66 protein-coding genes (2 of these 66 running past the window's edge) are annotated in these 56007 nt (G+C 43.0%); 32 read left to right on the top strand and 34 right to left on the bottom strand.

The window, feature by feature from the left end:
- Positions 1 to 33 carry the 5' portion of a hypothetical protein gene (locus NIES1031_RS23870; RefSeq protein WP_218596819.1) on the bottom strand. 264 nt of this gene lie to the left of the window's left edge, so the window shows 33 of its 297 coding nt (coding positions 1-33); its start codon is at positions 31 to 33; the stop codon falls past the left edge of the window.
- 395 nt (positions 34 to 428) lie between these two features.
- Between NIES1031_RS23870 and NIES1031_RS15070 the strand changes: the two genes are divergently transcribed.
- Together NIES1031_RS15070 and NIES1031_RS15075 are read left to right on the top strand one after the other, a co-directional pair.
- The gene (locus NIES1031_RS15070) at positions 429 to 923 is read left to right on the top strand and encodes a thylakoid membrane photosystem I accumulation factor (protein ID WP_236738850.1); all 495 of its coding nucleotides are present in this window, start codon (positions 429 to 431) and stop codon (positions 921 to 923) included.
- A 75-nt stretch (positions 924 to 998) separates the two neighbouring features.
- Positions 999 to 1601 carry a hypothetical protein gene (locus tag NIES1031_RS15075; RefSeq protein WP_073550353.1) on the top strand — a complete coding sequence of 201 codons (603 nt, stop codon included), beginning with the start codon at positions 999 to 1001 and terminating at the stop codon, positions 1599 to 1601.
- A 10-nt stretch (positions 1602 to 1611) separates the two neighbouring features.
- On the opposite strand, the gene egtD is transcribed toward NIES1031_RS15075, so the two are convergent.
- The 12 genes from egtD to NIES1031_RS15135 all read right to left on the bottom strand — a co-directional run bounded on the left by egtD (position 1612) and on the right by NIES1031_RS15135 (position 14363).
- Positions 1612 to 2637 (bottom strand): L-histidine N(alpha)-methyltransferase, encoded by a 1026-nt coding sequence (egtD, locus tag NIES1031_RS15080; protein ID WP_073550354.1) that lies wholly within the window; start codon positions 2635 to 2637, stop codon positions 1612 to 1614.
- Between the two features lie 332 nt (positions 2638 to 2969).
- Positions 2970 to 4199 (bottom strand): ergothioneine biosynthesis protein EgtB, encoded by a 1230-nt coding sequence (egtB, locus tag NIES1031_RS15085; RefSeq protein WP_073550355.1) that lies wholly within the window; start codon positions 4197 to 4199, stop codon positions 2970 to 2972.
- Between the two features lie 38 nt (positions 4200 to 4237).
- Positions 4238 to 5026, bottom strand: a complete 789-nt coding sequence (egtC, locus tag NIES1031_RS15090; RefSeq protein ID WP_073550356.1) for an ergothioneine biosynthesis protein EgtC — start codon at positions 5024 to 5026, stop codon at positions 4238 to 4240.
- A gap of 60 nt (positions 5027 to 5086) precedes the next feature.
- Positions 5087 to 7768 carry an MGH1-like glycoside hydrolase domain-containing protein gene (locus tag NIES1031_RS15095; protein ID WP_073550357.1) on the bottom strand — a complete coding sequence of 894 codons (2682 nt, stop codon included), beginning with the start codon at positions 7766 to 7768 and terminating at the stop codon, positions 5087 to 5089.
- A gap of 25 nt (positions 7769 to 7793) precedes the next feature.
- On the bottom strand, positions 7794 to 8369 hold the full coding sequence (locus tag NIES1031_RS15100; protein WP_073550358.1) for a pentapeptide repeat-containing protein: 576 nt from the start codon (positions 8367 to 8369) through the stop codon (positions 7794 to 7796).
- A 56-nt stretch (positions 8370 to 8425) separates the two neighbouring features.
- On the bottom strand, positions 8426 to 8899 hold the full coding sequence (locus NIES1031_RS15105; RefSeq protein ID WP_236738851.1) for a pentapeptide repeat-containing protein: 474 nt from the start codon (positions 8897 to 8899) through the stop codon (positions 8426 to 8428).
- A 68-nt stretch (positions 8900 to 8967) separates the two neighbouring features.
- A complete protein-coding gene (locus NIES1031_RS15110; protein WP_073550359.1) occupies positions 8968 to 9777 on the bottom strand; it encodes an SDR family oxidoreductase in 810 nt (269 codons plus the stop codon).
- A gap of 72 nt (positions 9778 to 9849) precedes the next feature.
- Entirely contained in the window at positions 9850 to 10479 is a 630-nt protein-coding gene (locus NIES1031_RS15115; RefSeq protein WP_073550360.1) for a fasciclin domain-containing protein, read from the bottom strand.
- A gap of 93 nt (positions 10480 to 10572) precedes the next feature.
- On the bottom strand, positions 10573 to 11235 hold the full coding sequence (locus NIES1031_RS15120) for a methyltransferase domain-containing protein (RefSeq protein WP_073550361.1): 663 nt from the start codon (positions 11233 to 11235) through the stop codon (positions 10573 to 10575).
- 107 nt (positions 11236 to 11342) lie between these two features.
- Positions 11343 to 12695 carry an APC family permease gene (locus tag NIES1031_RS15125; RefSeq protein ID WP_073550362.1) on the bottom strand — a complete coding sequence of 451 codons (1353 nt, stop codon included), beginning with the start codon at positions 12693 to 12695 and terminating at the stop codon, positions 11343 to 11345.
- Positions 12696 to 12821: 126 nt separating this feature from the next.
- Positions 12822 to 13253 carry a DNA-binding protein gene (locus NIES1031_RS15130; RefSeq protein WP_073550363.1) on the bottom strand — a complete coding sequence of 144 codons (432 nt, stop codon included), beginning with the start codon at positions 13251 to 13253 and terminating at the stop codon, positions 12822 to 12824.
- A 159-nt stretch (positions 13254 to 13412) separates the two neighbouring features.
- Entirely contained in the window at positions 13413 to 14363 is a 951-nt protein-coding gene (locus NIES1031_RS15135; RefSeq protein WP_073550364.1) for a hypothetical protein, read from the bottom strand.
- A 520-nt stretch (positions 14364 to 14883) separates the two neighbouring features.
- Between NIES1031_RS15135 and NIES1031_RS15140 the strand changes: the two genes are divergently transcribed.
- The 3 genes from NIES1031_RS15140 to NIES1031_RS15150 all read left to right on the top strand — a co-directional run bounded on the left by NIES1031_RS15140 (position 14884) and on the right by NIES1031_RS15150 (position 17572).
- On the top strand, positions 14884 to 15966 hold the full coding sequence (locus tag NIES1031_RS15140) for a potassium channel family protein (RefSeq protein ID WP_073550365.1): 1083 nt from the start codon (positions 14884 to 14886) through the stop codon (positions 15964 to 15966).
- 99 nt (positions 15967 to 16065) lie between these two features.
- A complete protein-coding gene (locus NIES1031_RS15145) occupies positions 16066 to 16845 on the top strand; it encodes an alpha/beta fold hydrolase (protein WP_073550366.1) in 780 nt (259 codons plus the stop codon).
- A 301-nt stretch (positions 16846 to 17146) separates the two neighbouring features.
- Entirely contained in the window at positions 17147 to 17572 is a 426-nt protein-coding gene (locus NIES1031_RS15150; RefSeq protein ID WP_073550367.1) for a Na-translocating system protein MpsC family protein, read from the top strand.
- Here NIES1031_RS15150 and NIES1031_RS15155 read toward each other — a convergent pair.
- The 3 genes from NIES1031_RS15155 to NIES1031_RS15165 all read right to left on the bottom strand — a co-directional run bounded on the left by NIES1031_RS15155 (position 17520) and on the right by NIES1031_RS15165 (position 20694).
- Positions 17520 to 17960 (bottom strand): response regulator, encoded by a 441-nt coding sequence (locus NIES1031_RS15155; protein WP_084544370.1) that lies wholly within the window; start codon positions 17958 to 17960, stop codon positions 17520 to 17522. The two genes, NIES1031_RS15150 and NIES1031_RS15155, sit on opposite strands and share 53 nt — an antisense overlap.
- Positions 17961 to 18364: 404 nt before the next feature.
- Positions 18365 to 19768 (bottom strand): hypothetical protein, encoded by a 1404-nt coding sequence (locus NIES1031_RS15160; protein WP_073550368.1) that lies wholly within the window; start codon positions 19766 to 19768, stop codon positions 18365 to 18367.
- 191 nt (positions 19769 to 19959) lie between these two features.
- Positions 19960 to 20694, bottom strand: a complete 735-nt coding sequence (locus NIES1031_RS15165) for a 2-phosphosulfolactate phosphatase family protein (protein WP_073550369.1) — start codon at positions 20692 to 20694, stop codon at positions 19960 to 19962.
- Positions 20695 to 20925: 231 nt separating this feature from the next.
- Here NIES1031_RS15165 and NIES1031_RS15170 point away from each other — a divergent pair, with 231 nt between their 5' ends.
- Positions 20926 to 21279: a BON domain-containing protein gene (locus NIES1031_RS15170; protein WP_073550370.1), complete on the top strand. Its 354-nt coding sequence runs from the start codon at positions 20926 to 20928 to the stop codon at positions 21277 to 21279.
- Positions 21280 to 21458: 179 nt separating this feature from the next.
- Here the strand turns inward: NIES1031_RS15170 and NIES1031_RS15175 are convergent, their stop codons facing one another.
- A complete protein-coding gene (locus NIES1031_RS15175) occupies positions 21459 to 22412 on the bottom strand; it encodes an alpha/beta fold hydrolase (protein ID WP_073550371.1) in 954 nt (317 codons plus the stop codon).
- 334 nt (positions 22413 to 22746) lie between these two features.
- Between NIES1031_RS15175 and infC the strand changes: the two genes are divergently transcribed.
- A complete protein-coding gene (infC, locus tag NIES1031_RS15180) occupies positions 22747 to 23274 on the top strand; it encodes a translation initiation factor IF-3 (RefSeq protein WP_015190147.1) in 528 nt (175 codons plus the stop codon).
- A 266-nt stretch (positions 23275 to 23540) separates the two neighbouring features.
- On the opposite strand, the gene NIES1031_RS15185 is transcribed toward infC, so the two are convergent.
- Positions 23541 to 23750 carry a heavy-metal-associated domain-containing protein gene (locus tag NIES1031_RS15185; protein WP_073550372.1) on the bottom strand — a complete coding sequence of 70 codons (210 nt, stop codon included), beginning with the start codon at positions 23748 to 23750 and terminating at the stop codon, positions 23541 to 23543.
- Between the two features lie 296 nt (positions 23751 to 24046).
- On the opposite strand from NIES1031_RS15185, the gene alaS reads away from it, so the two are divergent.
- From alaS to NIES1031_RS15220, 8 genes are all read left to right on the top strand, one after another.
- On the top strand, positions 24047 to 26686 hold the full coding sequence (gene alaS / locus NIES1031_RS15190) for an alanine--tRNA ligase (protein ID WP_073550373.1): 2640 nt from the start codon (positions 24047 to 24049) through the stop codon (positions 26684 to 26686).
- A 69-nt stretch (positions 26687 to 26755) separates the two neighbouring features.
- Complete coding sequence (locus tag NIES1031_RS15195; RefSeq protein WP_073550374.1) at positions 26756 to 27016, top strand: hypothetical protein; 261 nt, start codon at positions 26756 to 26758, stop codon at positions 27014 to 27016.
- 283 nt (positions 27017 to 27299) lie between these two features.
- On the top strand, positions 27300 to 27683 hold the full coding sequence (locus tag NIES1031_RS15200) for a PepSY domain-containing protein (protein WP_073550375.1): 384 nt from the start codon (positions 27300 to 27302) through the stop codon (positions 27681 to 27683).
- 131 nt (positions 27684 to 27814) lie between these two features.
- A complete protein-coding gene (locus NIES1031_RS25715) occupies positions 27815 to 28381 on the top strand; it encodes an ABC transporter transmembrane domain-containing protein (RefSeq protein ID WP_236738859.1) in 567 nt (188 codons plus the stop codon).
- 258 nt (positions 28382 to 28639) lie between these two features.
- On the top strand, positions 28640 to 29176 hold the full coding sequence (locus NIES1031_RS25720; protein WP_269086018.1) for an ATP-binding cassette domain-containing protein: 537 nt from the start codon (positions 28640 to 28642) through the stop codon (positions 29174 to 29176).
- A 514-nt stretch (positions 29177 to 29690) separates the two neighbouring features.
- Complete coding sequence (locus tag NIES1031_RS15210) at positions 29691 to 31247, top strand: flavin monoamine oxidase family protein (protein ID WP_073550376.1); 1557 nt, start codon at positions 29691 to 29693, stop codon at positions 31245 to 31247.
- 77 nt (positions 31248 to 31324) lie between these two features.
- A complete protein-coding gene (locus NIES1031_RS15215) occupies positions 31325 to 31912 on the top strand; it encodes a RidA family protein (RefSeq protein WP_073550377.1) in 588 nt (195 codons plus the stop codon).
- Between the two features lie 5 nt (positions 31913 to 31917).
- The gene (locus NIES1031_RS15220; RefSeq protein ID WP_073550378.1) at positions 31918 to 32556 is read left to right on the top strand and encodes a hypothetical protein; all 639 of its coding nucleotides are present in this window, start codon (positions 31918 to 31920) and stop codon (positions 32554 to 32556) included.
- A gap of 106 nt (positions 32557 to 32662) precedes the next feature.
- Here NIES1031_RS15220 and NIES1031_RS15225 read toward each other — a convergent pair whose 3' ends face one another.
- A complete protein-coding gene (locus NIES1031_RS15225; RefSeq protein ID WP_236738853.1) occupies positions 32663 to 32881 on the bottom strand; it encodes a hypothetical protein in 219 nt (72 codons plus the stop codon).
- 384 nt (positions 32882 to 33265) lie between these two features.
- Here NIES1031_RS15225 and NIES1031_RS15230 point away from each other — a divergent pair, with 384 nt between their 5' ends.
- Positions 33266 to 34048, top strand: a complete 783-nt coding sequence (locus tag NIES1031_RS15230) for a polysaccharide deacetylase family protein (RefSeq protein ID WP_073550380.1) — start codon at positions 33266 to 33268, stop codon at positions 34046 to 34048.
- On the opposite strand, the gene NIES1031_RS15235 is transcribed toward NIES1031_RS15230, so the two are convergent.
- A complete protein-coding gene (locus NIES1031_RS15235) occupies positions 34043 to 34807 on the bottom strand; it encodes a TIGR00297 family protein (RefSeq protein WP_073550381.1) in 765 nt (254 codons plus the stop codon). The genes NIES1031_RS15230 and NIES1031_RS15235 overlap by 6 nt on opposite strands.
- A 27-nt stretch (positions 34808 to 34834) precedes the next feature.
- Between NIES1031_RS15235 and NIES1031_RS15240 the strand changes: the two genes are divergently transcribed.
- The gene (locus NIES1031_RS15240; RefSeq protein WP_073550382.1) at positions 34835 to 35272 is read left to right on the top strand and encodes a VOC family protein; all 438 of its coding nucleotides are present in this window, start codon (positions 34835 to 34837) and stop codon (positions 35270 to 35272) included.
- A 50-nt stretch (positions 35273 to 35322) separates the two neighbouring features.
- Here NIES1031_RS15240 and purQ read toward each other — a convergent pair whose 3' ends face one another.
- Both purQ and purS read right to left on the bottom strand, forming a co-directional pair.
- Positions 35323 to 35997 carry a phosphoribosylformylglycinamidine synthase subunit PurQ gene (gene purQ / locus NIES1031_RS15245; RefSeq protein WP_073550383.1) on the bottom strand — a complete coding sequence of 225 codons (675 nt, stop codon included), beginning with the start codon at positions 35995 to 35997 and terminating at the stop codon, positions 35323 to 35325.
- Positions 35994 to 36263 carry a phosphoribosylformylglycinamidine synthase subunit PurS gene (purS, locus tag NIES1031_RS15250; RefSeq protein WP_015188423.1) on the bottom strand — a complete coding sequence of 90 codons (270 nt, stop codon included), beginning with the start codon at positions 36261 to 36263 and terminating at the stop codon, positions 35994 to 35996. Before purS ends, purQ begins: the two co-directional genes overlap by 4 nt.
- A gap of 216 nt (positions 36264 to 36479) precedes the next feature.
- Between purS and NIES1031_RS15255 the strand changes: the two genes are divergently transcribed.
- Positions 36480 to 36887 carry a Fur family transcriptional regulator gene (locus NIES1031_RS15255; RefSeq protein WP_073550384.1) on the top strand — a complete coding sequence of 136 codons (408 nt, stop codon included), beginning with the start codon at positions 36480 to 36482 and terminating at the stop codon, positions 36885 to 36887.
- Between the two features lie 285 nt (positions 36888 to 37172).
- Here NIES1031_RS15255 and NIES1031_RS15260 read toward each other — a convergent pair whose 3' ends face one another.
- Positions 37173 to 38156 (bottom strand): SPFH domain-containing protein, encoded by a 984-nt coding sequence (locus tag NIES1031_RS15260; RefSeq protein ID WP_073550385.1) that lies wholly within the window; start codon positions 38154 to 38156, stop codon positions 37173 to 37175.
- Between the two features lie 133 nt (positions 38157 to 38289).
- Positions 38290 to 38715 (bottom strand): NfeD family protein, encoded by a 426-nt coding sequence (locus NIES1031_RS15265; protein WP_073550386.1) that lies wholly within the window; start codon positions 38713 to 38715, stop codon positions 38290 to 38292.
- Between the two features lie 354 nt (positions 38716 to 39069).
- On the opposite strand from NIES1031_RS15265, the gene NIES1031_RS15270 reads away from it, so the two are divergent.
- On the top strand, positions 39070 to 39294 hold the full coding sequence (locus NIES1031_RS15270; RefSeq protein WP_073550387.1) for a ferredoxin-thioredoxin reductase variable chain: 225 nt from the start codon (positions 39070 to 39072) through the stop codon (positions 39292 to 39294).
- A 39-nt stretch (positions 39295 to 39333) separates the two neighbouring features.
- On the opposite strand, the gene NIES1031_RS15275 is transcribed toward NIES1031_RS15270, so the two are convergent.
- From NIES1031_RS15275 to crtI, 4 genes are all read right to left on the bottom strand, one after another.
- Positions 39334 to 39561 (bottom strand): hypothetical protein, encoded by a 228-nt coding sequence (locus NIES1031_RS15275; protein WP_073550462.1) that lies wholly within the window; start codon positions 39559 to 39561, stop codon positions 39334 to 39336.
- Positions 39562 to 39765: 204 nt separating this feature from the next.
- Positions 39766 to 40551, bottom strand: a complete 786-nt coding sequence (locus tag NIES1031_RS15280; RefSeq protein WP_073550388.1) for a YdcF family protein — start codon at positions 40549 to 40551, stop codon at positions 39766 to 39768.
- A gap of 156 nt (positions 40552 to 40707) precedes the next feature.
- Positions 40708 to 41283, bottom strand: coding sequence for a Uma2 family endonuclease (locus NIES1031_RS15285; RefSeq protein WP_073550389.1), 576 nt, complete (start codon positions 41281 to 41283; stop codon positions 40708 to 40710).
- A gap of 90 nt (positions 41284 to 41373) precedes the next feature.
- Positions 41374 to 43017, bottom strand: coding sequence for a phytoene desaturase family protein (gene crtI / locus NIES1031_RS15290; RefSeq protein ID WP_073550390.1), 1644 nt, complete (start codon positions 43015 to 43017; stop codon positions 41374 to 41376).
- A 210-nt stretch (positions 43018 to 43227) separates the two neighbouring features.
- Between crtI and NIES1031_RS15295 the strand changes: the two genes are divergently transcribed.
- The 4 genes from NIES1031_RS15295 to NIES1031_RS24425 all read left to right on the top strand — a co-directional run bounded on the left by NIES1031_RS15295 (position 43228) and on the right by NIES1031_RS24425 (position 45879).
- Positions 43228 to 43995, top strand: coding sequence for a class II glutamine amidotransferase (locus NIES1031_RS15295; protein WP_073550391.1), 768 nt, complete (start codon positions 43228 to 43230; stop codon positions 43993 to 43995).
- Between the two features lie 418 nt (positions 43996 to 44413).
- The gene (locus NIES1031_RS15300; protein WP_073550392.1) at positions 44414 to 44830 is read left to right on the top strand and encodes a hypothetical protein; all 417 of its coding nucleotides are present in this window, start codon (positions 44414 to 44416) and stop codon (positions 44828 to 44830) included.
- A 23-nt stretch (positions 44831 to 44853) separates the two neighbouring features.
- Positions 44854 to 45624: a hypothetical protein gene (locus NIES1031_RS15305; RefSeq protein WP_143167791.1), complete on the top strand. Its 771-nt coding sequence runs from the start codon at positions 44854 to 44856 to the stop codon at positions 45622 to 45624.
- Positions 45625 to 45711: 87 nt separating this feature from the next.
- Positions 45712 to 45879, top strand: coding sequence for a hypothetical protein (locus NIES1031_RS24425; RefSeq protein ID WP_178378153.1), 168 nt, complete (start codon positions 45712 to 45714; stop codon positions 45877 to 45879).
- A 477-nt stretch (positions 45880 to 46356) separates the two neighbouring features.
- Here NIES1031_RS24425 and NIES1031_RS15310 read toward each other — a convergent pair whose 3' ends face one another.
- The 3 genes from NIES1031_RS15310 to NIES1031_RS15320 all read right to left on the bottom strand — a co-directional run bounded on the left by NIES1031_RS15310 (position 46357) and on the right by NIES1031_RS15320 (position 47225).
- Positions 46357 to 46557 (bottom strand): type II toxin-antitoxin system VapB family antitoxin, encoded by a 201-nt coding sequence (locus tag NIES1031_RS15310; protein WP_073550394.1) that lies wholly within the window; start codon positions 46555 to 46557, stop codon positions 46357 to 46359.
- A gap of 193 nt (positions 46558 to 46750) precedes the next feature.
- A complete protein-coding gene (gene brnA, locus NIES1031_RS15315; protein WP_073550395.1) occupies positions 46751 to 46975 on the bottom strand; it encodes a type II toxin-antitoxin system BrnA family antitoxin in 225 nt (74 codons plus the stop codon).
- Positions 46956 to 47225 (bottom strand): BrnT family toxin, encoded by a 270-nt coding sequence (locus NIES1031_RS15320; protein ID WP_073550396.1) that lies wholly within the window; start codon positions 47223 to 47225, stop codon positions 46956 to 46958. Before NIES1031_RS15320 ends, brnA begins: the two co-directional genes overlap by 20 nt.
- A gap of 56 nt (positions 47226 to 47281) precedes the next feature.
- On the opposite strand from NIES1031_RS15320, the gene NIES1031_RS15325 reads away from it, so the two are divergent.
- Complete coding sequence (locus tag NIES1031_RS15325) at positions 47282 to 47851, top strand: ABC transporter transmembrane domain-containing protein (RefSeq protein ID WP_073550397.1); 570 nt, start codon at positions 47282 to 47284, stop codon at positions 47849 to 47851.
- A gap of 176 nt (positions 47852 to 48027) precedes the next feature.
- Here the strand turns inward: NIES1031_RS15325 and NIES1031_RS15330 are convergent, their stop codons facing one another.
- Positions 48028 to 48171, bottom strand: a complete 144-nt coding sequence (locus NIES1031_RS15330; protein WP_178378154.1) for a hypothetical protein — start codon at positions 48169 to 48171, stop codon at positions 48028 to 48030.
- Positions 48172 to 48213: 42 nt separating this feature from the next.
- Between NIES1031_RS15330 and NIES1031_RS15335 the strand changes: the two genes are divergently transcribed.
- From NIES1031_RS15335 to NIES1031_RS15345, 3 genes are all read left to right on the top strand, one after another.
- On the top strand, positions 48214 to 48513 hold the full coding sequence (locus tag NIES1031_RS15335; RefSeq protein ID WP_073550398.1) for a hypothetical protein: 300 nt from the start codon (positions 48214 to 48216) through the stop codon (positions 48511 to 48513).
- Positions 48514 to 48629: 116 nt separating this feature from the next.
- Entirely contained in the window at positions 48630 to 49046 is a 417-nt protein-coding gene (locus NIES1031_RS15340) for a DoxX family protein (RefSeq protein WP_073550399.1), read from the top strand.
- Positions 49047 to 49132: 86 nt separating this feature from the next.
- A complete protein-coding gene (locus tag NIES1031_RS15345) occupies positions 49133 to 49564 on the top strand; it encodes a SufE family protein (protein WP_073550400.1) in 432 nt (143 codons plus the stop codon).
- A gap of 94 nt (positions 49565 to 49658) precedes the next feature.
- On the opposite strand, the gene NIES1031_RS15350 is transcribed toward NIES1031_RS15345, so the two are convergent.
- A complete protein-coding gene (locus NIES1031_RS15350; RefSeq protein WP_073550401.1) occupies positions 49659 to 50336 on the bottom strand; it encodes a class I SAM-dependent methyltransferase in 678 nt (225 codons plus the stop codon).
- A 236-nt stretch (positions 50337 to 50572) separates the two neighbouring features.
- On the opposite strand from NIES1031_RS15350, the gene nikA reads away from it, so the two are divergent.
- The 5 genes from nikA to NIES1031_RS15375 all read left to right on the top strand — a co-directional run bounded on the left by nikA (position 50573) and on the right by NIES1031_RS15375 (position 55722).
- The gene (nikA, locus tag NIES1031_RS15355; protein WP_073550402.1) at positions 50573 to 52162 is read left to right on the top strand and encodes a nickel ABC transporter substrate-binding protein; all 1590 of its coding nucleotides are present in this window, start codon (positions 50573 to 50575) and stop codon (positions 52160 to 52162) included.
- Positions 52159 to 53148, top strand: a complete 990-nt coding sequence (gene nikB, locus NIES1031_RS15360) for a nickel ABC transporter permease (RefSeq protein WP_084544371.1) — start codon at positions 52159 to 52161, stop codon at positions 53146 to 53148. The genes nikA and nikB overlap by 4 nt, the downstream gene beginning before the upstream one ends.
- An 8-nt stretch (positions 53149 to 53156) precedes the next feature.
- Positions 53157 to 54038 carry a nickel/cobalt ABC transporter permease gene (gene opp1C, locus NIES1031_RS15365; protein ID WP_073550403.1) on the top strand — a complete coding sequence of 294 codons (882 nt, stop codon included), beginning with the start codon at positions 53157 to 53159 and terminating at the stop codon, positions 54036 to 54038.
- On the top strand, positions 54031 to 54840 hold the full coding sequence (locus NIES1031_RS15370; RefSeq protein ID WP_073550404.1) for an ABC transporter ATP-binding protein: 810 nt from the start codon (positions 54031 to 54033) through the stop codon (positions 54838 to 54840). The genes opp1C and NIES1031_RS15370 overlap by 8 nt, the downstream gene beginning before the upstream one ends.
- A gap of 72 nt (positions 54841 to 54912) precedes the next feature.
- Entirely contained in the window at positions 54913 to 55722 is an 810-nt protein-coding gene (locus tag NIES1031_RS15375) for an ATP-binding cassette domain-containing protein (RefSeq protein WP_073550405.1), read from the top strand.
- Positions 55723 to 55985: 263 nt separating this feature from the next.
- Here the strand turns inward: NIES1031_RS15375 and NIES1031_RS15380 are convergent, their stop codons facing one another.
- Positions 55986 to 56007 carry the 3' end of a beta strand repeat-containing protein gene (locus NIES1031_RS15380; RefSeq protein WP_073550406.1) on the bottom strand. 3089 nt of this gene lie beyond the right edge of the window, so 22 of the gene's 3111 nt are visible here — the last part of the coding sequence; its start codon lies beyond the right edge, outside the window — the gene reads right to left on this strand; it ends in the stop codon at positions 55986 to 55988.

Here is a 56007-nt window from a genome sequence, read left to right on the forward strand (position 1 = left end):
CAAGGCTGTTACTATGATTTTAAATTTCATCAAAATATAGGAGAAATAAAACTTATATAGATTAGTATAATTATATTTATTACTTGCTGAATAAAATATAGTAGAAAAAATTAAAAATATTACTAATTATTATACCCTATTAAGGTTTAGATAAATTTACTATTTTGTATCAACTTTGTTAACTTAAGGCGCGAAGTGCTTTACAATCAACTAAAATGCTTGCATAACAAATCGCGGAGGCAGTAACACAAACTCTTGACAGTGAAGTTTTGAGTTTATGCTGGTTTAGACTAAAAATAGATATCAAGACCTACAATAGTCAAGTGTTAGTTGTTTCAATGAAATCTTTATTACACTCTTGGTACAAAACGCTTTGCTCTTGGCGGCGTTTTATTGTGCTTTGCCTGTTATGCGTCTGTTGCCAGTTTATGCTAGGTATGCCAGTCGCTTTTGCGGGTATTAGCGACGATAATTTTGAGGGCAATGTATTTATTTTGTATGGAGGCAATGCCTCGCTTGTGCCACCCAAGGTAAAGCTAGAAGAATCATTGAAGCGCGATAAGCCGACTCTACTCATTTTCTATGTAGATGATAGCAGTGACTGCAAGCAGTACGCTCCAGTTGTGACACGCTTACAAGCTTTTTATGGACGCTTGGTAGACTTTATTCCAGCGAGTGTAGACACTATTGCATTGAAAGAAACATACACTCCAACTGAACCAGGCTATTACTACTCAGGAGTTGTACCGCAGCTTGTCGTATTTAATCAGTCGGGGGATGTCGTACTAAATGAAACAGGGCAAGTACCTTTTGAGAAAGTTGATGATGTTTTTAGAGATCTCTTTAACTTACTACCTCGATCTGAGTCGGTAGAATTAAAGCGGCGTCCGATCAATGAATTCAGTTCTGAATTAGCTGAGTAATTATCGAGACAGAACTAGTCTGGCGCTTAGAGCTTAAGATGCAGTTAGAAACTACGTATCCACTCGTTAGGGAAAATGGCATATACTACCGAAGAGCTGATACAGATTTTAGCAGACGAGCGCCAGGCTTGTCTCAAAGGTGAACGTCTCAAAATTGCTGCTACTGCCTCTGGTAATCCGATTATTGATAGGTTTATCAAGAGTGACGGGATACAAAAATTTGATGCCTACCAAGACTTTAAAGCAGCGGTTCATTGCTATCAACGAGAACACCGCGTGTCAGGTATTGTTTGGCGTCGGCTGACTGTTAAAGGTAGTAGCATTGATTATCCCGAAGTAGACTCTCAATTGATTGCGCTACCTGAGGATTTAGAGACATTAAAACTTGTCAAGGCGAGGATTGTTAGTTTTTGGCGTAAAGTTACTGTGGGCATGGATATCTACAAAAGTATCAACAACGGAAAAGATTATCGATTAGTGACGCCAGCTACAGTAGATAAAATCGCTCAACGTATGGAATGGGCAAATCTGTGCAAGTGGGAAAAAGCAGACTTTCTCGAAATCGTATTGCAACTAGGCTGGGGACAGCCGGAGGCTGCTGCTTACAATCGGGAACTACCGATCGCAGGTAGCGAGTATATTCATGCAGTCAATCCAGGAAACCGTCCAATTTGTTGATTAGATGCGTTTAGGCTTGCAGTTGACACAATATTAAACCAAACCATTGTTGCGGATCTGTCCATGCTTGAACTGGTTTTAAGTTTTGCTGGGCAAGTTCTTGTTGAATGATATTGAGATTAAATTTACGCGAAATTTCCGTAAGGATGGTTTCGTCCGCAGCAAATTCAACAGTAAGATCGAGGGCGCGCAAGCGAACAGTTTGCGATCGCCGACTGCGTAAATGCATCTCGATTTGATGCTGAGTTTCGTTGTAAAATGCCCAATGTTCAAACTGCTCTAAGTCAAAATTGCCATCGAAGCGCGTGTTGAGGTGTTGCAGCATATTCAAATTAAAAGCCGCAGTCACACCTTGGCGATCGTTATAAGCAGCTTCGAGGATTTCTTTTGGCTTTTGTAAGTCTACTCCCAATAAAAAATACTCCCCAGGCTGCAATGCAGCAGTAATCTGCGCCAAAAAGGTATCGCATTCCGCAGGAGAAAGATTTCCTAAGGTGCTACCGATAAAACAAATCATTCGGCTAGCAAATTCTGAAGGCATTAGCTTTTCGAGTGCTAATTCATAGGTGCTAACGAGTGCGTGAACTTGCAGCGATGGATAATCGGCTAATAATTGTTTCGCACTGCTTTCTAAAATCCCACCACTGACATCAATTGGCAGGTAGTGCAGAGGATAGTCGAGTTGCTTGTAGGCATCCAAGAGAAGCCGAGTTTTCGTCGAACTACCACTACCAAGTTCTACGAGTTCGCAAGCACCAGTCATCTGAGCAATTTCTGACGCATATTCTTGTAATATGGCGGTTTCTGTACGAGTGAGATAATACTCTGGTAACGCACAAATTTGCTCAAATAGCTGAGAACCTCGGTCATCATAAAAGTAGCGTGCTGGAAGCGACTTGGAATGTTGAGTCAAGCCTTGAATGACGTCATTGCCATCAACGGTATTCGATTGGGGGGTGAAGTCGATCAAATACTCGATCTGCAAGCGTTGAGTTGTTGATTCAAGCGTATTGCTTGCAGCTTTGGATAAAGACATTAAACCTCCGTTTACCAAGGCGGAATAGATTGCGTAAGCATAAAAAAGCAGCAACGTCTAGTTTACTGCTGGATGGAATCGCTCAAGAATTCATTGGTCATATTCAGTGAGTAAATCATAAAGCTCTTGCCTATAAAATCACGCTTGAGCTAGATGTTTCAAGGTTGTGGGGGCTAAATGTCGAATATCCCTTGCTTATGCTCTATGAAACATATTTATAACCTTTCCATTGCTGGCGCGAAATAAGAACTACAAACTAATTTCTCCTCTACACCTGAAGCACCCCTACTTTCTCTGCTACCTATTTGTCTCGACATTAAAGCCAAACGATATTACTTGACACAGCGAAAACCTGCGAAGATTTGCCGGATGTGGGGATGATACCAGTTGCGAAAGCTACAGCGTAAAGCCCAAGGACGAGTTACCCAGCTACCACCGCGCAAAACATAATGTTGTGCATCAAAATAAACTTGGGAATAGCCGATGTAAGGGTAATACGTAAAACCTGGATAACCTTGAAATAGCGATGCAGTCCACTCCCAAACATTTCCTAGCATATCGTAGCAACCATAGGGACTTTGCCCATCAGGATAAGCGTCGACAGGTGTTGTTTTGCTCACAGTACAATTATGATTGCACTGGTGATCGCCTAACAAAACATCTCCCCAAGGATAAGTACGGCGACGTTCGTGATTGGCATCCCAACTTGCGGCTTTTTCCCACTCGGCTTCGGTCGGTAGTCGCTTACCGACAAATCGCGCATACGCTTCGGCTTCATACCAACTGACGCCACATACTGGGGAATCAGAAGTGACATTTTGCCAGTAAAGTGGGTGTGTTACTTGCGCTTGTTGTAACCACTCCCAGCCAGCATCCGACCACCATTGAGGATTTTGATAGCCACTAGCGTTAATAAATTCTTGGTACTGTCCGCACGTGGTCGGATAACGGTCGATCCAGTAAGTATCTAAATAAACACGATGCACCGGACGTTCATTATCCATTGCATCAATTGCATCGTTCCCCATTTCAAAGTAGCCTGCGGGAATTTCAATCATTTCTGAAGGCTGCGCACTGGGTAAATCTTGAACGCTATAGCCTGATTGCACCTTGAGCAATTCTAAGACGAAGGCGATCGTTTCGCTGTGCTGACTTTCGTGCTGAATGAGCCAATGCCAGAGACGTTCTTGTTGATTGAGATCCGCGATTTCCAAGTAGTCCAGAACTTGCGATCGCACGCTATCGAGGTAGTGTTGAACTTCTGTGAGTGTCGGTAAATTTTGGCGATCGGCTTTTGGTAAACCATCCGCGATAAATAAGCGACCAAACTCAGAATTGCGGGTTTTTTTGGCGCAGTGTTCGAGTATCCATAAAGCTTCGGTATACGCAATATGACCCAAATGCCAACCGATAGGGCTAAATTCAGGATGCGCCTGACGGCAGAATGTATCGTAATCGACCGTTTGAAATAATGCGAGGGTGCTTTGACGACATTGTTGTAACGCTTGTTTTAGCTGTTGTCTTTGATCAATGATGTGGGAATGAGCTACTCGATTAGACATTTATAGCAGAGGAGATATATAAAAATTATGTTTTGGCACTATAGTTGAGCAATTTGAACATTCAGGTCTTTGCCTACAGTAAGAATGCTTTGCTCAGGAACAGGATTCCAATCAGCCGCAAATAAAGGCTCTGAAGCAATGATGACTGACTCTGGATACGTTGGGTCATCGCGTAGCCAATAAAGCGATGGTGTTTGTGTGTTAGTTGCAAATCGCGAAGCAACTAGCTGTTGTCCGTCACTGATAATCATGTTGGCGGATGCGCTGATGTCACGCGAGGTTGTTAACTGATCTAGTGTGAGTAGAGCATTTTGCAGTGCTTGCGCGAGTGTAGCATTAGGGTTGTTGTGTAATTCTTCAATCACTAACGCAAAAAAGTGTTCGGAATCGGTGCTACCTTTAATTGATTTATACGCCGCATCACTTAAGCGATCGCGTAATGGTCTAGCCAACGTGTCGCGAAAATTTTCAATTCGACCGTTATGAATGCACAATAACTGCTGATAATCAAAAGGTTGACAGTTACTTAAATCTACCGCTTGACCTGCTGTTGCACTGCGTACCGTCCCTAAGATGCATTTTGATTCGATGTAGCGCCCCAAACTGGAAAGATTTGTATCGTTCCAGATTGGTATTATATTTTTGTATGTAAATGGATTCGTCTCTTTTTGCGCGTGATACCAACCGATTCCGAATCCGTCAGCATTGAGTAGCCCCGAATTCATCTCACGCGGCTGGTAACTTTGCACAATCAATGAGTGTTCTGGTTTAGTCAATACGCGATCGAGTAAAATTGATGAACCTAAATAAGCAAGCAAACGGCACATAGGTAAAGCTAATCGTGTTGTAACAATGCTTCACTATTGTAAGCATGTGTCATCTGGGGATTAATCAATCACTCGTGCTTTTAAGGATTTTTGCGATCGCTCAGTAGGTGCATGTTGATACGCTTGATGAATTAAGTCCGCGACTAAACCTGTCCAACCTGTTTGATGATTAGCGCCAAGTCCTGCGCCGTCGTCGCCGTTGAAGTACTCATGGAACAAGATCCAATTTTGCCACTGCGGGTCATTCTGAAACTTCTCGATTCCGCCAAATACAGGTCTACGCTGTCCTGAACGTAGGAATATCCGCATTAATCGCTGTGATAACTCGGTAGCTACTTCTTCTAGGTTCATATGTTTACCTGAACCTGTAGGACACTCTATGGTAAACTCATCGCCTAAATAGTTATGATACTTTTGCAGCGATTCAATAATTAGGAAATTCATCGGAAACCACACAGGACCGCGCCAATTAGAATTTCCGCCAAACATTCCACTTGTAGATTCTGCTGGCTCATAATCTACGCGATACTGAGCATTTCCCGCATCAAAAATGTAAGGATTTTCAGCATGAAACTTAGAAAGCGAGCGAATACCATAATCACTCAAAAATTCTGTTTCATCTAACATTTTTTGAAGAATTAATCGCAACTTATTCTGATTAACAATTGCAAGTAATCGCCTTTCTCCTACCCCTTCTGCTTCCATACAAGCAATATTTCTGGTTAAATTTGAGCGATTATTAATAAACCACTCAAACCGCTTTTTAAACCCAGGAAAGGCGTCTAATGTTGCTTGTTCGAGAACTTCTACACCAAAAATTGGCACAAGCCCAACCATCGAACGAACTTTTAGATGAACTCGTTCATTATGCGGAAAGTGTAGAACATCATAGTAGAAATTATCGTCATCATCCCATAAATGAACATCAGTATCGCCAATGTGATTCATCGCATCCGCAATGTAGAGAAAGTGTTCAAAAAACTTACTTGCAATATCTTCATAAGGGGGATTGTCTTTGGCTAATTCGAGTGCGATCGCTAACATATTTAAACAATACATCCCCATCCAACTCGTACCATCAGATTGATCGAGATGTCCCCCTGTTGGTAGTTGTGAACTTCGGTCAAAAACTCCGATGTTATCTAATCCTAAAAAGCCACCTTGAAAGACATTGTTACCTTCCTCATCTTTACGATTTACCCACCAAGTAAAATTTAACAGTAATTTTTGAAATACGCGTTCGAGAAAGTCTTTATCTGCACGTCCATACATTTGTTTTTCAATTTGGTAGACGCGCCAAGTTCCCCACGCATGAACTGGTGGATTAACGTCACTAAAATGCCATTCATACGCAGGCATTTGTCCATTAGGATGTAGATACCACTCGCGTGTGAGGCGATCCATCTGACGCTTAGCAAAATCAGGATCGATCATCGCTAGCGGTATGACGTGAAAAGCTAAATCCCAAGCTGCAAACCACGGAAATTCCCACTTGTCGGGCATCGAAAGAATGTCATCATTAAATAAATGAATCCATTCTTGATTGCGTTTATAAGTTCGCTGTGGTGTTGGCTGGGTCGGATCGCCGTTTAACCAATCTTCGATAACGTAATGATAAAACTGCTTTGTCCAGAGTAAGCCAGCAAAAGCTTGACGTTGCACGCTTTGCGCATCAGGATCGCTAACATTAGGAGAAATGCGCTGATAAAATTCGTCGGCTTCTTGTTGACGCGTTGCAAAAACTTGCTCAAATTCTTCGCCAAAAGGCGCGGTTAAATTAGCAGTATCACAAAGTCTTAAACAGATAACTTTTTCTTGTCCTGCACCGATATTTAATACATAGTAAGGAGAAACTTTTGTTCCTACTTGGTCAGGATTGACAGCTTCTTTCTTACCATGAACAACGTAATCGTTAATGCTATCTTTTACATAAGGTGATTTATTAGGTTGACCAAATAATCTTTCGTAGTTAGTTTCGTTTTCGGTGAAGAGAAGTTCGCTAGCTGCTTCGCAATAGAACCATCTTTCTCCTAAGGTTGGGTGCGCAGCTTCAATTATACTAAATGTGTCTGATTTAAGCTTCTTTAAAAGGGGTTTTTGGCTATTTTCTTCCCACGACCACGTATTACGAAACCATAATGTCGGTAGTAAGTGTAGCGTTTTTTCTTCCGAACCGCGATTAACAACTTTGATTTTAATTAAGATATCTTCGTCAGTGTTTTTAGCATATTCAACAAAGACATCAAAATAGCGATCGCCATCAAAGATTCCTGTATCGAGTAGTTCAAACTCTGGGTCGTGATAGCCACGGCGCTGATTTTCTTGGACTAATTCCGCATACGGAAAAGCTTGCTGCGGATACTTATACAAACACTTCATGTAAGCATGAGAGGGCGTGTTGTCAAGATAAAAGTAATACTCTTTAACATCCTCGCCGTGATTGCCTTCTGGTCCAGTTAAGCCGAAAATACGTTCTTTGAGAATCGGATCGACTTCATTCCAGAGGGCGATCGCAAAACATAATCGCTGGTGATTATCCGAAATTCCGGCAATGCCATCTTCCCCCCAGCGATAAGCACGTGAGCGAGCATGATCGTGGGGAAAATAATCCCAAGCTGAACCAGTTGCGCTGTAATCTTCACGCACTGTCCCCCATTGACGCTCGCTCAGGTAAGGCCCCCAACGTCGCCAGTAGGCTTTACGTGTGCGATCTTCTTCGAGTCTGATTTCTTCTTGAATCATCAGCGTCGCTCTCTGAATGCTTATTTTATCTTCTCAGATTCGTTCCTTCTAGGTCAGCACCTTGGAGATTTGCCCCATCAAAGTTAGCTCCTTGTACGCGAGCGTCTTCCAAGTCTGCATTTTGCAAGTTAGCATTCTGGAAATTGGCATTTTGGAGATTAGCCTCTTCTAAATCAGCACTTTGAAGATTAGCACTGGAGAGATTTGCACCTTGCAAATCAGCTTTTTCTAAGTCTGCATCTCTTAAGTTGGCCTGCTGTAGATTTGCCTCTCGTAGATTTGCTTGATCCAAGTCAGCGCCCTGGAGATTAGCACCTTGGAGATTCGCACCTTGTAAGTTGGCGTCTTCTAGGTTAGCATCTCGTAAATCTGCACCACTCAGGTTACATCCAGGACATTGTCTAGTATTGAGTAACCGCTGTACGTCAGAAGATTGTGTTGGTGCTTGTGCTACCGGTTGCGTTGGTGCTGCTTGTTCTACCGGTTGTGTTGGAGGCTGTGCAACTGCTTGAGGCTCTTGCGTTGACGTTGCAGTATTGCAACCGAAAAGACCTAAGGCTGTCACCCAAAGAATTGATGTTCTTGTAATTAATTTATTCATAGCTTATTGATTCCTCCTCATGCTCATTCAATCTGTTATTCTGCGCCTCAATTGAATTACCGATTTTGATTAGCGCGAATAGTTCCTTCTAAATCGGCTCCTTGCAAGTTAGCTCCATTGAGGTTCGTTCCTTGCAGATTTGCATCTTCTAGATCGGCGCTTCGCAAGTTAGCGTTTCGTAAGTTAGCGTTTCGTAAGTTTGCATTTTGTAAGTCTGCATCGCTCAAGTTTGCTTGTTGTAAGTTAGCCCCTTGAAGATTAGCCTTTTCCAAGTCAGCATTCTGTAGATTGGCTCCTTGAAGATTAGCGCCGCTCAGGTTTGCCTCTTCTAAATCGGCATTTCGCAGGTTAGCACCACGAAGGTTGCAGCCAGGGCATTGTTTGGTGTTGAGTAACCGCTGTACTTCAGAGGATTGTTGCGTTGATTGTGCGATCGCTTGGGGTAAGTATATAGCAAAGCCGACAGCAACTCCTAGAGAACTCATTACCGCAGTTTTGATCAGTGTATTCTTAGCAATGAGTAAATTCACCTTACAGCTCCTCACAGTTATTGTTTTTACCCATGCTGTCAAAAGTACTGGGGTTTTATCATCTACCTTTAAGCTGACCAAGCTTCGCGAAAATCTGCATAAAGAGTGAGTCCGCCGTCTACGAATAAAGTTTGTCCGGTAATATACGCGGCTTCACTGGAAGCTAAGAAGGCGACTGCTGCTGCCATCTCTTCAGAAGTTCCCGCGCGTCCCATCGGGATGTGACTTTCTACCTCGGCTTTCTTTTCTGGATCGTCTGTCCAAGCTTCGTTAATCGGAGTAATTGTTGCGCCTGGTGCTACTGCGTTGACGCGAATACCGCGATCTGCATACTCTAAAGCTAAAGTTTTTGTCAGATTTTCCATACCGCCTTTACTAATGGAATAGCTGACATACATCGGTCGCGGAATAATCTCATGAACGCTAGAGATATTAATAATCACTCCTTGCCGATTTTGAGAAAGTAAGTGTTTGAGCGTTTCTCTTGCACAAAGATACGCGCCGCGTAGGTTAACTGAGATTACCTTGTCAAAATCATCGGTAGCGACTTCGTGGGAGGGACATTCTGTTTGAATTCCGGCGTTGTTGACGAGAATATCTAAACTGCCAAATTGTTCCACGACAGTGTTAACCATGCGGATAATGTCTTCTTCTTTAGAGACATCACCTTGCACTGGTAGTGATTTGACACCACAACTTTCCACATCACCGCAGGCTTTTTGCATTATTTGTTCTTCGGTTTCTGCCGCATCATCTGGGCTTTTACGGTAGTTGATGGCGACATTGACACCTTCTTGGGCTAAACGAATTGCGATCGCTTGACCAATCCCTGAAGTTGCACCCGTCACTAAAGCATTTTTTCCTTTAAGACCTTGCATATGCATTAACCTTTAAGAACGCAAAACTAGAATTATGCGGGTGTACTACGGTACACCCTTACACTATTTCACCTATAGGTTAAGGTTTGGGGGAAGAATGACGCTATCAATTCCATGAATCACACCATTGCTAGCTTGAATGTCCGGTCGAATCACCGTCGCATCATTCACGCGCACTTGATTCGCTGCTGCATCAACTTGGACATTGACAGGACTACCTTCAGCAGTAGCTACTTCTCCGGATTGCAATTGATCTGACGTGACTTCTCCAGGAACTACGTGATATTGCAAGATTCTTCTTAAAGTTTCGCGGTTTTCTGGTTGTAACAACTGCTGACGTGTAGATTCTGACAATCCAGCAAACGCTTCATTCGTTGGTGCAAATACAGTGTATGGTCCTTGTCCTTCGAGCGTTTCAGTTAAGCCTGCAGCATTCACCAATTCGGTCAAAGTACTAAATTGAGGATCGCCGCTAGCAACGTTGACAATCGAGTCTGTGGCTTCAGTGGTTGGTACTGTCGGTGTTGTTTGATCAGCAGGTGTTTCTCCAGGGGCTGGAGTAATTGTAGGAGTCGCTTCCGGTGCTGGCGATACCTGTGTTGTAGTTTGTGGCTCACACGCTGCTAATACAGGGAAGATTGCAAGTCCACCTAAAATTCCCGCAAATTTTCTCAGTGTAGATTTACGATTGTTCGTTTTCATAAGATGCTCCTGATTGTTTTTTTCAAGCTGTTAGCTGTTAGTAGTTAGTTATTTGTGCCGCAGCATCAACTACTAACCATTAGTTATGTCCTGCTATTGCAAGTTTGCAGGCACGTTTTCGGGTACAGTCCATAAGTAAAGCGTATGTTGGCGGCTCGGTCCTTGAACTCGAACAACATTATCTGGTTGCCATTCGCCCATATCAAAGTCGTGGGAGACAATGCGAGTACCAGGTCTTAACTCTCGTAGTAACTTGGGACGTAACTTGATGTTGATATCTGGTAAAAGATAGAGTGTAACTACAGTAGCTTCCCGCAAATCGGTTTGAAACAGGTCTTGCTGGACAATTTGCACGCGATCGCTCACATTGGCAGTATCCGCATTTTGACGCGCGCGCTGTACGAGTTCAGGATTAATTTCAAATCCATACGCCCGACTTGCACCGAACTTTTGGACAGCGGTAATAGGAATTCTACCGTCACCACTTCCTAGATCGTACACCACATCGTTACTAGTGACATTTGCCAACTGCAACATTTGGTCTACAACCTCTTGCGGAGTCGGCACATAAGGCACATCGGGTGCGCGTTCTTGCGGTTGCGTCGGCGCAGCCGTGGCAGCAGGTGCTTGCGTTTGAACTGTAGGTGCAGGTTGTTGGGCTTCTACTTCAAATTGACGTTGTTGCTCGCACCCAGCAACAAATAAGCCACCCGCGCCTAAACCTGCAATTAATAAACTTTTGATCGTTCGATGCATATACTCAATTTCTCCTTTTGATACCAATTGGATTAATCTTTGCTATACACAGATGTCTGACAATCGTTACGCGATCAGTTTCAAAATCCAAACTGGTACGTTCTTGCTCAAGTTTGCTGCTTGCGCGTCCAAAACAAAATTGGTATGCCTGAGATGACGACGACTAAACCTAGAAGTGCGCCAATTCCGGTATAAGTTACACTAGAGTAAAGTAGATAGATACAAATGATACAAAAAATGAGTGGGGTTACAGGATAAAACGGCACGTGGAAAGGTCTACGTACTTGTGGTTCGCGCTGTCGTAGGACAAAAATTGTCATGACAGAGAGTAAAAAAAAGAACCAAAATACCGGTGCTGTGTATTCCACCATCGTTTCAAAGCCATTGCGTGGAGCTAAAGTTCCGAATAAGACAAGTACGAGAGAAACTGCACCTTGGACGAGTAAAGCACCTGCTGGAGTATTGCCACCTCTTTGCCACCGACCAAGAAAGTTAAATCCAGCAAAGTCTTGCCCTAATGCATAATTTGTCCGCGCACCTGTAAAAATTGTGGCATTAGTAGCACCTAAAGTAGAAATCGCAATCAGAAAACTGATAAACACCGCACCAGGCGTCCCAAATGCAGCGCGCATCAAGTCGGCGGCGACAGCTTGTGAACCGGCGGTTCCCGCAAGACCTAAGCCGCGTAGATAAGCAAGGTTGATCAGCAAATAAATTGCTGTAATAATCCCAAGACTCCAAACAAGCGATCGCACCATGTTGCGTCGGACATTGCGGATTTCCGCAGAAATATACGCTGCTTCATTCCAACCGCCGTAGGACAGCAACACAAAAATCATCACTAATCCCAAACTGCTTTCGCTTGAAATAGTCGTTGGTTGCGGAGGTTTGATCGTTGCGGCTAAACCGACACCTACCACGAGTAACAGACCTAACACTTTGGCTGCGGTTAACCAATTTTGCGCAACTTTACCTTGTTGTACGCCAATAAGATTCAAACCAGTTAAGAGGGCGATCGCGAGTGCGGCATAAATTGAAGGTGAATAAGTTCCTAGGCGAAATAGCTGCGAAGCATAATCGCCAAACACAAATGCTAGCAATGCAATCGAGCCAGTTTGAATCACGGTCATACGCGCCCAAGCAAATAAAAAAGCAACAGGTTTGCCAAATGCACGTAGCAAGTAATAATAGTTACCACCTGTGTGCGGATAGGTTGTTGCTAACTCGCCATAACATAGTGCGCCGAGTAACGATATCAGTCCTCCCAAAACCCAAGCCCCAAGCGCAACAATGCCATTACCACTATTTGCAGCAACCAGCGCCGGTGTTTCAAAAATCCCTGCACCGATAACAATACCAACAATAATTGCGATCGCATCTCCAAACGCTAGCGCTGGCTCAGGTGCTATTGCAGTGCTTGTTATTTCTTCTTGATTTAAGCGGTGTTCTCGTTGCTCCACTATAAATTTTTTTCTAAGCGGTTTGTGTTACCTAGTGTTATTCAGCGAGTGGCACGAGTGCAATCAGTACCAATAATGGGAAGCTAAAGCTGATATCCTTTTTGCCTCTCCTAGATTGAGTAAGGTCTATTTTACTAACGAGTTTCGTGCCGGAGCATTGCCGCTGCCTCTAGCTCCAGGAGCGCGATTAGAACCGCCAGCCCAAGGCGGTGGACCCTGTGCGGGGCGAATTTGAATAACTGTACCATTGGCTCTCGTAATCGAGAATGCATCAAACTCACCGCCTCTTCCTAGTTCACCATTGACAGTGACTTGTTCTCCTGGAGAGATGTTGATTTGTTGCCACCAACGCGGTCCAGCATCAACGATAATTTGTCCCGATTCATCTTCAAGGATAAAGTCATTCCCAACAACACTTGTCACTCTACCGGATATTGTTGTTCCAGGAGGGCGTTGTTGTAGATCGCCAATTCGCATTTGCGATCGCGCTATAGTAGGCATTCCCAATACAGAAACTGACGCTGCTATAGCCAAGCCAAGTAAAAATTGCTTGTTCATAGCTGATCTCCTCGTATTGTCCATATTGTTAAAAGTAAATGTGACAGTGGAGTGACAGCAATATGAACATCAGGTGACATGATTCATTGTTAGGCAATCCCTAAGCGCGTGTAAGGAGCTTCAATGTTTAACCAACTTAGGGATCTTACCTAACGTAGTTTAGAAGTTGTAACCAACTCCAATTAATAATCCAACTTCAGTGTCATCAATAAAACCGATGTTAACACCCGCAGTTGCTGTAAACTGTTGTGTCAATGGTACGTCAACACCGCCGCTAATCAAGGCACCAACTGTACTATCTTGACCTGTAGATACTGCAATTCCTGCACCAATATAAGGAGCCACATTAAGCTGTGCTGCTGCTACTCCTGTTTCTGCGGGTGGAAAGTCAGCAGTAATTGGGATGGCAATTACTGTATTGTCTCCGAAATATGCCGCTGGTCTAATTGAGAAAGTATCCGTCAAACCAATCTTACTGTAAACCGCAAAAGCACCTTCACTGAGCGTGGTTTCTCCACCGAAGCCAATGTTGCCACCAACACCAATGTAGCTAGCACCACCACGCGTCGCTGTACCAGGTACGATCGCAGGTTCTACGGTTGTATCTGGAGTTGTAGTATCAGGTACTTGCTGTGGTGTTGTCGGTTCGGGGAAGGTAGGATCTGGTGTAGTTCCAGGTATTGGTTGTGTTGGTCCTGGGAACGTTGTCCCTGGTTGTGTTTGCGTGCCAGGAGCAAATGGGTCTGTTCCAGGGGATGGCTGAGGTTGCACTAGGTTTGGACTGGTACTAGGAGTAGTCGTACCATCCGGTGTTGTTTGATTTAAGGGATTTGGTGGGGCTGATTCGATTTGGTCATCAATATCACCTTGCGTCGGCCCTAGGTTATCCAGGTTAGCCTGACTTAGCATGATGGAGCCATTGCCATCTGTACCAGGCGCGTTTCCACCCACCAGTGCAGACGCTGAAGTAGAAACATTTCTGTTTGCATTTGCAGTTGTTTGCACGTCATAATTAACGGCTTGAGCCTGAGCTGATACTGCACTAGTAACAATCCCTGCTGCTGTGAGACTTGCTACTAGTGAAGCACGCCTGAACAAAATGGTTTTCATACGTTATTCCTTAGTATTCCTTACATTGACCTCAGTGATTCAGGGTGATAGACTGGATTGACTATCTTCAGTCTTCCTGACAAATGTGACGCAAATGTGACAAAAGCTTCGTATCCAAAAGATTTCTGCCAAAAGTTATACTTGCGTTTCGTACAGAAATTTCGGTATCTACCAGAAAGAATACGCAGAAGGTTTTATAAAATTCACTGTAGCTTTCATATCCTGCTCCTCACTCCTCATATCGTCTACAATCGAGTATTGATTGTTAACTGGATTTAACACTAATTCTGATACTATTGCAACATTTTATGGCTTTTTGCCTCTAAGTCGCGGTATCTAGTTAATACCTTAAATATATTAATTTGGTATCATTAAGAGTCTAAAATGAATTGCATGATCGTCACATCCACAATTCCTCGTGAGATTTCTGACTTGCGACCAAGTTTGATCCACTGGCACTCGTGTTAAGAGAAAAAAAGCAATGTAGCCTCGCTGAAGTTGAGGTGGGGGTGAAACACGAATGGGTTGGTTATCACAAGTTGTCGGAACAGGGTTAGTCGTATTAACGCTTGCAGATATTTATATGACAGTGTTGTACCCCAGAGGTGAAAGGGGTATCATTAGCGTGGCGCTAGCCCGCAGGTTGTGGCAAGTTTTTCGCTTCAGCACTAGGTTTGTACGTAAGCGTGATCGCATTCTCTCGTATATGGGACCCACACTGCTAGTTGCAACGATTGCCATATGGGTATTATTACTTGTTGTAGGATTTGCATTAATTTATTGGTCTGCATTAGGCACTGAAATCCGGATGGAGGGCAAAGAGACTCCTACGGATTTTGCTACAGCGATTTACTACAGTGGCTACTCGCTCGTAACTTTAGGGACGGGTGATATTACACCCCAAACAAGGACTTATCGTTTGCTGATGATCCTGGAATCTATTCTAGGCTTTTCTGTGTTTACAGTTACGTTAACTTTTTTGCAGTCGGTATATAACCAGCTGATGCAACGTAATATTTTTGCCTTGAGTCTTCATCACCGTACAGGCAGAACCGCAGATGCAGCAGTAATGTTAGCACGTATGGGTTCGAGTGGAAGCTTTGATAGTAGTACTCATCAAGATCTCACAAACATAGCTCAAAATCTGTTGAATTTACTAGAGTCCAATCATTCGTATCCCGCGTTAGGCTATTTCCGCTTACAGGAAAGCTATTATGCATTAGCACAAGTTATTTTTTTAGCAATGGATACAGTGACGCTGATTAAAAGCGCGCTGGATGAAGACAGCTATCACTCGTTAGTCGCTTCAGCAGCAGTCGAAGGTTTGGAAGAAAGTGGAATGCAATTTTTAGCGGAGTTGTCTGAGTTGTTTCTTCCTAATCATGCTATGCGCAAAAGGACGCAATCCGAACAAATGTGGCGATCGCGCTATGATAAGGCGATTGCCTATTTGGCTGCACAAGGAATTGCAACAACACCTGATTTAGAAGCTGGTGCAGATTTATACGTTGCGCTACGTCGCCACTGGAACCCGAAGTTAATGGCGCTAGCCAGCTACTTGGAATACGAGTGGAGTGCGATCGCACCGCCTGATTTTAGATGATAGTTGACAGTGAAGAGAGTGTAGGAAGGCTTTGTCAACTCTCAACTCACCCTTTACCTTTACTAACTATTTTGTTAAAACTAATTAACCAGATTTGGTATGAGTTATCAACTACAAGAAAAACCTATTAAATTAAACAACTATCAAACGGTTTATTTAGAAGGAGGAGATGCTCATTCTGAAACAATCTTATTTTTACATGGTTGGACAATAGCAACCGAGCCTTATCAAACAACGTTACATCTTTTATCGCAGAAATATCGTGTTATTGCGCCAGATTTACCAGGCTTTGGTAAAACCTCTTTTCCTAATTCTGTAGCTGACTATGACGAATATATTAATTGTCTGATTACTTTTTTAGCAGCTTTAAATTTACAACAAGTTTATGTAGTCGGACACTCAGGCGGGGGTGCAGTCGGGGTTGTTTTAGCAGCAACACATCCTTCGCTAGTTAAACGTCTTGTCATTATCGATAGTACAGGAATTCCTTTAGGTTCTTTGCCTGAAGTAGCGCTACGGCGATTGATTGATTTTCCTGCACAACTTGGAAAATTCAAGCTTGAACCGATGCTGCTTTTTATTAAAGCATTGTTTCTTAATTGGATTTTTAAACCTCAAAATATGATACAAGCTACCTGGATAGCTTTAGAAAAAGATTTACGTCCGTTGCTGCCAAAGGTTCAATGTCCTACTTTAGTAGTTTGGGGTGATCGCGATTTATTTGTTCCTGTTAAGTTTGCTTATGATTTCTACCAAGGAATTCCTCGCGCTCAATTAACTATTCTAGAGGGTGAATATCATGAGTGGATTTTTTACCACGAACAAAAGTGCGTCGAGCTTGTTTTTAATTTCTTTGATGAAGTCGAGCGATCGCTTTAGGCTTTAATTTATTAAGTTTGAATAGTATATAGCCAAAGACATATCTCTTTATATGCAATAAAATTTAGCATTCCAAAATTAATTCTATGCTTTGGATAGAGGGAAAGATAGTTTTTACATCTTTATCATTATATACAATAAAATCATACACAATCAAAAACAATGTTCACTTAGTTTGAGCAGCTATTTATTACTTGAATAGCTGTATAATCATCCATATAAAAAATATTGGAGTGTACTTTATAAAAACTAACTGTCAGTGACAGTCATACTATCTTAAGCTTCGCATTATATACGATACATGAGTACGCAAAAACCTACACGTGGGCAAATAGAAAGAACCTTAAAGCAACGAATTCAAGCATTATATCTAGCAGAAATAGGACAACGTCCTGAACAAGTTATTTGTCAATTTTTTGAGGACAAATTAGCAATTGTTTTAGAAAAATCTGTAACGCTTTCAGAAAAATTTTTATTAGCTACTCAACGCCAAGAGTTAGCCCAAGAAGTGCGATCGCATATTGATTTAGCAATCAAGCCACAGTTAATTCAAATTGTTGAAGAAGTGACAGGCGTTGCGGTTAATACAATACTTACCGCTACCGATTTAAACAGCAATATTTCAGGAATAATTGTTATTTTGTCGGGATTACCTGCAGTGCGAGATTTAGAAACTATTCCGAAGGTGAAGCGGAAGAAGAAATGTTTAAAAAGCGAAAAATTGTAGATTCTAAACTTTCAACGACGACCGGCTTTTCAAGAAAATCATTACACCCAGCGGCTAGTGCTTTTGCTCCAAACAAAAATTTAGGTAAACTAGTGACCGCAATGATCGGACATGACGTATGTTGCCGTAGTTGCATAGCTAAAGAAATACCGTCCATTTCTGGTAGCATTAGCTCTAATAATATAATTGTTGGTTGGTATGCAAGCGCCAATTGTAGTGCATTTTGACTATTGGTCGCAGTAAGCGCACAACAACCGCAAAATCTAACAATTTCAGCCGTTAAGGTTAAACTATCTAAATCGTTATCAACGACTAAAGCAAGTGAATTGCCTGCTGTAGGAAAGAAGTAATTTTCCGGTGAAAAGTGTTCTAAGTTCACAGTAAGCATTGTCGTTGGGTTCCTCTACACATACCAGCTAAGCGCCTGAATCGTGTAAGATGTTTAGCGATACTTAGCAAGAACGAGGCATTCCCAAGCACGTAACCGTTACGTTTGAGATTGGCTCGAAGTTAATTTATTCAGTTGCTCTTTTTTCGTAGAATTGAAGAAAAATCGCAAGCGAATAAGTTTAAAATCAGGTACACGTTATAAAATAGCTGCTTTTGGCTATAAGTACAATAGTTTTAGAATTATTTAACTAATTGCTATTAATTTTTGTTGCGAAGTATACAGTTTGTTCTATACACGTTTGGCTATATGTTGAGTGGCTAATAAGTAATGGGTAATTAATAAATAAATATTTCTTTTACAAACTAACCTTAACGCTCAGTACACCATCACTTATTGCTTAACTATCGTCGTATCCGTTTATGTAGCTGTTCGGCTTTTTCTAGTAATTGTTCGCTACCCGCTTCAGTAATACCTTTGACGTAATTAATTTTGATTTCTTCTAACATATCAATTAATAAAGATTGAATTTCTTGAATATTGTGTTTTTTTTGCAACTCGTTTTCTAACGCGTCACGTAAGTTTCTGCCCAAGCGGGCTGTGAGTTCGGCTCCTACAGGGTCTTGCATCGAATTGGTGAGATTATTGTATGTCATACTAAATATAGCTTTAGCTAGCCTTCGCGTTTGGTTTTTACCCACATGACGCAAGCCTGGGATGTGTTGTAATATGCGGTTTCCTGGGAGTTGGTGCAGCGTACTTGCAAGGCTATGATGAATCAAATTTTCGATATCAGGTTGTACTTTAGGAAGTACATCGTAAACCCCGATGCGAAATAGGCGTGAGGCGATCGCACTAACTTCATTGACATTGTTAACTTGTACATAAGGTTTGCGTAACTCTGGATGCAATAGCCAACGCAACACATCACCGTTACGAATTGAATTTTGCATTTGGTCTACAATTTGAATACCTGCCATTTCAGTAAGTTCTGCTGCAAAGCTGATGACAAAATCGCGTTGGGCTTCGGCGCGCAGAGGATCGAGATTTAATAAACCAGTATGGTAAAGACGTACTGACACAGGAAGTATCCGCAACAGTCGCCAAAACGGTAAAAGTAGAAATAAGTCATACCAACGCCTTAGTGTTGCTTCTAGCCAACTTAAGTAAGAATAACGGCGACGAATCGTCGTCACCCGCGCAAACAAATCGAGGGCAAAAATGACGACAAACGGTAAATCAAGCAGCCAAAAGTGATTTGTTGGTGTATCGAGGCGGTTAACACTGCGATAGTAGTTGGTACGCATCAACGGGCGAATGCGCGTGTGCCAGAACTCCATTTCTTGTTGCCAACCTGCTTGTGTAAGATACGGTTGACTCCAAAATCTCGCAAACGCATCTCTCGCGAAAGTTTCCCCTGTACGTACTCGCAGGCGTTGCTTGATTGTTTCAAACTGGCTACTTTTATAAGCTGCGGCAAAAGGATTATCTTCAATTAGTGTTTGACTGAGTACGCGCATTCGCGCAAGTTGACGCGCGGTTTGGGGCGACTGCAATCCGGTAAGTGCAACTTGTGCTTCTAAAGCTGCAACTTGTGCAAGATAACTTGCGGTTTCGGGATGCGGTTGAATGCCCTTGACTGGATCGTAAAGCCGTGTCACGCTCGGAATCGTTTGCAGGTAGAAATCACGACTATACAAATACGTCAAGTCAAAAATGACTAATATTAAATTGATCAAAGCGAGAATCGCAATGCCACGTTCTCGCCAGGGGTAGCGACGCTCAAAATACGGTTTAAGTTTTGGCATTATTTTTCAGGGCGCGAGAGTACGAGCAAGTTTTTAACAATGATGAGTGTGATGCCTCAGCTTGCTTATTTCTCTAATCTAGCCACAACATAAGTTGCCAGATACTTGATTAACCCCTGTCTTACGACACAAATAAGAATGGTGAGTAGGAATAAATCTGATAAAGACTTAGATTTCAATGCGATCGCGCATTACACTATTTTTAAAACTCCAGGCTCGGTTTGCAAAGGCAACACATCAACAATATCCATTTGAGCGCAGTATTTTAAATCTTCGTGACAGTCGAGGCGTAATAATCGTTTACCATGACTGGCGTGGTGGAACAACTCTAAAAGATTATTTTGCCACTCGGCATAAAGTGCGATCGCCCCCATCACCTCATCATTGCCAGCCAATTCATCTAAGGATAGTTTTGTTTGTTGCCAGATACTGTGCGCGATCGCGCCAGCACACGCGGTATCTTCAAGCGAAAAGCTTCCTTCCCAACCCGATCCCACAATCCATAAAGTTTCTGGTTGCTGCGCGATGACATACTTAACAACTGACGCGCGGTTAATAAATGCTCCTGCTGTAACGATAGCTGCGTTTTGCACTCGTTGTAGCGCGCGCGTGCCATTCGTTGTACTGATAAATAATCGCCGTCCTTGAACGCGCTCTGGTGTACAATCAAGCGGTGAGTTTCCCATATCAAAACCTACAACTTTAGCCCCGCCGCGTTCTCCCGCCCGCAGTCGTTTTTCTGTTGACCAAGCTTCACTTACCTGTATCAACTGCTCTAAGTCACTGAACACTTGCACTGCTTCGGCTCCAGCGGCTAACACTGTAGCAATCGTCGTTGTTGCGCGTAGTACATCGACGGCGATCGCGCAGTCGGGTACTTTACCTTCTGGCGTTAGTTCTGGAGTGTGGTAAATGAATAATTTCACAACCTAACTATAATTGCAATTAAAACTTTGGTCATCTTACCAAATTGCATGACTATTCTGACACCTAAAATTTCTAATTTTTTTCAGCAATATTTCGACTTTGTTCGTTTACAAACATATATCCGTTAGGCTAGTCAATACTTACTATAAGATCTTTTCGCAGGTAGATGACGCCGAGTTATAAAATTGGTTTAATTGAGATCTGTTGAATAGTTTAGTTATACAAAACTTATGAGCTGGTTAAAAAGACTTTTTGGACTTGATCGACCCAAAAACGCACCATCGTTTAGTACACAACCACAACCACAAGCTCAAGCCGGAGCAACAACACAGCAAATTCCCCCTGAGCGTTTGGGATTAAATGGCGAATACGATCAAAGTGGGTTAGCAAAACGAGTTGCTTTAGCGTTCGATCAAGATCCAACGCTTGATGATATTGATACTTTATACGTTGCGCAAACAGGCAGTACTGTTGTTCTCAAAGGGAGAGTTCCAGATCAACAAACTCTTAACAAAATGGTATCGATTGCTCGCGGAGTTCATGGCGCAACATCTGTAGAAACGAATCAAGTGACAATCGGTTAAAGGTCTTTTCTATAGATAAATATTAATTTGCTCTCTACACAACTTCATTGTAGAGAGTGAATTTATACTTTTTGGATATTTATAGCCCTAGTTAATAGAGTTAGGACATTATCGAAGCTCGTATTGATGTCCACAGAGGAAGTTTAACCTGAACTCTGACCTCTGCTATGTAATTATAATTACGGTGCGATCACCGCAAAAGAACCAACTGAGTTTTTTGATTCTAAAGACGCATTTATCCAATTTAAAATAGCTTGATTCACTGCTTCAGGACATTCATCGTGTGGGCAGTGTCCGGCATTTTCTAGCTGTAATAGCTGCATATTAGGATTATATGTCAGAAATTTTTGTGCTAACTTTGGGGGAACCATACGGTCTTGCTGTCCCCAAATTAACAGCATGGGAACATTAACAGCGGGTAGCAAGTTTTTGACACTAATACCATTAGCGCTAGATATTGCTTTAATGGTTGCATAAAATGCTTGAGCAGAACCTCGGTCTTGGGCTGGACCTAATAAAATGTCTACTAACTCATCAGTTACCGCCGCAGGGTTAGCATAAGCAATCGACGCCCACCGCCGGATAACCGATGGGCGGTTAACTAAGCGAAATGCTGTTTTCAGCACAGGTGGGGAGGCAACTAACGATTTGATTGCTTGAACGACGGGTCGGACAGCAGCAGGAACGACTTCTTCCTCCAACGATGGATCTGGTAAACTCAGCATAACGACGCCTTGCACCATTTCAGGATACTTTGCTGCTGCCGCCAGCGATACTAGTGAGCCAATCGAATTTCCGACTAGAATGACGGGATGACGAATAAAAGTCTGCCAAAACTCGTAAACTTGCTCAACCCAAAGCGACACATCATAACTTACCGCCGCTTTCTCAGAAGCGCCAAAACCGAGCATATCGAGCGCATAAACGGTGTGCGACTCACTCAAGACATCTAAATTCTGTCTCCAATGCCCAATCGAAGTACCAAAGCCATGCAGTAAAACGAGTGGTTTTGTTTCAGGTAGTGATTTTTTAGCGCGGATGTAAGTATATCGCGTTTGCCAACCCCGCCAAACCCAATCTCTTTGACTACCGATTCTTTGCTGCCAGCGTTCAGAAGGAATCGCACTAAGCATTAATTTAAAATAAATTTACAATATCTCTCTTAACATTTTATTCAAAATATTGTGAAACGCTAGCAAACATTGCACTTATTTTAAATAATGTCGCTATCCGCCCCAAAGTGTAGGATTTCCCCTACCCCTACTCTGCCAAAAAATTTGCTAAAGTGATGTTTGTGTACAAGCATAGTCTTCTGTTTGCTAAAGATTAATGACACTCGGTACCACTTCTTTGCAGGGTTTAGATAAACTTTAACAAAAGTATGCTCACCGCATGATTGTCTAAATCATTTAAGCGAGAAGTAAAGGCTGAATTTTCCCAAACAGTTGCTCTTGATAATTAACGCCTGTGATTGACAAAAGAAAAAATCGCGATCTCACCTTAACTAACGAACAAATTCGCTTTCCAAAAATTCGGGTCATAGACCCCGATGGCGCACAACTGGGGTTGCTCTCGCCGCGCGAAGCTTTGCAGATAGCCGAAGAGAAAGAGCTTGACCTTGTTCTCCTCAGTGACAAAGCTGATCCTCCAGTTTGCCGGATTATGGACTACGGCAAGTATAAATTTGAGCAAGAAAAGAAAGCGCGAGAAGCTCGCAAAAAGCAGCATACGGCTGATGTCAAAGAAGTAAAAATGCGCTACAAGATTGAGGAACACGACTACAAAGTTCGTGTCAACCAAGCCCAGCGCTTCCTCAAAGACGGGGACAAGGTAAAAGCAACCGTAATGTTCCGAGGTCGTGAAATTCAACACAGTGACCTAGCCGAAACCCTACTCAAACGGATGGCTACAGACTTGGAGCAAGTGGGAGAAGTCCAGCAAGCACCGAAGAAAGAAGGCAAGAATATGATGATGCTGATAGCACCAAAGAAGTAGTGCAAATTAGGCTTAATACAGTAACTTAACATTAGTTACAATTAAAGTGATGAGTGAAGCTTAAGACACTCATCACTTTTTTAATGCATTTTGTCTCAGAATACGACTCACTTGCACGTCAAATGAACTTCATTGGCGTATCCTATCCTGCGGGAAGGTGCATTCTCTATAGGGATTTCCGTTAACAAAGCCGCAGTTGCTAGGGTAAGACTCTAAAAAATAAGAGTTTTACAAAGTTCTTGCGTAAGTCGTATGTCTCTACAACCTTAACCTGTTTGATAGCCTTCAACGGTATGACCCACAGCAACGATCGCTTGTTTGATCGTTTCTTCAGAAGCCTCCGAGTTGATTGTTACTGTCTTTGCTTGCACATCAACATTAATTTGCGCGTCGGGTTCCATTGTTTTAATCGATTCGGTAATCGTTTGCGCACAACCATCGCAGACAATACTAGGAACCTTGAGTTTTAAAGCCATAATTGAACGAATTTATCCCAATTTAGAATTGTGCGAATCATAGTTCTACATTCTACCGTTTTTAGCAAGTTCAGTTCATGAACCTTTAGCTAGATTATTTGAGAATACATCCGGTATGAGTGGCTACAACACCAACCAAAATGCAAAAATATATAAAAATTAAGTTATAGCCCTAGTCACTAGAGTTAGGACATCATAGAAGCTCGTAATGATTTCCCTTACTAGAGTTTATCCCTGACCCCTGACCCCTGCTATAAATCTACCCTAGCTCTTAGTCTTTAGCCCCTAGTTAAACCATGTTCTCTCCCCAGTATCTCAGCGGTAACGAAATTCGGCAAAAATTCCTCGATTTTTATGCACAACGAGGACATACTGTTTTGCCGAGTGCTTCCTTAGTACCCGAAGACCCCACCGTGCTGCTGACGATCGCGGGAATGCTACCATTTAAACCAATATTCCTCGGACAGCGATCGCCTGAATTCAAACGCGCCACAACTTCGCAAAAATGCATCCGTACCAATGATATTGAAAATGTCGGGCGCACCAAACGGCATCATACTTTCTTTGAGATGCTAGGGAATTTTAGCTTTGGCGACTACTTTAAAGAACAAGCGATCGCTTGGGGCTGGGAAATTTCAACCAAGGTGTTTGGTTTACCGTCTGAACGTCTCGTTGTCAGCGTATTTGAAGATGACGACGAAGCTTATGCAATTTGGCGCGACAAAGTTGGTGTTTCTGAAACTCACATCAAACGCATGGGTGAAGATGATAACTTTTGGGCGTCAGGTCCTACAGGCCCGTGTGGTCCTTGTTCGGAAATATACTACGATTTCTACCCAGAGCGTGGCGATGACATTGATCTAGAAGATGACACGCGGTTCATCGAGTTTTATAACTTGGTATTCATGCAATACAACCGCGATGCGGATGGTCATTTGACACCGCTACAAAACAAAAATATTGATACCGGAATGGGTTTGGAACGCATGGCGCAGATTTTGCAAGCAGTTCCAAATAACTACGAAACTGACTTGATTTTCCCGATTATTAAAACCGCAGCAGAAATTGCCGGAATCAATTATGCCCAAAGCGATGAAGCAACTCAAGTATCGCTTAAGGTGATTGGCGATCACGTACGGGCAGTTGTGCATATGATCGCCGATGAGATTCATGCTTCTAATGTGGGACGCGGTTATATTTTGCGGCGTTTGATTCGGCGAATTGTGCGTCATGGAAGATTAATTGGGATTGAAGGCGAATTTACAACGCAAGTTGCAGAAACGGCGATCGCGCTTGCTGAATCAGCTTACCCTGAAGTTCGTCAACAAGAAGATGCGATCAAAGCCGAGTTGCAACGCGAAGAATCGCGGTTCCTCAAGACATTGGCACGCGGTGAGGATTTGCTATCAGAAATCGTTGAAAAAGTCAAGCAACAAGGAAAAACGCAAATTGACGGGCGCGATGCGTTTACGTTATACGATACTTACGGCTTTCCACTCGAACTTACGCAAGAAATCGCCGCCGAACACAATCTAACGGTTGATGAAGCTGGTTATGAAGCCGCGATGAGCGAACAACAAACGCGATCGCAAGAAGCGCACGAAACGATCGACTTAACGGTTCAAGGTTCGCTCGATAAACTTGCAGAAGAAATTAAAGTGACCGAGTTTGTCGGTTATACACAATTTTCCAGCACAGCGGTTGTCGAAGCGATTTTAATTAACGGCGAATCGGTAGAATCCGCAGAAGTTGGAAGTGATGTTCAAGTTGTTCTCGATACAACGCCATTTTATGCAGAATCAGGCGGACAAATAGGCGATCGCGGTTACATTAGTAGCGACAATGCATTAGTAGAGGTTATAGACGTACAACGCGAATCTGATTTTTACCTTCATATCGGGCGGGTTGTGCGGGGAACCTTGCGTGTTGGCGATAAGATTAACGCGCAAATTGATAGTGCGTGTCGCCGTCGCGTGCAAGCACATCATACCGCAACGCATTTGTTGCAAGCCGCATTAAAGAAAATTGTTGATGACTCGATATCGCAAGCTGGTTCGTTGGTTGCATTTGATCGCTTGCGGTTCGATTTTAACTGTCCACGGGCGCTCACACCAGAGGAAGTACAAAAAGTTGAAGAACAAGTGAATGCTTGGATTACCTGGGCAGTACAAGCCGATGTTGCGATTATGCCATTAGCTGAAGCGAAAGCCAAAGGTGCGATCGCCATGTTTGGGGAGAAATACGGCGAACAAGTCCGCGTTTTAGATTTCCCTGGCGTGTCGATGGAATTATGCGGTGGAACGCACGTTAGTAATACCGCCGAGATTGGTGTATTTAAAATTATTTCCGAATCAGGCGTTGCGTCTGGAGTACGCCGCATCGAAGCAGTAGCAGGTTCAGCTGTATTAGATTATCTTAATGTCCGCGATCAAGTCGTCCGCGAACTGAGCGATCGGTTTAAAGCTAAACCCGAAGAACTCAGCGATCGCATCACTGCATTACAAAACGAACTCAAGAACACGCAAAAACAACTCGAAAGCCTCAAAGCAGAACTAGCGATCACTAAATCCGACACGCTGCTATCATCCGCCGAAACCGTAGGTGACTATCAAATTCTAGTTGCGCAACTCGAAGGAGTCGATCCGGAAGCGCTCAAAACCGCAGCCGAACGGCTGTTGCAAAAACTTACTAACGGCGCAGTTGTCTTAGGATCAGTTCCCGAAGCAGGAAAAGTCAGTTTAGTTGCTGCATTCGCTAAGCAGGTGAATAACAAAGGCTTGCAAGCAGGAAAATTCATCGGAGGAATCGCCAAAATCTGTGGTGGCGGCGGTGGGGGACGTCCAAACCTCGCGCAAGCTGGAGGACGCGATCCGAGTAAACTTCCCGAAGCTTTAGAAAGCGCCCGCGAACAGCTGCGATTGTCTTTGAGTCAATAGTTAATTTTAGGGTGGGTACGACTCACACGATTCATTACCCATTACCAATTACCCAAACAAGAGGAAGAAATGGGACGCTTAAATCCATACACGCTACAAATGCAGATTACCCGAATGTTCGAGCAGGGGCAATCGTTTTTTGCTACCACAAAAGTGCAAGATTGGCTAAAAGAACGCAATCAAAATCCCGCAGACTACGACATTATTTTTCACCAAAAACCTGCGCCGCCTGGTTCGCAAGAAGTCATCATGATCGAAATCGAGTTACGACGTAAAGATGGACAACCTGTCGATCCCTGGTTGCAAGAACAAGCCAATTTACACGCTTGATGAAGCATTCGCAGCTAGAAAGCCTTGTTATTTAATAGTGTGCGCTCGTCACACTTTGTTTGGATAGCCCCGACTTCAGTCGGAAGGCATCTGTAAATTTATGTGTTTAGAAATATCTTAAAACGCGATCGCTCTAAAAGTAGATTATGTACAAATTGCCGCATCTAGCTTTAATTGCTGATACACGTTAAAGCCTGCTATTTTAGCTAAAAGTCATTTGGGAGTTAATTCAAGCGCATTTATTGTTTCGGTGACTCGTTCATTAAAACAACTATCCCAGCTCATGAGAAATTTACTAGCTACAACTGCACTCATTGCCTTGAGTATAGGTGAATTAGGATTTAGTACTCAGATTGCGCTATCACAAAGTCATATCCAGCTAGCCCAAGCTGCTAGCTGGCGATCGCTTGCCAAAATATCATCAGCCCAAGCTAGGAAAAACGCAGAATCAGCAATGGGCGGTAAAGCTAGCAGCGTGACGCTTGCTAATAGAAACGGTGGCTTAGTCTACGAAGTCATCATTGGCGACACAAGAGTTATTGTCGATGCAGGTAACGGTTTTGTCCTCTACTCAGAAAACATGAATTTAGAGAGTGAAAACAACGCAAGTAATGAAGATTCCTTTCGCCCGCGTAGCAGCATCCAAATTCCGGATAGCTACGAATGAACTAAAAACAAACAAAAATTCAACCAACGAACTTAATTTGGTTATTACTACGGGCTTCGTGGGTCAATGTAGCGATCGCTGTACTGACAGGACTCATTAGCGGAGGTTGTAGCGCCCGTCTCATCGCACTCATCAATAGTGCTGTCAATCAGCAATCAACAAACAGTCTTTTATATTACTTTATTGGACTTGCGGTAGTTGCATTGCTGACTGGTATCATTTCGCAAGTTTTACTCATTAGTCTTGCGCAAGAAGCAGTTTATCGTTTACGGTTGCGTTTGAGCCAGGGAATTTTATCTTCGCCGTTGCGACACTTAGAAGAACTTGGCGCGAGTCGTCTCCTTGCAACTTTAACCGAAGATGTACGAACGCTATCCAACACAATATTTTTAATTCCCTTCTTGTGTATAGATATCGCGATTATTGCAGGATGCTTAATTTATCTTGGTTGGCTTTCGAGTGTTGTCTTTTTAATTGTCATTGTGTTTTTGGGAACAGCGATCGCCAGTACGCAACTTATGCTGACTCAGGCGCGCAAATTCCTTTCCTTAGCGCGCGAGGAAGAAGACAAGTTATTTAAGCACTTTCGCGCATTACCAAAGGAATTAAAGAACTTAAACTCCACGCACTACGCCGTCAAGCATTTTTATCAGACGAATTGCAAATTAGTGCGGCGACATCTCGCGATTATAATTTAACAGCGTTTAAGACGTTTGCGATCACAACTAGTTGCGGGAACTTACTTTTCTTCACTATTGTTGGTTTATTATTTTTTGTTCTGCCACAATTAACGAGTGTTTCTACTTCGATACTTTCTGCCTATATTCTCACAATTACCTATTTACTTGTTCCTTTTCAAAACATTTCAGAAAGACTTCCAGCACTATTTCGTGCTAATATTGCCTTGCACAAAATTGAAAAAATGAGGTTAGCCTTAGCAAGCCAAGAAGAAATTCATAAATCATTCTGGTCAACTTGTGTTAATTGTTAGTGGTAATGGTAGTGGTAAATCAACCCTTGCTAAAATCATTACAGGGCTATACATTCCTGAATCAGGTAATATCCGCTTAGAGTGGTATCGACAGCACTTTTCTGTTATCTTTTTATTTGATCATTTTTTAGAACTTGAAACAAACTCCCTCGATCTACAAGCAAAAGAGTATCTAGAAAAATTTCATCTAAACACAAAAGTGCAAGTCAAAAACGGTTCACTTTCCACCACAGCCCTATCACAAGGTCAGCGGAAACGTTTAGCGTTACTCACAGTATTTTTAGAAGATCGCCCGATATATCTCTTCGATGAATGGGCATCGGATCAAGATCCGTTCTTCCGAGAAATCTTCTACAAACAACTACTATTAAACCTCAAACAACGCGGTAAAACAATCATAGTTATTAGCCATGACGATCGCTATTTTCACTTAGCAGATCGAGTCATTAAATTAGATTACGGCAAAGTAGAATACGACAACGCAGCTAACTATTCACAATAACTCACCTGTGTCACGCCAGTTGTACTCAACGAGGACATCTCCAAGGGCGCACTGGCTTTTCTGTGTCTGGAGTGGTTCGTTCTCCTAAATCTTCTAAAGTTTATTTTTATCTACTTAAGATAATTAAGTCTTACTATCCCGTAAAAATATGTTTAAACTAGTAGATTTTTAGCAAAAATCATGTATTTGAATAACCACTTTTTTTAAGCCAACAACGAGTAAATATTCTATAAAATCAGTTTCTTGTCTCTTAAAACTGTCTCAAATATAACAATTTTAAAGTTTTAAAAGCGAAGTAGAAAAAATATATTTTTAGCAAAAAACTGTTACAAACTTTTTGTGATTAATTAGCGATATTTATAGAGAAACTGTTAAATAAAAGACACTTTTTTACAAGTGCTACATATATTGTCTTGTCATATCAAGTCGAGCGCAGCAGATTTGCTGCCTAACAAAGATTCCTAGCGGAGAACGCCTGTAGGCATCCGCTGCAAGAAAATAGTGAGGAGCAGCTATGAAGAGAAGAGACTTCATAACAGCCGTTGCTGCGTCTGCGGGTTCAGCATATGCTGCGATGAAAGCTTTGGATGTGCTAGAACAGCCAGCCACAGCACAACAGCCACCATCGCCAAAAGGACCATTTCAGCTACAGCGCCGAGGAAATCGCAAGCGCGTGATTATTCTGGGTGCGGGTTTAGCAGGAATGGCTGCGGCTTATGAGTTGGGTAAAGTTGGTTATGAGTGTGTCATTTTAGAAGCGCGATCGCGTGCAGGAGGTAGATGCTGGACGTTGCGTGGCGGTGACAAACTCACCGAAATTACTGGCACAACACAAACAGTACAGTTTGATCGCGGTTTATATTTCAATCCTGGACCCGCGCGGATTCCCTATCACCACGTTACAATTGACTACTGCAAAGAACTCGGTGTCGAGTTAGAAGTTATTGTTAACCTGAGTCGCCAGCAATACATCTACCAAGAAAACGCGGGTCCATTGTCGGGGCAAAAAGTTCATGTGCGCGAAGCTGTCACCGATATACGTGGTTATATCTCCGAACTTCTCGCCAAAAGTATCAATCAAAACGCACTGAATGCATCCCTAACAACCGAGGATAAAGAAAGGTTAATTGAGTTCTTGCGGACATATGGCGGTCTTGACCCTGACTTATTTTATAAAGGATCGAGCCGTCGCGGTTATGCAGTACCACAAGGCGCAGGTTTGCAACCAGGAGAAGTTGACGACCCCTACGATTTGAGCGCATTGCTGCAACTCGGTTTTGCTGGTAACGAAGCGTTTGAATGGGGCTTCGATCAACAAATGACGATGTTCCAACCTGTGGGTGGAATGGATCAAATCGCCAAAGCTTTTGAACGCCGTGTGGGTAACTTGATTAATTACGAAGCGGTGGTTAAAGAAATTCGCAAGTTATCTGATGGAGTCGGTATCATCTATACCGATAAATCAGGAAGCCAGCGGCGCATTCGCGGAGATTATTGCATTTGTACGATTCCTTTATCGGTGTTGAAGGATATCCCTTCTGACTTTTCTCCTGACATGAAAGCGGCGATCGCTAGCGTTAGTTATGCTGTGACTGGTAAAAGTGCCTTGCAATTCAATCGCCGTTTCTGGGAAGAAGACGAAAATATCTTCGGTGGAATTAGTTGGACTAACCAAGATATCAATCAGATTTGGTATCCCTCGAACGATTATTTTACTCGCAAAGGCGTAGTGTTAGGTTATTACAACTTTGGTTCTGTTGCCGCTAATGTCGGCGCATTATCACCCGAAGCACGAATCGCACTCGCCCTCGAACAAGGCAGCAAAATTCACCCCCAGTACAAAAATCACTTTGAAAACGGTCTTTCCCTTTTCTGGTCAAACATTCCCTACAGCTTAGGTGGATGGGCAAGTTATACCACTGACGTTAGAGCACAATATTATCCTCGACTCAATGAACCCGACGGCAATATCTACTTAGCTGGAGAACACCTTAGTTATCTTACCGGATGGATGGCAGGAGCTTTAGAGTCAGCGCGATTAGTGACCGCCAAAATCAACGCCTTGGCGTAAGTCATGTCAAGGAAAGTTGATAAAAACACTTCTTAACTTTATGCGCAAGCATTAGTAATTACAAGGAAATAAGAGCAATGATGCGATATTTTAACCGAGTTTTTAAACTAGGACGTTGGTTAATTCTGAGTGTTTGTGTCAGCATACTTTTAATAAGTCTTCTTGGTGTTGATGTCCAAGCAGCTGTAAAAACGGCACCCTGGATGGTTACATTTTTTGGTCCACCTGAGTCACCAATTTCCTCGGCTGTTGCGGTACCGCCAATTAAGGCTTATTACTGGACGAGTGGTACAGTGCCGCCAGTGATAGATCCAAACGCACCAGCGGGTAGTCGCGAGCGTTATGGAGATACCAAAACTCAAGCAATTGGTACCTTAGAGCGAATTCAGTCGCTTTTACAGGAATCTGGTTTGAGTTTATCGGATGTGATCTATCTTCGTGTTTATCTTGTCGCTGATCCATTCAAAGGTAATACTGTCGATTACCAAGGGTGGTTTGATGCTTACGCGCAGTTCTTTAACAATCCAACAAATCCTGTAAAAGTGGCACGTTCAACGCTTGCGGTTGCGGGGCTTGTTAACCCAGACTGGTTAATTGAAATTGAAGCGGTTGCAGTCTATCCAAAAGTTGGTAAATCATTCCCCTGGTATTTACTATTCCATTAAAAACGATGGACTTACATCATTGGACGATTCTCGGTGCATCTGCTATTAGTTGCTGGAGTATATTTACTGCTCCAGCAGTAGCTGAGATAAAAAGAATTGAGTATACGCTTAGATCTCAACCAAATCAAACTTTCACAACATTAATGCAAGAGGCAGAATCTTTAGCAAGCGACCTTGTTGAGCAAGGATTTGCAGAAAATAATGTCACCGAAGTTTCTGTTAATATTTTAGGCGAACGCCACGGACAGCAAGTGCCGCTTTTGTCTTCTAGAGTCGCGCGTGCTGATTGGCAAAAGCAACCAGGAATTCAGCAATGGACGCGATACTTTCGGACATCTGCGGTGTTACTAGGCTTTTACAAACCGGAAGAACCAAACCAAAGTCCGATTTCGGCTTTTCCTAACTCAACAAGCGAGTCGGTTGCAAATCCTACATCTGGTGATAGCGCAATCCAGCAACGATCTTTACCTCCTGGTATTCCTGCTTCGATTCAGCAACAAATTCCCAATCCAACATCTATTGATAGTTCAATCCAGCAGCCGCCCCCATCACCAACGAATCCTATGCCGCAGATGAATCCAACAACGCCGAATACTCCCCTCGGAGGCGCTAGCCCTGAAGAAAGTGACCCAGGATATCGGTAGGTTTATCAGGAAGAAAGATTAAGCAGTAACTATGCGATCGCGCCCTGTGGTTTTAGCGTGGTATGGTGCTGCATCTGCTGCTTGAATCAATGACAACGACCAATTATCATTTCTCAGCTTGCATAAACTGCATTCCCACATACGCGAGTGAATCGTACAAATGCTTGTGAAAGTAGTTCCAACCGATATCTGCTCCCGATAAACCATGTCCGCCAGGAAAGGTATAGAAAACATTGGCGATTCCTAACCGATTTAACGTGAAGTTGTTCAAATGACGTAACCCAATATTAAAGGCTCCCCACCCTCCTATCGAATTGCGGCGCACCTTCAATAAATACGTACCAGTAACCAATAGCAGTAAGAACCGCGCTCGCCCCCACAAAGCTAATGAAAACCTTTCGAGAAAATTTCATTTATTTAGCTTATTCTATCTTTAGTCAGATGTTATTTCTTTAAATTGTCATTCATGTGACGCCAACATAAATCTCAAATGACAAGTCTAGGTCAACAGTTTGCAGTTACCAGTTAACAGTGAGATGTTAAATTGAAGGCTTGCTATATAGGCTGAAAACTACTATCGTCGCGCTAGTCTATTGCTAATCTTTACTTTACAGTTTTCTAACGACTAGTCATGTGGTTGCCATAAGTTAATTACATAACCGTCACACTCTACTGGTAATTTGTAAGCATCCCTCTGAGGAGTTAACTTATGAATAAAAGCTTCTCGATTTCTTGGGTATTGAGTGTGTTACTCGTAACCAGTGTTGGGTTAATGAGTGGTGCGAATACCTCAAAAGCGGCGATCGCCAATCAAACGCCACAAGTAAAAGCAATTTCAGTTCCTACAACGTTTCGCGGAAAAACAATTGCACAGGTAAAGCTGGAACATCAAAAAGTTATCGCGTTAACTTTCGATGACGGTCCTAGTCCCTATACATTACAAGTACTCAATATTCTCAAGCAAAATAATATCAAAGCAACATTTTTTTGGATAGGTAAATCTCTTCAATCGCATCAGCAAATTGCAAAACAAGTAGTTGCTAACGGTGAAGCTATTGGTAATCATACTTGGCATCACTGGCAGTATTTGATGAAGCCAAATATTGCTGCTCAAGAAATTGAGTCTACGGCAAACCTAATTTATAAAATAACAGGAGTGAGAACATCTTTATTTCGTCCACCCTATGGTTTACTTAACAATGGGGTAGCTGACTATGCTAGGCAAAAAAGATATGTCATCGTGATGTGGTCAGTCGATCCTCAAGATTATCGATACAAAACTTCTCCCCAGCAATTGGTGAATCGGATAATTCCTAAAATACAACCAGGCTCTATTGTACTGATGCACGATGGTGGTGGTAATCGCTCAGCAACCGTGCAAGCTTTACCACAAATTATTAGTCAACTTAAACAACAGGGATATCGTTTTGTAACTGTACCTCAATTGCTAGAATTGAAAGCCGAAGCAGACTCAAGAATCGCAAAACTATAATTGCCAAATTAACGCAAGCAAGACAGCAGCGATCGCACCAATGAACGTATTTAAAACATTGACTAATTCATTCGTGAGCCAGTCAAACTTGTTTTGTAATGTTGCGCCAATCACGCTTTCTAGATTCGTGGCGATAAATGCAGCCATAATACACAACAAAACGCCGAGTAAATCAATTAAACCAACACCCCAACCAACAAAAGCGATCGCACCCGAAGCGACAACTCCAGCTAGCGTTCCTTCTAAGGATACTGCGCCTTCAGTACCACGCGGGACAGGTTGAAGATTCGTAATCAAAAATGTTCGTTTACCATAAGCTTTCCCGACTTCGCTAGCACAGGTATCAGAAAGTTTAGTACTAAAACTTGCAACGTAGCCGAGTAGTAGCAGCGATACGATGAATTGATTTCCTCTTAATGTAGAAATTATCAAGGTTCCTATCGCACATAATGTACCAGTTAAAGCCGAACCCCAAACATTTTCAGGTCCGCGCGCACCGGATCGCTTTTCGGCAATTCCTGCGGCTTCTTTTTGTGCCATACCCAGGCGTGTCACCGCCGAACCAACCAGAAAATAAAACATCACCACAACGTAGCCTTGCCAACTCAAAGTTCCCCAGATGAGAACACCGAGTACCCACGCATGAAACAATCCCGCAGGCGTTAACAACTTTTTTGGTACAATCCAGGCAATTGCTAGCAAAAGTGTGTTTAAACCCACTGCAACGAGCCAAGAATTAAGCGAATAAGTATATAGCATCTACTTTGACTCTCTGATACACGCGCCATGAATCAAACTTTATTCCATCTTGCCTTTCCCGTCACCGATATTGCCCAAGCAAAAGCATATTATGTCGATGGTTTAGGATGTACCCCTGGTCGTGAAAATAAGCACGCCTTGATATTAAATTTATACGGTCATCAGTTAGTTGCCCACTTAACAAAAGAACCTATATTTCCCCAAAAAGGTATTTATCCAAGCCATTTTGGCATCATTTTCACCGCAGAAAACGACTGGAAAGATTTGTTAGAAAGAGCACGCGAAAAAAAACTAGTTTTCCGCGAAGCAGCTAAACATCGTTTTCCCGACTCGCCTTTAGAACACCGCACGTTCTTTTTGGAAGATCCGTTTTACAACTTAATGGAATACAAATATTATCGCTATCCTGAAGCAGTTTTCGGCGGTTCTGACTATCGTTCGATTGGCGATACTCCAACTTTGTAGAAAGCAGGAAAGCAAGGGAGAACTATTCGCTTCAGCACTCGCTGTGCATGCTAAACTGCGTGAACGCTCCTCGCTCCTATCCCCTTGAATAGTCCTAAACCATCCGTGCTACCTAGCATAGGGTCAGAGGCACGTTCAGGGTGCGGCATCATACCGATAACGTTACCCTTAGCGTTGCAAATACCTGCAATATTGTTAACAGAACCATTTGGATTTTCACCATAGTAGCGAAAGATGACTTGATTGTTGTCTTCGAGTTGTTTTATAGTGTCTTCATCAGCATAAAATTGCCCTTCACCGTGCGCGATTGGTAGAGTAATGATTTCTCCTTGAGTATAGTTCTGCGTCCACGGTAAATTAGTGCGTTCGACTTTTAGAGGAACGCGATCGCAAATAAAATGCAAATCGCGATTGCGAATCAGCGCACCAGGTAATAATCCGGCTTCCGTCAATACTTGAAAACCGTTGCAAATTCCTAAAACAAACTTACCTTGCTTGGCGTGTTTGACAACTTGTTGCATCACTGGAGAAAACCGCGCGATCGCCCCACAGCGAAGATAATCGCCATAACTAAAGCCACCAGGAATAATTACGACGTCAAGATCGCTAATATCCGTTTCTTCGTGCCATATCATCCGCGTTGGCTGCTGCAACAAATCGCGCGTAACATACGCAACATCGCGATCGCAATTTGACCCTGGAAACATGACAATTCCAAATTTCACGCTGACACTTCCTCTCGTTCAACTAAATCAAAGCGATAGTTTTCAATGACAGGGTTAGCGAGTAACTGATCGCAAATAATATTTAACTGTTGCCGCGCGCTATCCTCATCCTGGGCGCTTAAACTAAGTTCAATATACTTGCCAATTCGTACCTGCTCAACCGTATCGTAGCCCATATGCTGTAAACCAGACACGACAGCTGTGCCAGCAGGATCGAGAACTGAGGGTCGCAGAGTAACATAGATATGAGCCTGATATTTTCGCATCGCTTTGTTTTTCTTGAATCAATGCCACAACAGATGATCCTACCGTCTTCGTTCTATTTCTGATGTTAAAACTCAGCAGCTGATGACTGAATTGCCGAGTTGCTAACTGCGTCTATACCTTTAGTAAAGTATAGTTATGACTCGCGTATCGGTTTGAGCTAGCTTATGAAAATGTCCAAGTTTGATTTTTAGATAGGAAAAATGCCGTAAGTGTATATGAAAGCCGAACGCACTCGCAGTCAGGAGCGAATCCTAAAATTGCTCAAAAGCCTCAACAAAGCAATTTCTGCTCAAGATATTTATGTAGAGTTACGCAATCGCAACCAAAGCGTAGGGCTAGCGACAGTATATCGAGCATTAGAAGCCTTAAAGCTAGAAGGCGTAGTGCAAGTGCGGACACTGGCTTCTGGAGAATCGCTGTATAGTTCAGTGCAGCAAGATAAGCACCATTTGACTTGTTTGCAGTGTGGCAGATCGATTGCTATCAATCAATGCCCTGTACACGATCTAGAAACTCAATTGCACCAAGCCCACCAGTTCAAAATCTTCTACCACACCTTAGAGTTTTTCGGGCTATGTAATCAATGTCAGATGGCTCAAGCTACGGGTGTAGGTGCTGAGTAGGAAGCTTCAGGAGCAGAGGTGCAGAGGAGAAATACTAAATACTATGTATAAATATTTTCCACTTGATCCCCAGTCACTAGCAACTAGACCTCCTGCATGAATCACAGACGCCCTCCGACTTTCTTCAGGGCTATCCGAGCAAAGTTTACTTTCGTACACTAAAAGGTCAGTGGACTTTGTTTTATTTAGCTAGCGAATTTATTCGCGATCCGCTTCACGCAGGAGGTCTCTTCTACTATTATCCACTAAATACTAGTCACTTTTTGACTCGCTCCTCGGCTCTATTTAGTTAATGCGATCGCCATTCACCTGCGGTAAATTATGCGAACCATCAGACACAATCGAACGCATTCCTTCAATCGTTGCGGGGATACTACGCGGATCCATAAACATCACTTTACTACTGTCACTACTACCGATTTTTGTTCCCATGTCGAGATAATTCTGCGCAATTAAAAATTGCAGCGCTTCTCGCGCCTCAGGGCTCGTTTGCAGCGTTTTTGTAATGATTTGTAAGGCTTCAGCAGTGGCTTGAGCCTTGAGAACTTGTTGCTGGCGTTCGGCTTGAGCTTGTAAAACAATTGTTTTTTGGTGCGCCTCCGCTTGAAGAATCGTTGCTTTTTGTTGTGCTTCCGCCTCTAGGATTTGGGCTTCGGCTCTACCTCTAGCGCTATTCACCGCCGATTCGCGATCGCCTTCGGATGTCAAAATCGCCGCGCGTTTACGCCGTTCAGCAGACATTTGCAATTCCATCGATTCTTGAACCGCAAGTGAAGGAATAATATCTCGCAATTCTACTCGCGTAACTTTGACTCCCCAAGGATCTGTGGCAATATCTAAATCGCGTAATAATATTTCATTGATTTGAGCGCGAGCCGTAAACGTTTCATCTAGCTCTAATCTACCCATTTCCGAACGAATTTGTGTTAATACTAAATTCACCATTGCTGACTGGAGATTTTCTACCTTGTACCAAGCTTTCTCCATATCAACAATCCGCCAGTACACAACCGCGTCGACCTCAATCGAAACATTATCACGGGTAATGCACTTTTGTGGCGGAATGTCCAGCACTTTTTCCCGAATTGTTTCGCGGAAAACAACTTTATCAACAAAGGGAAAAACAAAGTTCAACCCAGGTTCAAGTTTTTTGTTGTAACTACCGAGTCTTTCTACCAAGGCTTCATTACCTTGATTGATGACTTTTACCGAACCTGCTAAAGCCGAACCACCCAAAGCTAAGGCGACAAGCAAAAATAATTCATTCATGAAATTTCCTGTTTATTGAGGATAAAGTTACTAATTTGGGAGATATAGGGAGTTTGTAAATAGTTGGCAAACAACTACCGATGTGAAATTTTTAATACATCACTCACCCCTCTTTCCGCGCTCCTCATCCCTCCTAATGCAACAGATCTTCTGGTACAACAATCAAAGTCGTACCTTCACGGCGGACAACATAGACTTTTTGAGAAGGCGCGATCGCTAAATGCCGATCCTCACACCGCGCCCGCCAAGAATTTCCTTCATAAATAACTCTCCCATCTTTACCAGCGGGAATTTCGGTTAATGTCTCAGCAATAAATGCCTCTTGTAGTTTTTTGCGCTTGGGTATCAATAGACGGCGCGACAGTAAGATCAAAGCCGCTGATAGCCCTAGCCACAAGAAAGCTTGCAAGCTCAATTGGGGAACGATTAATGATACTATTGCCACAACAAAGGCACTAAGCCCCATCATAAAAGCGACAAACGCCGTTGGTAGCACTAGTTCCATCAAACAGAGAATTGCCCCTGCTATTAACCATAATAGCGTGACGTTTATCGGCATCTTGGTGTTTAAATAGCTAAGTGCACAGTAATCTACTGATGTAAGAAGTGACTTGATCTGCTTCTAGACACGCTGCAATTACAGAATGCGCGAGCAAGAGATAATGACCTCAGAGTGTATCATTAATACCAATCTAGCCCATGCTTCGTTTAATCAGGAGTAAGTTTAATTGAATTTAAAAGTTTTTTAAGCTCACGCAGTACCGTTCTTAATCTCCCTGACCCCTCATTTATGGCTTAATGTGTATAACAAGGGACAATCTTATGCAAAGATAAAGAGGTTGTCTGGAATAAGCAATTGTATTGAATAATTTTGCATTGCTTCTTGAGAGGGAAACACTCTAATTACAAGTCTATGAAAGTTGGCGATCGCGTCCGCGTTAAAGAATCAGTCATTGTTTACCATCATCCCGAACATCGCGGTGAACCTTTTGATATCAAAGGCTTAGAAGGCGAGATTGTGAGTTTTGCTAATGAATGGCGAGGCAAACCAATCAGCGCTAATTTGCCAATTCAAGTTCAGTTTACTAAAAAGTTCAAAGCTCATCTGCGCGAAACTGAAATTGAGGTTTTATCATAGTTTGGCTCTTGGCTAAGGGCGATGGAGATGATTTGTTATCTAACTCCTTGCCCGACGAAACCAACTAAAAACATTGATTTCACTACGCATTTGCTCTAATTCTTGTCTATGGCATTCGGCTGTGGTAAAGTACCAAGCACAATACTGTTGCAACTGTGTGCGTATCTGGACTTCGTGATAAAATTGACGTGTTGCTTGGTAAGTTGCAAAGATATCCTGTGTTTCCGGTGGCGGTAGCGGGATGATGTAATGGAACTGGTTAGCCATGAGTTGAGCAAAAGAAGTCATCTTGCTGCAATTATAGCGATCGCGACTTAGAGAAATTTGTGTCTAAATGCATAATTTAGTAGCTAATTGATTGACAAATCTTTTGTGGCTAGCCACTAGAGGTTGCGCCTGCCCAGGCAAAATCTGCCTTTGCAGACTAACAGCAGCGGTTTCTAACCGGCGGGTTTCAGAGTTTCGTCTTTCTTACAACCAACCGCGTAAACGATAAACGACTAAACCAACATATTCTTTCAAAGCACGAGTAGACTGATACAATCGCTCGGCTTCTGGTAGTAAATTCAACAGTGAAGCTTCAGAAGAATTACTGATATATTGCATATCACCGCTTGCTAAAAAATCGGTAGGTGCGGGAATTGCTGAAATTCTTAGTTTATTAAAGATGGCAAGCGATCGCGGCATATGCATTGCAGAAGTAACGAGTAATACTTGATTAAACTGACGCGCTTGCAGAATTTTTTTGACATTAACTGCATTTTCGTAGGTGTTGAGCGAGTCTGGTTCTTGAATAATTGCCGTTTCTGGTACGCCCAACTGCTGCATAATAATTGCCATATCAGCAGATTCCGATGGACCAGCACCACTCCAATCGATCCGCCCACCGCTAAGAATTACGAAAGGCGCTTTTTTTTGATGATACAACTGCGCCGCATAAAACATGCGATCGCTTTCTTCCGATAAGTCTACAGAAGGGCGTGGCGGAAATGCAGGTTTAGTAGCACCGCCTAAAACGACGATAGCGTCAGCGTTGGGTAATTGCTGGGGAATATTTTGAAATTCGAGCGATCGCACTAAAGATCGCGAAACCCAGCCGTTACTCGCCAATAACAAAACGATAAGGGCTATAGTTAACGCCGTTGATGCTTGACGCGGTTTTTTCCACAACGTCACTAAGGCAAATATGATGAGAATACACGCCAATCCTAGCGGGTAGAAAAATAAAGGTAATAGCTTTGATAAATACAAAAACATCTGTAAGTAAGTGGGTAAAAATATAACGTATCTCAAAGTTTGGTAATTGGTAATTGGTAATTTGAAAAATACTTATTAACAATCACCCATCACCGACCTCAAAAAGTGTGATAGTTTGATTATGCCCACCTACTTATTAGAGCAAATCGCATTAGATTAGGCAAAAATTGGTTGTAAATCTAAAACAAATCCAGGAAGAACATCTTCACCGGATAAAGTTGTCGGTGCAGCTAAAATTTTCACTTCTTGCCCAGCGCGATAAATTTCTACTTGTTTAGTACTAGGATCAATTAACCAACCAAGTTGTAAACCGTTGTCTAAGTATTCTTGCATTTTGACTTGAGTATCAGCCAACTCATCAGTTTCCGAAAGCAGTTTGATCGCAAAATCTGGACACAAAGGTAGAAACTTCTTTCTTTGCGCTTGAGTTAAAGCATTCCAGCGCTCAATTCTTACCCAAGAAACATCAGGAGAACGCGTTGCACCATTTGGTGAGCGAAAACCTGTCGAAGAGTCAAAAGCTTTTCCGAGGTTGGTTTGGCGATTCCAATTACCAAGGTCAATATAAATTTCAAGGTTTCTATTTCCCGTCTCTCCTCCCCTAGGTGGCATAATAATTAATTCTCCCCTAGTGGTTAATTCTAATTGCAACTCGCGATTAGCAGCGGCGAGTTGTTCGAACTGCTCATCAGTAAGTTTGAGAACTAGGGGAAGTTGTAGAGTGACACTCATATTACATCAAATCCTAGGATTAATGCCAGAAAAAAGCGATCGCTGCTTCTCAAGTGTAATTAAAAGCGATCGCACTTCTTAAATCACGAACTATCGATAAGTTAATTTTGGTTCGGGCTGCGCATTAACGATTTCATTTGCTACTTTAAAATCTTGCGCGATTAAGCGTGCAGTCATTTTAGCCGACATCATGACGCTGGGAGTTCCCGCCCCTGGTTGCGTTCCCGCACCGACAAGATAGAGATTTGCAATATCTTCGCTACGATTGTGCGGACGGAAAAACGCTGACTGGTACAACCGAGGTTCTGGACCAAAAGCATTACCTACATACGAATTAAGTGTATGCTCGAAGTAATCTGGCGTAATAAAGCTTTTGTGTACTAAACGCTCAGTCAATCCTGGTAAATAACCGCGTTCGTCGATAAACTTCAAAACCGTATCCGCCAGCGGTTCTCCCAATTGCTGCCAATCTAATTTAGAACCATTATGCGGTACAGGTAATAGAGTATATGCCGCATGATGACCAGGAGGAGCGAGCGACGGGTCGGTTAATGTGGGAACGTGTAAGTATTGTGAGAAATCTGCTGCTAAAATCTTACGTCCAAAGATATCTCTTAAAAGTTCTTCATAGCGTGGACCGAGGATGATCGTGTGGTGGCGCAGTTTGTCTGCTTCGTGGCCATCGGCTTTGAATCCAAAATAAATGACAAACAATGACATCGACTGTTGAGTGAGTTTGATGCGGATATCACTATTCCACCGTCGATATTTCGAGTCAATTAATTTACCGTAAGTATTTGCCCAATCGCCGTTAGATACTACCAAATCGGCATTTAATACACTACTATCTGCTAAAGTGATACCTGTGGCAACTTTTTTGCGTCCTTGGCGCGTAACATTAATCTGGGTAACTTCGGCATTATAAAGCATTTTACCACCGAGTTCTTCAAATTTGCGCACAAAGCCATTCACAAGTGCGCCTGTACCACCCATCGCGAAATGAATACCCCAGGTTTTCTCAACAAAGTGAATCATCGCGTAAATTGCGGGAACAGATAGCGGATTTCCGCCGACTAGCAAAGTTTCAAAACTAAAAACTTGTCGCAGCTTGTCGCTTTTAAAATACTTGCTACTGAAGCTAAAGAGATTGCGCACCGCATCCAAGCGTATGAGATCGGGAGCAACTTTGAGCATCGATCCAACCGTGCCAAAGTGCGTGTAACCAAGTTCTAAAAAGCCGCGATCAAAAATTGCTTTTGCATCTTGGTGAAACCGTTCATAGCCTTCTAAATCGCCAGGTTCGCCCAAGCGCTGAATCTGTTCGCGGGTATGCACTGGATCGCCATCGTAGTCGAAGAAAGAACCATCGTCGAAATAAATGCGATAAAACGGCAGAATCGGCACAATTTTGACATAACGGCTCGTGTTTGAGCCACCAGAAACACCAGTTTTAATTCTTTTGCTTTCATCAACAATTTCATCTGGAAAATCTGGCGTTGCGAGATCTGCGCGATCGCGTTCGAGGGAAAACAGTTCTTCAATAAAATGGGGAACGGTGATCACCGTAGGTCCCATATCAAAAGTAAATCCATCCGCATGACGCACGTACGCCCGTCCGCCAGGACTATCAAGTTTTTCTACAATGGTAGTGTCGAATCCCAAGCTTTGCAGGCGAATTCCCATAGCTAACCCACCGATACCGGCTCCGATCACAATGGCCTGCTGGCGACTCATACTCAACTCCTCTCAGGAATTTAACAATATTTAATCTTTCCTTATTATGCCTTTATCTACAAGCTAAGCGGCGATCGCTATGCCTACAAATCAATGTACAATCTTGGTCAAGTCTTGGAGGTTGGTAAGCGATCATTGGTAAAAACCTTTGTTCGCTATCCGTTACCATTTACCTATTACCCATTACCAAATCAAAATCCTTAAGCTCTCATGTGTCAACTGCTGGGAATGAACTGCAATGTTCCAACAGATATTTGTTTTTCGTTTGAGGGCTTTTCGGCGCGGGGAGGAAGAACAGACGAACATCAAGACGGTTGGGGGATTGCTTTTTTTGAAGGTTTGGGATGTCGGATCTTTCTAGATGCTAAACCCGCGATCGCCTCTCCCGTTGCAGATTTAGTACGACGCTATCCGATTCACTCTACACATGTCATTGCACATATCCGTAAAGCAACTCAAGGTGGAATTGCGTTAGTTAATTGTCATCCGTTTCAACGCGAACTCTGGGGACGATACTGGGTATTTGCGCACAATGGCAATCTTTTAGATTTTCACGCACAGATAACTCATTATCAGCCAGTAGGTCAAACTGATAGCGAACGTGCCTTCTGCTTAATTCTCGAAGCTTTACGACAAAGCTTTCCTACAGGCAAGCCTCTATTAAAAGAATTATATCCTGTGTTGCGCGACATCACCGCATTGATCGCCGACAAAGGTATTTTTAACTATCTACTTTCTGATGGCGAACACTTTTTCACCTACTGTTCAACAAAGCTATGCTACATTGTCCGACAAGCACCGTTTGCGGCAGCACATTTAATCGATGAAGATATTACAGTAGACTTTCAAAAGCTCACTACACCATGCGATCGCGTTGCGGTGATTGCTACAACTCCCCTGACGGATAACGAAGTTTGGACGCAGATTCACCCAGGAGAACTACTCGTCTTTCAGGATGGTTTACCTTATAAATTTTAAAATTAAAAAGTTCTCTTTGGTAAACAGTTAACAGTGAAGAGAGTATAGAAAGACTTTGTCAACTGTCAGCTAGATAGTTGAGAAAATTTAGCACTACAAAAACTTCTATCTTCGTGACTGACTAAAAGAAATGTGACACTCTCCTATTTGGATCTAAACCAGCCCTAGGAAAATGCCACTAATCACCTTGTCTTTTGTAAGTGGAGGTATCTTGGTATGAACGCTTTGTCTGACATATTATTGCAATAAATTCTTAATTAAATCAAGTAGTTGCTGATTAGATTTGAAAATTCAATACAAAGAGGAACGAGTAATAAACCTCTTGCATGAATGCGATCGCCCATAGCGCTGCTATGCATAGTCGGGAAAATGGCGAAAGGCGAAGGCTTAACTGACGGGTGTTGCCTACAGCACTCTGGTGCAACTTTATAAGCACTGGCAGGAGTTGGGAACTTTTGGGCAAACTCAGTTGTGCTTGATGTCTGCAACCTTTGATGACAGACCATTACAAGGGTTAGAGGTAGAGCGATATGAGCTAGACACTGAAGATCTTGCTCATGCAGAATTGGCGGCAAAAGTGACTCGCCCGAAGCCTGTCTTTAGAGCCGCTGTTGAGGATGTTGTAGATGTTGCTGCTTTAGTGGAAGCTCATCACTTGCCAGGAAGCTTATCGCTTGTGGTTGTTAATACAGTAGAGCGCGCACGCGAAATTGGGAGATTAATATCAAACTTAGCGCCACTGGTCATCCACAGTCAGTTTTTAGGCATTGACCGCGAGAAGTTACAGCAGAAGTCAAAGGTTATCAAGGAGTCATTGTTGCAACTCAAGTCGTAGAAGCAGGGGTAGATCTAGATGCCGTGCTGATTACAGAACTATGTCCTTGGTCTTCGTTTGTGCAGCGCTACGGGCGGTGTAGGCGTAAGCGAACAGAGAATACAGTGCAGATTCATTGGCTCGACTATCAACAAGAATGGAAAACGCGTCCTTATGATGCTACAGAATGTGAAGCAACCCGCGATCGCTCAGTGCAACTGCCAGATGCAAGTCTCCATAAACTTGCTGAAATTCCTTTACCAAAGCTGGATTTACCAAGTTACCAGTTGACGAAGCGCGATGTCAAAACGTTCTTCTGCACCCACCCCAAAAACCGAGACACAATATACACAATTTCCCAATATGTTCGCGATCCGACGGCTTTCACAGTAGCAGTAGTGTGGTCGATTGAGCCGCCAAAAAGCTTGCCGCATCAAAAATTTACCTGCCCAGTTTCGACTCAGGAACTAAAAAATTTCTGCAAGTCCTATGGTGTTATCCCGCGAGTTTGGGGTGAAGAGACTTGGGAGAACAAAGAACCAAAACACGGTGATGTTGTATGGCTACCACTCGCTGCTGGTGGCTATTCACAAGAAAGAGGATGGATAGCAAACCCTGATGATAAATGCCAAGCATACAGTTTGGAAGTAGAACTAGAGTACAATGACCCGCTCTTTCCCTATGCTTTATCGCTAGGAATTCACTTGCAAGATACCGAAGCAGCATTGCGCGAGGTGATTCCCTATCTCCAAATGCTGAAAATTCCTGAAAGGCTCATCGAGGAAATTTGTCGCTGTGCGCGGTGGCATGATTAGGGTAAAGCACATCAGGTTTGGCAAGCATATGCGCAGGCTCAAGGAGAACTCTTAGCAAAGTCTACAAATTACAGTTCCCCAGTGCAAATGAAAGGCTATCGCCATGAGTTAGCAAGTGCGATCGCCGCAGCAACTCAAGGTACTTCGTTTTTGTCGCAATACCTCATTGCGGCGCATCATGGCAAAGTCCGCGACAGCTTGATGCCGACTAACCCTAACGAACAATATAAAAAAACAGGTTTTAAGAGGCGTTGAGTTGGGGACGCACTTACCCAAAGTTGAGATTTCAGGCGTTGAGACACTACCTGCTGTGGAAGTCATTTTCTCGTAACTGGAAGTAACAAGTCAGGAATTTGCTGCGCGAGTACGGACCATTCAGACTAATTTACCTCGAAGCCTTAATTCGCAATGCCGATGTGAAAGCATCTCGATATTGTGAGGAGAAAGCAAAACATGGTAATAGCAAATAAGGCAATCACCTTTCTTCATCTGACGCCCACAACTGCGATCGCGTGGTTAAAAGCCGTGGGATTATTGCGGTTGTCTGGCGCTAGAGGTTACTGGGATGACTGTTTTTATCTGGAATCATCAGCAGAAGATTTAGTTGAGAAGATTCTCAAAAACTATCAACATCATCGGCAATCAACCCACACAGACTTAGAACCTGGGGTGGCTCTTCTGGGGTTCGATTTCGTCGTAGAGTCAACGACCAAACAGAAGTATCAACAACCATCATGCTCGTTGTCGTTGTTGCTTATAGTCATAATCTGGATCATAGTCGATTGTGCCAAAAAGTTCCAAAACTTTCAATTGTTTACGCCACTGACTATATTCCTGCAACGCTGCTTCAATCACTATCTTCTCTGTTTGATGTTCGCCCAGAGTCAACGCTTCTTGGATCAATGTCGGATCAATTTCAATATTCGTTGTCATCGGTTCGCATCTCCAACATTGACACCATCAAACTGGGCAACTCTATTATTTTATATCTCTCTGCAAACCGATCGCACCTTTGTCTTTTACAGACAATTCTCTACGAGATGGCAAAGCCGAACGGAACATATTGAGAAGGGGCGATCGCACTGCTCCATAAAACATTATGAATCGCCCTGCTACAAGCTCTCCTTTAACTCACTCGTTCAAGCCGTTCAGCCAGCCACACCTTAACAATCGATTCACGACTCACCCCAAGTCGCCTCGCCTCTCGATCTAATGCATCCAACATCCACTCAGGAAAATCGATCGTCACCGCTCTCGATTCATGTCCCGGACGACGAGCTTGGGAAAGATCCAAAAATTCAGTAATCGTTTCACCTTGATCAAAGCGCTGGTCAAATACTTCCGCCTTCATAAATCTCCACCTCCTCTATTCGTGCCCGTCGAACGGATATGATTCGGACTCTTGATTCTCGATAGGTAATCACCGCTGACCAATGTTTAGCCTTAATTTTACCAATCACCAAAAATCTGGCTTCATCCTCGATTCTCGCGGGAATTTCAATGCGATCAATATCCATCCACAATTGTTGAGCCTCTGTAAAGTCAATGCCATGCTTTTGCTGATTAGATTGACTCTTTTGTGGATCAAACTCAAACTCCATATCGCTGTCAACTGGCTCACCTTGTACAGGCTAGAATGTCCCCATTTTATTGAATCATGACTCAGGTTCCTTTTGTACATCTACTACGCTATACCAAACCCTATCAGGTGCAAGTTTGGGGCGCAACGTTCTGGTCTATCTTCCGCACCTTATTGTACTTGGCACCGCCTTATCTGATCGGCGTTGCGGTGGATGTGGTCGTTGAGCAAGAAACCTCGCTGATTGCTCGATTTGGCGTTCAAAATCCCCTGACTCAATTATTCGTGCTGTCTCTGCTGATGATCGCCACCTGGGGCTTGGAATCCCTCAGCCAGTATGGAGCCGACAAACTCTGGCGAAATCTGGAACCCTTCAGCATGAACTACGAGTCGATACTTACAACCAACCTGCAAGAGCTAGATCTTGCCTACTTTGAAGACCACAGTACAGGAACCCTGCTATCCATTCTCAACGAAGACATTAACCAGCTAGAGCGTTTTCTCAACTCCGGTGCCCAGGATCTGATCAGCTTCTTTGCACGGGTGCTTGCTGTTGGCTCTCGGTATTGCTTGGTGGGCAATGGTGCCGCTTCCCTTCATTCTTTGGGGAACGTTTCTGTTTCAATCTCGTTTGGCTCCTCGTTATGACACCGTGCGCGACCAGGCAGGGCTGATTAGCGATCGCCCATCGTCTTTCTACCATCCGCCATGCACATTGCATTTACGTGATGGATCAAGGTCAAATTGTCGAGCAAGGCACTCATGAAGAACTGCTGTCTGTGCATGGAACCTATGCCAATCTTTGGTCTGTACACTCAGGACTTTCACCAACTCTGCGCTGATTGAAGCGCGTCAGGATGATGAACCAGTAATGCACTATTGCGTTGACGGGTCTTAGGGTTGATGCCAAACAGACGCACATATTGTAGAAGTTGTGCTACTGCGGCGATCGCCTCCTCTTCCCGCATCGCTTTAATTACGCCGCAATCTGACCAGGAATTTGCCCGAAGATGAAAACTCTATTTCAGAATATTACTCGCGATCTTGCACCTGTCACCATGTTACTCGATGTCATTGCAACTAAAAGAGCGAAAAATACTAAGAAACATGACACCGTTTCTAAAACTAATGCAAAATTTAAGTGGGGAATAGATAATTCCAAAGAATTAGAAAGTTGGGGACAGCGAATTAAAGTAACTGAGGAGATTTACTATTTGACTCGCTTTGCAAATTACCCAGATCGCTTATCTTGGTGGGGGAGATATTTGCGGTTTCTTGTGACTGCTGTGTTTAAAACTTTAGTCGCGTGATTCAAGTGGAAATTATGAAATAAAGCGGAGTAGACAGCGATATCCCTACTTTGGATAGACGTAAGTTTGGATGATGCTGTTCTACGGTGTGATTAATTCAAAATTTTTAGTTGTCTATGTCTTCTACGCACAACCCACATCGCCGCAAGGAAATTTTACGCGGTGTTCTTGCTGTGTCTTTAGTTATTGTCGGAATTACGCATTTTCTCCGACCAGAGCAATATGCGCGGATTGTACCGCCACCATTTCCGCCCTTCGCTTCAGTCTATTTGAGTGGTGTATTTGAGATTCTCGGTGGTATTGGGTTATTGATTCCTAATATGAGTGTCACAGCAGCCTGGTGTTTAATTGCTTTATTTATCGGGGTGTTTCCAGCGAATATTTATATGACTATACACAACATCAAAGTTGAGGGAATTCCTCATAGTCAATTGCTGTATTTAGCAAGATTACCGCTACAAGCTGTGTTAATTGCCTGGGCGTATTGGTATACTCGCAATCGAGAGACACAATTAGAAACGACAGACGGATAATTTAATATAAATGCGATCGCTTAGCTGCTAGATTTTATAATCATAACTACATCTCGCAAAAATGATAATCTTTATCGATAGCAACTATGACTTCTACCGCAGCGCCTTTACCAAATTCACTTGCGCGTGTTGTGCAGCGCTTTCAACGACTTTCTAACCCGAAGCAACGTTACGAGCAGTTAGTTTGGTATGCTAAACGGCTAAAGGAATTTCCCGAAGGCGATAAAGTGTCAGAAAATAAAGTGCCAGGTTGTGTTTCGCAGGTGTATATTACGGCAAGGCTAGATCAGGGAAAAGTTTGGTATCAGGGTGATTCGGATTCTGCACTTGTGAAGGGGTTAGTTGCGGTATTAGTTGAAGGTTTGAGTGGGTTGTCACCTGAGGAAATTTTGCAAGTATCGCCAGAGTTTATTAAAGATACTGGATTGAATGCGAGTCTGACACCTTCGCGCAGTAATGGATTTTACAATATTTTTCAAAAAATGAAGGAAAAGGCTTTGCAATTGCTGATGGAATAATGTGGAGATGCATAGCAAAGCCTGCGAAAAATAGCACAATGAGTTGTAAACTAGTCGAATGTATCTGTATTGCTACTCGATGAGTGATGCACTTTTACTGTTTCACAAACTTCCACAGAATTTTATAATCCCAATAGTAGTTGAGAGAATCAACAACACTGGGGAAATAGCTATTACTTTCCTTCATAAGCATAAAGTCGTTTAACATAAACTTTTGAGCAAAAACAGCAAATCCTGCATTCCGGAACGTGTCGGCAATAAAATTCAAGCTATAGTTTTGCACCTCGATATTAGACTCTGCTTCAATCATTTTCTGCCAATTTGCCCACAACGGATTGTCTGAATGACATCCTAATGCAGCGTAGTAAACTCCTTCAGCTTTTAAACAATCAAATATTTTTTGAGCGTGTTGCTTTAAATCTTGAATTAAGTATAAAACTTCATGACTAAAAGCAACATCAATTTCTGATTGAAATGACTCTAAATTATCACGAGCTTCGTAAGTTAATGGCAAACTCCCCTTATTTTCATTGGCAATTTGAATAGCTTGTCGCGCCACATCAATTCCAATTCCTTTTTGGAAAGGCTTTTGCTGGTATAAAACTCGTAAAAATCCACCTTGATTACAACCAAAGTCAAGGACTGTTTTTCCTTTTAAGCTTTTTTCAGACATGCGCTCAATCATTACTTTCCACAATGGGTAATGATCGTCGAACATGGCATTTTCTTCTTGAGAATTGGTCAACCAAGTGTCAACAATTTTACTAGTCATGAGTTTATTCTCACTGTAAGATTACGTTTGAAAATTTGTTCAGATCGGCATATTAGAAATCAAAGCCTATCATTCTAATTCCTGTAAGTAAAATACTCCCTGGGGGGATATTGACTAAATTACTATTATTTGAATTGCTAAAAATAAAGTGAATATGAGATTATTAAAAGTTAGAATAAGTAAAAATAATTATAATTACTAGTTTTAGATTTGCTGCCACTAGTAGTAATAAGTGTATGAGTTTTTTAGGTAAGGTTTTACTGCCACTTGCGATCGCAGCATCGGTTGTATTACCTAGTTGTACGCGACCGCAAGCAGAAACAAATCAACAAGAAAATCTTGTCTTTTCTTGGTCGCAAGATATTGGACCACTCAATCCACACTTGTATGGTCCTAGTCAAATGTTTGCTCAAGATATGGTTTTTGAGTCATTGGTTAACTATGGGCGGGGTGGTGAGATTTTACCTGCTTTAGCAGAAAGTTGGGAAGTTTCGCCGGATGGCAGGGTGATGACTTTTCAACTGCGTCAAGGAGTAAAATTTTCGGATGGAGAAGCCTTCAACGCCACAGCAGCTAAACTCAATTTTGATCAGATCTTGGCAAATGCTCAAGCGCATGATTGGTTAGAACTGATTCAGCAAATTGACCGTGTTGAAGCAGAAGACGAGTATACGCTAAGAATCTACCTCAAAAATGCCTACTATCCAGCCTTGCAAGAATTAACACTGATTCGTCCAGTGAGGTTTCTCTCGCCCGCAGCCTTTCCTGAATCAGGAACAACTGCTGATGGCATTAAGCAACCGATTGGTACAGGACCGTGGGTACTAACGCAATACAGTAGAGATAACGTTGCCGTATTTCGGCGTAATGACAACTACTGGGGCGAGTTACCTGCCATAGAACAAGTCACAGTGAGGGTTATTCCAGATGGCGAAACGCGGGTAGTAGCGTTTGAAAGTGGAGAGTTGGATTTGATTTATGGTAATGGTGTGATTAGTTTAGATGCTTTTGAGCGGTTGCAGAAGTCTGGTCGCTATCAGGCTGAAGTTTCGCAACCTCTGAGCACGAGGGCGATCGCCATTCACTCTGGTCGAGGACCAACGCAAGAATTAGCGGTACGACAGGCAATTCAGCACAGCTTCAATAAAGATGCAGTGATTCAGGCGATTTTTTATAACACCGAGCGGCGAGCCGATACGTATTTTTCTGATGAAGTTCCCTACGCTGATATTAACCTAGAACCGTATGCCTATGATGTAGAACGCGCTAATGCTTTGTTGGATGAAGCCGGATGGACGTTACCAAGTGGGGGAAGCATTCGTCAAAAAAATGGTCAGTCGTTAACTTTGGAACTCTCTTTTGATGCGCTCAACAATATTGACAGGGCGATCGCCGAAGCTTTACAAGCTGATTTGAGACAAGTTGGCATTGATTTGCGACTGCAGGGAGAAGAAAGACAAGCGTGGCTCGATCGCCAAACAAACGGCGAATTTCACCTCATTTTCAATAACACTTGGGGACCGCCCTATGAACCTCACGCAATGGTGTCATCGATGCGCAAGCCTTCTCATGCTGACTATGAGGCACAATCAGGTTTACCCATGAAAGCAGAGATTGATCAAAAAATTGCCGAGGTACTGGTATCAACCGACTCAGCAACACGGCAGCAGTTGTACGGTAACATTCTCACTACATTACACGAACAAGCAGTTTATCTACCAATTTCTTACTCAACCAACCTTGCTGTATTGCAAGAAAACATTGGTGGATTTGAATTTATGCCTCAAGAAAATCAGGTTCCTCTCAACAGGTTAACCAAACGGTGACAACCCAATATCACTCATGGTTCAGATCTTTTGAGCAGTTTACCCAGTTGTATGCAGTCCGGCGGGTACTGCAATTGATTCCAGTGCTGCTGGGGATTTCCCTAGTGACATTTTTGCTAGTGCAATTGATGCCAAGCGATCCGGCGGTTGTCGTTTTGCGAATTTCAGAAGTGCCAATCACGCCAGAAGCGATCGCTGCGATGCGAGAGCAGTTGGGGCTAAATCGTCCTTTGCCAATTCAGTATCTCAATTGGTTGTGGCGTGTCATTCAACTTGACTTTGGCACTTCCTTCGTGACTGGACAACCGGTGCTACAAGAAATTTTTTACTACTTGCCAACAACCATAGAACTAACTCTTAGCACCACCATTTTAATTTGGCTAGTGAGTATTCCTCTAGGAGTTTTGGCGGCACTTTATCGAGATAGTATTTTTGATTATGCTAGCCGCCTGTTTGCTTATGTGGGAGCGGCGTTACCTAACTTCTGGTTGGGTTTTTTGCTGATGTATTTTTTCAGCTTTCAACTAGGCTGGTTACCAGTCATGGGGCGTGGTAACTGGACTCATCTCGTATTGCCTTCAATTACGCTAGCATGGTCTCCTGCTGCTGTTTACGCACGGCTGTTACGCAATAGTATGTTGGATAGCTTGAGCCAAAATTATGTTCTCTACGCGCGTGCTAGAGGGTTAAGAGAGCGTTTTGTTGTGGGCAGACACGTGCTGCGAAACGCTTTGCTTCCTGTGGTGACGTTGTTTGGCATGAGCATTGCGCATCTACTCGCAGGAGCGGTTATTGTCGAAAATGTGTTTGCTTTGCCAGGAATTGGACGATTTGCAGTGAGATCAATTCTCAGTCGAGACTATCCGGTGATTCAAGCTTATGTTTGCTTGGCAGCGATTTTCTTTGTAATTACCAACCTGATTGTCGATTTGACTTACAGCTACCTCGATCCCAGAATTCGTTTAGGAAAGGTTGAGGATTTGTAAAGCGAATTATGTTATTGCTAAAACGATTATTGAGAAATAAAGTTGCGTGGTTCAGTGTGGGAGTAATCTTTTGCATTGCTGTAGTAGCCTTGTTTGCTCCCTACATTGCACCGCACGATCCTTTAGAAGTAGAACTCACTCGTCGGTTGCAATCTCCAAATGCCACCTTTTTGCTAGGTACAGACCATTTAGGGCGCTGTATTCTGTCACGATTAATTTATGGAGCGCGAATTTCTCTGTCGATTGCTCTTACTGTTACCGCACTCACGACTAGCATCAGTCTGATTGTGGGTACGATCGCCGGTTACGTTGGCGGGAAAGTTGATAGCGTTTTGATGCGGATTTGTGATGTGTTTTTGTCGTTCCCTAATTTAATTTTGGCATTGGCGATCGTTGGCATTATGGGGGCGAGTCCTGTGAATTTGGTTATTGCCTTAGGCGCATCTCACTGGGCTTGGTATGCCAGAATTGTGCGCTCTAAAGTACTCAGCTTAAAGCAAGAGAATTTTATCAAAGCAGCGATCGTGTCTGGAACAAGCAGCGTTCAGATCATGGTCAAACACTTATTGCCATACACCATTGCCGAAATTGCTGTGTTAGCCTCTTTAGATACAGGATGGGTGATTTTACAGATTTCAGCTTTGTCGTTTTTGGGATTAGGAATTCAGCCACCGACCCCAGAGTGGGGAGCTATGATTACTGATGGTCGCGAATTTTTCCGCCGCGAACCAGGATTGATGCTTTATCCTGGTTTGATAATTTTTATTGTTGCGTTGTCGTTTAACTTGCTGGGTGATGCCTTGCGTGATGCGCTTGATCCTCGTTTTGGCAAGACAATTAAACAAAGAGCGTCTCTTACTACTGTAGAAACATCACTTCCCAATGGTTGATTCGGTTCTCACAGTTACAGATCTTCAAGTCGAGTTTCAGCAAGAAACTAGTTGGACACCGGTTGTGCGTGGCGTGAGTTTTCAACTCAAACCAGGGAAAGTTCTAGGCATTATAGGCGAAAGCGGCTCAGGTAAAAGCACCATCTGTTTGGCAATTTTGGGATTACTAGGTCGCGAGGGACGAATTTCACGGGGAACAATTTGCCTATTGCAGCAAGATCTCACGAGTTTACCGCCTACTACCCTGCGTCAAATTCGCGGACAGCAGATTGGTGTCGTGTTACAAAATCCTGCTAGCTTTTTTAACCCGATTTTGACCATTGGACAACAGTTTGCTGAAACTTTGCGATCGCATCAATCCTTGACTAAAGCAGAAGCAAAGTCGATCGGACTGGGTTATTTATCTGATGTGCATTTACCTGATCCAGAGCGCATCTGGAGACAATTTCCCTTTCAACTTTCTGGGGGGATGTTACAGCGGGTGATGATTGCGATCGCTATTTCGCTGCGCCCTCAGATTTTAATTGCTGATGAACCGACGACAGCTTTAGATGTGATTACCCAAATGCAAATTTTGAACTTACTAGCACATCTACAACAGCAGCATAATGCGGCGATTTTGCTTGTAACTCATGATTTGGGCGTAATTGCTCAATTAGCTGATGAAGTTGCCGTGATGTATCAAGGAGAATTTGTCGAACAGGCAAACGTTAGACAACTATTTGATCAACCGCAACATCCTTACACGCGATCGCTACTTGCGTCTCGTTTGCAAGTGAGGACTGATATCATTTCACTTTGAAGTTCCTACAAATAGGAAGCAGAGGAAGGAAGAAGTTACTGGTAGTTTTTATTTAGTGAAATGGTATGAGGTATGACGCTGTTATCAATTCAAAAGGTGTCCAAAACCTATGAGATTCAGCAAGGTTGGTGGGGGCGCAAGCACTTGGTGAGGGCATTACAAGCAGTTTCACTTACTGTTGAGCCTGGTTGCTGTCTGGGAGTTGTCGGCGAGAGTGGTGCGGGGAAAAGTACTTTAGGGCGGATTGTACTAGGGCTAGAGCAACCTGATCGCGGAGAGATTTGGTTTCAAGGCAAAAATCTGAGACATCTTCGTCGCGATCAGCAGCGAATTTTGCGTCGTGATCTCCAAGTTGTGTTTCAAGATAGTTTGAGTGCAGTGAATCCTCGGTTAAGCGTTCGTGAAATTATCGGTGAACCAATGCAGAACTATCTTAATATGTCGCCAACACAGATGAGCGAACAAATTCAGCAGTTGCTTGAGATTGTCGGATTACGTGCAGCCGATATCGATAAATATCCTCATCAGTTTAGTGGCGGACAATTGCAGCGCGTCACTATTGCAAGAGCGATCGCGCTTAAGCCTAAGTTGATTGTCCTCGATGAACCTGTTGCGAGTTTAGATATGACGATTCAAGCTCAAATTCTACACTTGCTAGCAGACCTCAAAGAACAGTTTGAGTTGTCCTATTTGTTCATCTCGCACGATTTAGCCGCAGTTTCCTTCATGGCTAATAAACTCGTGGTAATGTACCAAGGAGCGATCGTGGAAGCAGTAGAAGATCTTAAACAACTACATCACCTTCAGCATCCCTATGCTCAGCAACTAATGGCTGCGCAATTGCCCTCTCATCCACGCGATCGTTTGCTGTTTAGTTCCTAAGTATAAATGGTAGATACCTAAAGTTAGCGCAACTCAAGTAAAGTGAACTTTCGTACACTAAGACAAGATTTTATACGATTAATATTAAATTAAATTCAGTTAACCATACCATTTCTCGCGCATATGGTTTTTTAATTACGAACTACGAATTAATATTACTTACAATTAAAGCATTGAGTGATTAGCAACTAGCCACTCTTCACTCAATCCTAATTGACTCTAGTAGAAGACGAAATCACCCGTAACTGAGATATTGCAGCAGTTCAAGAAATCGTTTGCGTAATC

The organism is Chroogloeocystis siderophila 5.2 s.c.1, assembly GCF_001904655.1.
Taxonomy (GTDB): Bacteria; Cyanobacteriota; Cyanobacteriia; order Cyanobacteriales; family Chroococcidiopsidaceae; genus Chroogloeocystis; species Chroogloeocystis siderophila.

Coding starts and splice junctions, on each gene's coding strand:
- NIES1031_RS15155 (WP_084544370.1), bottom strand. CDS start 17,960: ATGCTTACTGTGAACTTAGAACACTTTTCACCGGAAAATTACTTCTTT.
- NIES1031_RS15070 (WP_236738850.1), top strand. CDS start 429: ATGCTAGGTATGCCAGTCGCTTTTGCGGGTATTAGCGACGATAATTTT.
- opp1C (WP_073550403.1), top strand. CDS start 53,157: ATGTTATTGCTAAAACGATTATTGAGAAATAAAGTTGCGTGGTTCAGT.
- NIES1031_RS15320 (WP_073550396.1), bottom strand. CDS start 47,225: ATGGAGTTTGAGTTTGATCCACAAAAGAGTCAATCTAATCAGCAAAAG.
- NIES1031_RS15160 (WP_073550368.1), bottom strand. CDS start 19,768: ATGCCAAAACTTAAACCGTATTTTGAGCGTCGCTACCCCTGGCGAGAA.
- NIES1031_RS15370 (WP_073550404.1), top strand. CDS start 54,031: ATGGTTGATTCGGTTCTCACAGTTACAGATCTTCAAGTCGAGTTTCAG.
- NIES1031_RS15335 (WP_073550398.1), top strand. CDS start 48,214: ATGAAAACTCTATTTCAGAATATTACTCGCGATCTTGCACCTGTCACC.
- NIES1031_RS15115 (WP_073550360.1), bottom strand. CDS start 10,479: ATGAAAACGAACAATCGTAAATCTACACTGAGAAAATTTGCGGGAATT.
- egtB (WP_073550355.1), bottom strand. CDS start 4,199: ATGTCTAATCGAGTAGCTCATTCCCACATCATTGATCAAAGACAACAG.
- NIES1031_RS15275 (WP_073550462.1), bottom strand. CDS start 39,561: ATGGCTAACCAGTTCCATTACATCATCCCGCTACCGCCACCGGAAACA.
- NIES1031_RS15375 (WP_073550405.1), top strand. CDS start 54,913: ATGACGCTGTTATCAATTCAAAAGGTGTCCAAAACCTATGAGATTCAG.
- crtI (WP_073550390.1), bottom strand. CDS start 43,017: ATGAGTCGCCAGCAGGCCATTGTGATCGGAGCCGGTATCGGTGGGTTA.
- NIES1031_RS15255 (WP_073550384.1), top strand. CDS start 36,480: ATGAAAGCCGAACGCACTCGCAGTCAGGAGCGAATCCTAAAATTGCTC.
- NIES1031_RS15175 (WP_073550371.1), bottom strand. CDS start 22,412: ATGCTTAGTGCGATTCCTTCTGAACGCTGGCAGCAAAGAATCGGTAGT.
- NIES1031_RS15265 (WP_073550386.1), bottom strand. CDS start 38,715: ATGCCGATAAACGTCACGCTATTATGGTTAATAGCAGGGGCAATTCTC.
- brnA (WP_073550395.1), bottom strand. CDS start 46,975: ATGAAGGCGGAAGTATTTGACCAGCGCTTTGATCAAGGTGAAACGATT.
- NIES1031_RS15140 (WP_073550365.1), top strand. CDS start 14,884: ATGGGTTGGTTATCACAAGTTGTCGGAACAGGGTTAGTCGTATTAACG.
- NIES1031_RS15075 (WP_073550353.1), top strand. CDS start 999: ATGGCATATACTACCGAAGAGCTGATACAGATTTTAGCAGACGAGCGC.
- NIES1031_RS15310 (WP_073550394.1), bottom strand. CDS start 46,557: ATGACAACGAATATTGAAATTGATCCGACATTGATCCAAGAAGCGTTG.
- nikA (WP_073550402.1), top strand. CDS start 50,573: ATGAGTTTTTTAGGTAAGGTTTTACTGCCACTTGCGATCGCAGCATCG.
- NIES1031_RS15220 (WP_073550378.1), top strand. CDS start 31,918: ATGGACTTACATCATTGGACGATTCTCGGTGCATCTGCTATTAGTTGC.
- NIES1031_RS15170 (WP_073550370.1), top strand. CDS start 20,926: ATGAGCTGGTTAAAAAGACTTTTTGGACTTGATCGACCCAAAAACGCA.
- NIES1031_RS15145 (WP_073550366.1), top strand. CDS start 16,066: ATGAGTTATCAACTACAAGAAAAACCTATTAAATTAAACAACTATCAA.
- NIES1031_RS15270 (WP_073550387.1), top strand. CDS start 39,070: ATGAAAGTTGGCGATCGCGTCCGCGTTAAAGAATCAGTCATTGTTTAC.
- NIES1031_RS15210 (WP_073550376.1), top strand. CDS start 29,691: ATGAAGAGAAGAGACTTCATAACAGCCGTTGCTGCGTCTGCGGGTTCA.
- NIES1031_RS15260 (WP_073550385.1), bottom strand. CDS start 38,156: ATGAATGAATTATTTTTGCTTGTCGCCTTAGCTTTGGGTGGTTCGGCT.
- NIES1031_RS15285 (WP_073550389.1), bottom strand. CDS start 41,283: ATGAGTGTCACTCTACAACTTCCCCTAGTTCTCAAACTTACTGATGAG.
- NIES1031_RS15240 (WP_073550382.1), top strand. CDS start 34,835: ATGAATCAAACTTTATTCCATCTTGCCTTTCCCGTCACCGATATTGCC.
- NIES1031_RS15150 (WP_073550367.1), top strand. CDS start 17,147: ATGAGTACGCAAAAACCTACACGTGGGCAAATAGAAAGAACCTTAAAG.
- NIES1031_RS15235 (WP_073550381.1), bottom strand. CDS start 34,807: ATGCTATATACTTATTCGCTTAATTCTTGGCTCGTTGCAGTGGGTTTA.
- NIES1031_RS24425 (WP_178378153.1), top strand. CDS start 45,712: ATGAAAGGCTATCGCCATGAGTTAGCAAGTGCGATCGCCGCAGCAACT.
- NIES1031_RS15340 (WP_073550399.1), top strand. CDS start 48,630: ATGTCTTCTACGCACAACCCACATCGCCGCAAGGAAATTTTACGCGGT.
- NIES1031_RS15280 (WP_073550388.1), bottom strand. CDS start 40,551: ATGTTTTTGTATTTATCAAAGCTATTACCTTTATTTTTCTACCCGCTA.
- egtD (WP_073550354.1), bottom strand. CDS start 2,637: ATGTCTTTATCCAAAGCTGCAAGCAATACGCTTGAATCAACAACTCAA.
- NIES1031_RS15330 (WP_178378154.1), bottom strand. CDS start 48,171: ATGCGGGAAGAGGAGGCGATCGCCGCAGTAGCACAACTTCTACAATAT.
- alaS (WP_073550373.1), top strand. CDS start 24,047: ATGTTCTCTCCCCAGTATCTCAGCGGTAACGAAATTCGGCAAAAATTC.
- NIES1031_RS15200 (WP_073550375.1), top strand. CDS start 27,300: ATGAGAAATTTACTAGCTACAACTGCACTCATTGCCTTGAGTATAGGT.
- NIES1031_RS15185 (WP_073550372.1), bottom strand. CDS start 23,750: ATGGCTTTAAAACTCAAGGTTCCTAGTATTGTCTGCGATGGTTGTGCG.
- egtC (WP_073550356.1), bottom strand. CDS start 5,026: ATGTGCCGTTTGCTTGCTTATTTAGGTTCATCAATTTTACTCGATCGC.
- NIES1031_RS15195 (WP_073550374.1), top strand. CDS start 26,756: ATGGGACGCTTAAATCCATACACGCTACAAATGCAGATTACCCGAATG.
- NIES1031_RS15095 (WP_073550357.1), bottom strand. CDS start 7,768: ATGATTCAAGAAGAAATCAGACTCGAAGAAGATCGCACACGTAAAGCC.
- NIES1031_RS15325 (WP_073550397.1), top strand. CDS start 47,282: ATGACTCAGGTTCCTTTTGTACATCTACTACGCTATACCAAACCCTAT.
- NIES1031_RS15345 (WP_073550400.1), top strand. CDS start 49,133: ATGACTTCTACCGCAGCGCCTTTACCAAATTCACTTGCGCGTGTTGTG.
- NIES1031_RS15135 (WP_073550364.1), bottom strand. CDS start 14,363: ATGAAAACCATTTTGTTCAGGCGTGCTTCACTAGTAGCAAGTCTCACA.
- NIES1031_RS15120 (WP_073550361.1), bottom strand. CDS start 11,235: ATGCATCGAACGATCAAAAGTTTATTAATTGCAGGTTTAGGCGCGGGT.
- NIES1031_RS15215 (WP_073550377.1), top strand. CDS start 31,325: ATGATGCGATATTTTAACCGAGTTTTTAAACTAGGACGTTGGTTAATT.
- purS (WP_015188423.1), bottom strand. CDS start 36,263: ATGCGAAAATATCAGGCTCATATCTATGTTACTCTGCGACCCTCAGTT.
- NIES1031_RS15130 (WP_073550363.1), bottom strand. CDS start 13,253: ATGAACAAGCAATTTTTACTTGGCTTGGCTATAGCAGCGTCAGTTTCT.
- NIES1031_RS15295 (WP_073550391.1), top strand. CDS start 43,228: ATGTGTCAACTGCTGGGAATGAACTGCAATGTTCCAACAGATATTTGT.
- NIES1031_RS15110 (WP_073550359.1), bottom strand. CDS start 9,777: ATGCAAGGTCTTAAAGGAAAAAATGCTTTAGTGACGGGTGCAACTTCA.
- NIES1031_RS15230 (WP_073550380.1), top strand. CDS start 33,266: ATGAATAAAAGCTTCTCGATTTCTTGGGTATTGAGTGTGTTACTCGTA.
- NIES1031_RS15100 (WP_073550358.1), bottom strand. CDS start 8,369: ATGAATAAATTAATTACAAGAACATCAATTCTTTGGGTGACAGCCTTA.
- NIES1031_RS15350 (WP_073550401.1), bottom strand. CDS start 50,336: ATGACTAGTAAAATTGTTGACACTTGGTTGACCAATTCTCAAGAAGAA.